We start from the raw sequence: 57,671 nt of genomic DNA on the forward strand, positions 1-57,671 counted from the left end.
ATTTATGGCAAATCGTTCACGCAAGCTGACGCCAAAAGCCTCTAAACCAAATCAACCTCGTGCTGGTGCGATGAAACGCGTCGCTAAAAAACCCCAGAAAAAGCTAAAACGAGGAAGTTGGTTGTCGTCAATACTAGCGATCGCAATTCTCTTAAGTAGTGCTAGTCTATTTATGGCTTTTGCCTGGATTAGTGTTCTCTTCATCTTCAATCCAGACGAGGTAAGCTGGCTAAATAAAATTTTACCTGCATGGGCACAAATCCCCCTTGGTAAACACGAACGCCCCCAAACTCTCAAACAAATTCAACTCGATTTAAGTAAAAAAAGCCAAATATTTGGGGAAACTCTGCCTTTATATCAGGATGTGAAAAGCTCATTTTTATTACCAGTTTTTCAACAACGTGCTAATTGCCAATTTGATTGTGAAGAACTTGTGGAACTTAGGGTTTACGAGCGCTCAGTTGAGTTAGAGTTTAAATCTCAGTCAGAAAATTATTACTATCTAGCAACTCAATTACCTGTAACTGGCCCAGATGAATCCTTTTTGATTTCTTCTTTGCTTGATGAAACTTCAGAACCCCAGGATATCAGTATTCCCCTACCTTTAACTGAAGTGCAACGCTTTGAAGGTAAGACACCATCATCAGGAGTTTGGTTTGATTTGCGCGGTAAACGCCAACAAGGAACTGGTACTATCCGCTACGGTTACGTCGTATACTACAATCCAGAACGCACGAATTTACTACAAATGTTGTCTTGGATTAGTCCTAATGGACAATTGCCCAAATGGCAGCAGGTAACTGGTGATGGTACAAAAGAGTTAGTTGTCGATCAAACAGTAGGTTTAGAACCGCACTTACAGGTTTACCAAGTCAAGCCTTTGAAGCTGTTCCTCAAACCAATTCAATTGGAGGCGATTACCCTCAAATCATCAACTTTCAAGGATTCTGGATACCAGAACGCCCTGTCAATTGCCCGTAGTGGATTGTGGACACCAGCTTTTGAATGGTTGAAATTCATCAAGAAACAGCGCAAAGGAGTTTTACCAGAAGCTGCGCAAGCGCAAATGGATGTGATTCGCTTGCATTCTCAACTTACTAAAACCCAAGCCCAGAAAATTTGGGCAAGTCCTAGTCAAGAAGTGCTGGCAGATTTGATTGATGGTCACTGGGAGAAAGCTTTACAGGTGTTTGAAGCGTCGCCACATAATGCCCAAGAAATTGCTACTCTACTTAAAGCTGATAAAAAACGGTTGTGGAATCGCACAGCGGCGGCGTTGCAGCTGAACCCAAATAGACGAGAGGTGCAAGCTTGGTTCGCGTTGATTTTAGCAGTTCAGCGGGGAGAAAGACATACTAATTCTTGGTTAAAGGCGCAACCAAAAATTACAAAAGAAAATCTTGCCTATATTCAAGGTTTGTTGGCAAGACTCAATGGTGAGGGTACAAAGTCGCAAATATCCTCTACTCACCCTAGTCAGATTGTTGGTACGGTGCAACCAATTACTCAAGTTACTAATACCGAATGGCTGCAACCAAATCCCCCGGCAGATTTGAAACTTACGGATAACCAAGTTTGGTATCAGGTGGAGGTGAGTGCATTTAATGACGGGAAACGCTGGCTAAATTTCCCCTTTGAGAATTTCAACCCACCGAAAACTGACGCCGCCAAATTTTTCTGGAAAACTTTGGGAATCACTTCTGACCCGGAAATCCAGATTGTAGTCTGGTTGCCAAATGGAGAACAAAAAATTAATATAGCCGCTATCAAAGCGGTGCAACTACAAGGTAAAGTTTTGCGCCTATTAGCTGCTGGCCCAAAAATTCCAGATAATCAAAACGATGTTCTCCAACCCAAACCTTTAGCTTTGACAAATGCAGCACTGGAATGGGTGCAACCATCTCCTATTACTCTACGAGAGCTGCATCAACAAAATCCCCAAGGGGTGAAGGTAATGCTATCGAGTCTGTGGCAATCTTTACAAAAATCTGGTGAAGTTCCATCTGGTGCTATTCCTAGCTTTGAACAGATGCAAGAAAAATTGGGTGATTGGCCCGTTCAAGTGATTGATTTAACAAATAACGCTCAATCAGAAATAATCCTGACTATCTCACCAGAAGCAATAGCATCCTTGAATCAACCGACACCTGAAATTCAGGGAGAAAAATCAGAGCAACGCCGTGACCGGACTATAATTTTGTCTGATGTAAATAAGGTCATTTACACTGATTTTACAGGAAATTACTTACAAAGACTCTCGGCGATCGCCAAGCTTTCAGGGGTGCAATCCTTAGCTTTACTGGTAGAAAATGCTCATAACTACAGTTTGAGGCGCTGGTCAGAGAAAAATCAGCGCTTTGAATAACGCACCCCTGACTCAAATTTCCCCTTTACTCAAATTTAGATTAGAGAGGGGAAAAGCGTAGGCGTAGCCCGTCGTAGACATCGCTATCTGCAAGACTGACTTATTCTTCTTTTTGGTTGGTTTCGGCTAGACGTTGGTGCTTCAGATTTTCCAATTGCTGCAACAGAGAGTCTACCTCTGCTTGTAAATGCATCAATTTAGCTTGCTGGTCGTCTTGATAATAAGACTTGGTTAACTTACTGACCCAGGCAGTCTGGGACTCGCGATCGGAAACACTAGATAAATAAGTAGGCATCGCTAATTAAATCCACTATTTAACTCACACCATTAGAAATATTATAATAATGCTCTTTTAAGCTTTATTAAATTATTGTATATTTTCAATCAATTACTCTAATGGATTTTGGGTTCAATCATAAAAGACGGTGATTAGAATGGCTGTGTTCCATTAAAAAAAACACTGACCCAAGTGTGTAAAGCTTCCTTGCACTAGACGCTACTTAGGAATAGCTAATTTATAGCTTATCAATTATGGTTGTACAAATGATTATCGCCGTTTTTAGGGAATTTACGCAAGAAATTATATGTAGACTATATCAAGAATTACGCTAAATTATGAAAAAATGTAGGGTGAAGCACTTACACTTGGTGCAGTCTCTCGTAGAAAGGGAGGTAGAAGACTATCATCAAAAAGGGACAGCCTCTTAAGTATTTTCCTATCTTTACTGAAGCGAATAGGGGTGGGAAAATACACTGATACAGTTGACTAAACGAAGGCACTCAAAGCAGCTTTAACCACGGATAAATCAGCATTTCAGAGAGTTATGAGGTAAGTCTGTGAATAGGGAATAGAAAAAAAGGATAGATACGTACTGAGTCTTGTTCAAAAGTCAAATAAGAGTTCTATAGATTTACATATGACTTTTCACCTCGTCAGTATCCTCTAAGCTAATTTGTTGAAGCGAAGGTCGCCGTGGCGGTTTATGATAAATTAACGTTCTAAATAAAATAGCAAGTGAAACGCCTGCACCACAAAAAATAATATTCTTAACAAGATTCTTTGGGATTAGGGAACTCTGAACGGGCAACTGGTAAGGAAAAATCTACTTTCTTCCTCTTTCCCATTTTGCGGTTCCCTATCCCACCCTTTCTAAATATCCAATCCTTACATTAAGAAATTTTAAATCCCGTGACTTTGAGCCTGTCTGTTGCTACATCTCATCGCCAACCCTGGCCCGGACTGATAGAAGCCTATCGCGAATACTTGCCTGTCAGCGAAGAAACACCGATTGTCACTCTATTGGAGGGCAACACACCTCTAATACCAGCGCCAGCGATCGCAGAACGCATTGGCAGACAAGTACGGGTTTTTGTAAAATACGATGGTCTGAATCCCACCGGTAGTTTCAAAGACCGGGGGATGACTATGGCAATTTCCAAGGCCAAGGAAGCAGGGGCAAAAGCAGTAATTTGTGCCAGCACGGGCAACACCTCAGCCGCCGCCGCCGCTTATGCCAGACGGGGAGGCATGAATGCCTTCGTACTGATTCCCGACGGTTATGTGGCGCTGGGCAAGTTAGCTCAAGCATTACTGTACGGCGCAGAAGTATTGGCAATTAAAGGTAATTTTGACCAAGCGCTAGAAATTGTCCGCGAGATGGCCGAAAGCTATCCGATAACTTTGGTGAATTCGGTCAATCCCTACAGACTAGAAGGACAAAAAACAGCAGCCTTTGAAGTTGTCGATGCATTGGGAGACGCACCAGACTGGTTGTGTATTCCCGTGGGAAATGCCGGAAATATCACAGCATATTGGATGGGATTTTGTCAATATCATCAAGCCAGAAAGTGCGATCGCCTACCCAAGATGATGGGATTCCAAGCCGCAGGAGCAGCCCCCTTAGTACACGGTCAGCCAGTGGCGCATCCCGAAACCCTAGCGACAGCAATTCGCATTGGCAACCCTGCAAGTTGGGATTTAGCGATCGCAGCCCAAACCGCCAGTCAGGGAAATTTCCACGCCGTTACCGATGCCGAAATTCTCGATGCTTATCGACTTTTGGCAGCATCAGAAGGTATCTTCTGCGAACCTGCTAGCGCCGCTTCTGTCGCTGGGTTGTTGCAGGTGAAAGACCAAGTTCCCACAGGAGCGACAGTCGTTTGTGTTCTCACAGGCAATGGTCTAAAAGACCCAGATACAGCCATTAAACACAATCACAGTCAATTTCAACAAGGTATCGCGGCGGAACTGGGCGCAGTAGCCAAGGCAATGGGATTTTAGGGCATTGGGTATGGGAAGAGGCAGGGGGGCAGAGGGGCAGAGGAGAAAAACTTACTGCAACTTCTCCCCTGCTCCCCTACTCTCCGTCCCTGCTCGTTCGTGTGCCAAGCTATCAATAGCATCACCCAAGGCAGTAGTCAGGTTATTGCGAGTTTGGGCGTGATTGTCCTGCTCAGTTTTCAAAGCTTGCAGAAGGCGATCGCGTTCTTTAATTGCGGCGATAAGTTTAGCTTGCAAGTCTTCCACAGATTTTAGCTGTTCTATTTCTTGTTGAATCGCTACTGGTGTCCCAGCAGCCAGTGTGTCTACTTCAAGACCTTGGAGTTTATGCAGTTCTGCCTTGAGAGAGGCGATCGTCTGTTGGGAAAGTTGGGCATCTGTGCGGCGTTGTTCTGCTTCTGTATTGTAAAGCTGGCGCCATTTTTGGGCACTCTCCCAAGCCGTATCGCGCTCGTGTTGCAACTGTGCCATCTGCTCTTTGATTACCTGGATTTCTGTCAACCACTGTTGTGTTAAATCTTGATTCATAGATTAATAGTCATTAGTTAGGAACTCTCCCTCACTTCGCACTCGGTATTCTTGCGGTAGAAAGATAGATGCGATCGCTACGCAAAATTTAGCACAGTAGTTAATAAACCCAACCAGTTTTAACTCTAAATTATGCCAAAGCCTCGTTTTTTTCGCTTCTTTCGCCACCTCAATTGGCGCACGATTAAAAAAACTTTTTCTAGAACAATCGAAAGGCGACTTTTGGGACTCGCCTCGGAAATCGCCTATAATGCAATGCTCTCGCTGTTTCCAGCAATTCTTGCTATCATCACAGCCATTGGCTTATTGGCAGAATCTTTACAAAATACCTTTAAGCAACTGGCGGCACAACTAAGTCAAGTCCTACCTGAACAAGCCCTGGATCTGATTCGTGATTTTGCTACCACAGAAATTACCAACTCCAAAAACAGTGGTTTGTTTTCTCTAAGCTTTGTATTAGCAATTTGGACTGCTTCTGGGGCGGTGAGTACCGCAATGACAGCCCTCGATCAAATCCATCAAATTCCTTCAGAAGACATCCGCCCCTTTTGGAAAGCCAAACTTGTCTCTCTGGGATTAACAGTCGGTACTATGTTGCTTTTAGTATTGGCTTCTTTCTCAGTGTTTACTAGCGACTGGCTTTTAGGAATAGTAGTGCGCGAAAATAGTTCTTTGATCTTTTTGTTGCATCTTTGGCTACTGTTACGCTGGCCTTTAGCTTTAAGTATTGTCGCTGTCGCCTTTGGCTTTGTCTATCGCTATGGCCCAAGCAAGTGGAACTCAGGTACGCCAATGATGCCTGGAGCAATTTTAGCAGCTGTTTTTTGGGCAATGTTGTCTGCCCTATTTCGGCTATATGTGGCGAATTTTGGCAATTATAATAAAGTATATGGTGCTGTAGGAGCTGTGATAGTTTTAATGCTCTGGCTGTCAATGAGTGCTGCTGTTCTGTTAATCGGCGATCAGTTAAACGTGACTGTCGGCGAAGATATGCGCTTAAAAGCTCAGTTAAAAGCCCAGCAGCAATCGCAAGTCAAATATTAATTCGTAAATCCCTGAGAAAATGATTGCAAAAGCTCAGTAGGGGAGTAAAATATCTAACGATTCAATACAAAGTTAGCGATCGCCTCCATGCCTGATTCTCCTCCTCGATTTTCGATGATTGAACCTGATGCCAAAGCACCCACCTTGAAGCGCCTGCGTCAGTTAAGTCGGTTGCTGGATAATGTTATTACCATTCCTGGTACAAAGATTGGTTTTGGTTTAGATCCAATTTTAGGACTCATACCGATTGGTGGTGATTTTTTGGGAATAATGTTTTCTAGCTACATCATTTTAGAAGCAGCACGGCTAGGCGTATCTAGAGCCACTCTAGGTAAAATGGTTTTGAACGTAATCATTGATGGCTTGGTAGGCGCTGTCCCAGTTTTGGGAGACTTTTTTGATTTTGCCTGGAGAGCTAATACTAATAATATCAAGCTCTTGGAAGAATACTTAAAGTTTCCCAGCGAGCAAAAGAGTGCAGACAGATGGTTTATCTTTGCCGTTTTGGTTGGATTGTTGCTAATCTCCATTGTCTTAGTAGCATTGCCTGTGATCCTAATTAGAATCCTGTGGAACGCCGTAACTGGCGGTTAAATTGTTTATTAATAAAAGAATGAAAGATTGGTGGCAAGCTACTTTTCCCAAAGGTCGGCAAAGTCTAATTATTACTGATGCTAAAGGGTATCCTGTACAAATTGCTTATGGCGAAAGAGGTAGAGGTAAACCGCTAATTTTATTACATGGTATGGGGAGTTGGAGCTACAATTGGCGCCACAGTGTAGCAGCACTATCTAAATATTACCGAGTAATTTGTTTTGATGCCAAAGGTTTTGGTTTTTCTGAAAAACCATTATCTCGTAAAGAACACAAGGGTCATCAAGTTATTGAGTTTCAAAGAATTATTCAGGCATTATGTGATGAACCCGCAGTAATTGTGGCAGAATCTCTGGGGGGATTAGTTGCCCTTGCTCTTGCTCAAGAAAATCCGCAGTTAATCGGACGGCTTGTAGTAGTAAACGTACCTGTTTTTGCCGAACAGCTACCCCATTGGTCTATGTGGTTGCTTGCCCAAACTCCCCTAGAAGTAATGCAAACAATTGATTCCTTACGTCTGGCATATTTGTTTGCACCTCTATTTAGAGAAGTTATGGCAATAGAAAGACGTAGGGTATTATTCGATCCCTCAATTTTGACGCAGGAAGATATCTATTGGATAACTTACCCGTTTACTGAATTGCCTGGTACGATCGCAAAAGTTGCCGAAGAGTTACAAATAGCCGCGCGAGAAATTGAGAATTGGCAAGCAAATAAGCCCAATATGCTCACCAAAATTCAAAATAACCTGAGTGCAATTAAGTGTCCCACACTAGTTTTGTGGGGTGAACAAGATAGTTGGTTTCCTGCTAGTCATGGTAGAAAATTACATCAACATATCCCCAATTCCAAATTACAGATTTTATCTAACTGCTGTCATGATGCCTCCACTGGTGCTTCTGAGGTGTTGAATAAAACGATTCTTGAGTTTTTGCGAGATACTAACTTTTAAAGAAGAATTCGTATTTTAATGGGAATATCCCAAATATACCAAAACACTTCACAATGACGTGCGAGTGTTTCAACAATAATTACGAATTACGAATTACGAATTAGATAAAAAGAGAGTGGGAGGAAGCATATCAGTCAGCTTTCAAACTCCCACTCTACCATTTGCTGCTGAAGCGAACAGGAATGTATACAGACGTTACCCGTTACTTGGGGGCTAATGCGTAGTTTAACAACAACGCCTGCACGCATTGAATATTCCTGTTGCAGCAAATGCCAAACCTGATTATTGAATTTATTTACTGAGATAAATACTCGGCAAATAATTGTTAGAGATAGCCTTTTGTTTTTGTAAATCACTTAGTAAATAGTGTTTTACAAACGGAATTTGCTTAGGTGGTAGCCCCTGATAATCAAACCCTTGAAGTCGTTTATCTTCATACAATTTAACTTGAATCATCAAAAGCTGGTTGCCATTTTGGCAAGTTTTTAAATTTCCTAATTGCTCATATCTAACTTTTTAAAAGCAGTTAAACCGCTATATAGCAAATAAATTATTCGTACATAACAAGATTCCCGACTTCTTAGAGAAAGTCGGGAATCTAAGCCAAGCTAATTGGCAAAAAGTGTTAATTTAACGGGGTTTTACTTTACAGTAGTATTAATACTGGCGTAAAATAGCAGACAATGAACTATTTTTACGAAGATCCATTAAGTCTGCTAAGGGTTCTGTGCGTGTATCCAGGTGGTGCTTGTGTTCTGCTGGGAGAACAGTTACCAGATGCTTTGTTTTAGGTTGCATCTGCATAAGGGGCATTAGTTGTGGCTGTGGCACAAAAATTGGCTGACTCTTGGGAAGATTTGGTGCCAATTTTTGGTGATGCTTCTGTGCCAAGCGTACCTGATGGCGATTAACCTGTTTTTGAACTTTTTGCGGTTGCTTGGTGCGGTTAAGCATTCGGAAAATCAGCAAGGAACCACCACCACAGCTGAGAACGATCGCAGCAACCATCCATAAAGGTGTAGGATTGCTATTCTCAGAGGGCGGACTGATTGGTTCTTCAACTATAACTGGGATTTTTTCTGGTTCTTCTTGTGGCACGGGGCCAACATTACCTAAGCTATATAAGGCAAAGGTGCCACCTCCCAGAAACATGGCTAAACACCCGGTTAACAATAGCCAAGGATGATGTGCAACCAGATATATCAGAACATTCGAGCTGTTTCTTAGTCTCGATTTCCTGTTTGTCAGCTCTGGAGTAGCCCTTTTTAATTGGGTTCGCTCGCGCTGTACACTCTGACTTTTTTCCATGATTACTTTCAGATTTGTACCCCTCTAGTCAATAAATTGTACTGGAGGAGTCAAGCATCAGGTATCCGTAACAAAGTTCAGATTTTAGTAGCTTTTTTGTAAAACATAAGCTACAAAATCTGGCTAACTTTTGCCAAAGTTCTGTATTTATTGTGACTTTTTACCGTAATAATCTAAAATCAGTTTGCTGATTTATTCTGTCAGCTAGGAGAATGCCTTTCAAGAGCAAGTTGAATTAACCGATCGACTAATTCTGGAAAGGAGACTCCACTATGTGCCCAGAGTTGAGGATACATACTTGTCGCAGTAAAGCCTGGTAACGTATTGATTTCGTTAATAAATACTTCTTGTGTTGCTTCCACATAGAAAAAATCTACCCTTGCTAACCCAGCAGCGTCAACAGCGGCAAAAGCTTGCAAAGCCATGTCCTGAATTTGACGAGCGATCGCCTCTGGAAGTTGTGCAGGGATCAGTAAATCTGCCCGACCCTCAGTATATTTAGTTTCATAATCATAAAAATCGCTGTCATAAGTAATCTCTCCAATGACAGAGGCTTGGGGTTGATCGTTACCTAAAACGGCACACTCAACTTCTCTAGCGACTACTCCCGCTTCTACAACTAGTCGGCGATCGTAACTGGCAGCACTATCTAAAGCGGCTTCTAATTCTTGGCGCGATCGCACTTTGGCAATACCCACTGATGAACCCAAATTAGCTGGCTTGACAAAAGCAGGATAACCTAATGCTGCCTCAATGTCATCACACAGTTTCGGAAATACGCAAGGATTAGACCAAACTTGCGCTCTAGTTACCGCCTTATATTTTACCTGTGGTAATCCTGCTTGCTCAAAGGCCATTTTCATGGCAATTTTATCCATCCCCATTGCCGAACCTAACACCCCAGAACCGACAAAGGGGACTTGCATCAAGGTGAGTAACCCTTGAATTGTTCCATCTTCACCGTTGGGGCCGTGGAGAATGGGAAACCAAACATCCACTTGGGCAACTTGAGAGGGAGATTGCCAATTGCTTAGAGTTTGGGCTTGAGGGTTGGATGTCAGATTTCCCTCAGAAGTTGATTCTTCCGATTCCAGCAGCGGACTGCCGGTTGTTAAAACCTTTTCGGGTGCTTCTCCTGCCAACCAGCGTCCATCTTTTTGGATGTAAAAAGGCAGTATTTCGTACTTATTAGCATTTTGCTCTGCACTCAAGGCTTTAGCGATCGCCCCTGCTGATTTGATCGAAACTTCATGTTCTCCCGAACGACCGCCAAACAGTAATCCCACCCGCAGCTTAGTCATTTTCGGTTCCTCGACACTTCTCAAGCAGATAGCGTATCACAACCTACAAAAATTGCCATATTTTTCTATCTTCTTTTATCAAGGAAGGCAGTTCTTGCTGTTCGCGCAGCGTGTCGTAGACAGAGCAGTTCGAGTTTACGGAAAATTCCCTCAGTATATACTCATAAATTTTACTTACTTATGTATTCTCAGCACAAATTGGTATCACATAATGCTTTTGAACACAATAAATAAGTGCGTTTTTGAATACAATATAATGCATTTGTATTAACAAATAAATAAAATTTCATTAGACATTACATCTGTAATCAGTAAATAAAATTTTATTTGATAAATAAAAAACTTTAGTTTATATTAATTTTGCTTCTTATTATATTTTTCTATATAATTACATCTTTAAATTTTGTAAAGTAAGTTTACGTGGATTGGGAATAGTGGTAAACAGAATACTAGTGTTTGACTAAGCCACATCGAAAAGGTTAGTAACGCGAAGTGGAACTCAAAATAAATACAGTCAGCAAAAAATAAGAAAGTTTATGAAACCATATAAGCCAAGCATAATCAATAAAACAGCGAAAGTTTTAGCACGTCCACTAAGTATGCTAGTTGCTAATTCCAGAACTGAAAGTTTTGCTAGATTAGCGGAGGCTTACTGGTGTGTTCTACTAGGCAAAGGGAGTGGATCTGGCTGGGCTTTTGACACTGAGATAAATGCAGCGAAGAATGCAATAAAAACTTCTTCACCAATCTTATTCGATGTAGGTGCAAACATTGGCGAATGGTCGTTCCAGCTTAACAAGCTTTTCCCCGAAGCACAGATTTTCATGTTTGAGCCTCTGCCTAATTGTCAGCAGATAATTAAAACCAAAAATATCACTAATTCCTTACTTATTCCTTGCGCTGTCAGTTCTACCAAAGGATTAGTAAGACTACATACACCTAGTGAAACGTCTCCAATTGCATCACTACATCAAAGGTATGACTCTTATTCACAAGATAGGCAATTTAGTACTCTTGAAGTTAATACTGTTACTATCGATGACATTATTGAAGACTACAAGGTAGAACGTGTTGATTTCATGAAAATGGATATTGAAGGACACGAACTTGAGGCACTCCAAGGCGCAGAAAAGAGTTTAAAGAACAAAGTAATCAGGGCGCTCACATTTGAGTTTGGTATAGGAAATATTAATTCTCGAACATACTTTCGGGATTTCTATGAATTATTAAGTTCTTTGGATTATCAGATATATCGCATTCTACCTTCATCACAATTAATGCATATCAAAGAGTATTACGAAGATTGTGAATATTTTAGAGGAGCGACCAACTACGTAGCAATTGTTACTTAGTCTTTTTCTCTGGAGGTTTCTTGAACTCGTTGCGACTCATGCAACCTTTTACCCTTAATCATCATATTTCCTGCCTTCTACCTGGAATTGAAACAATCGTGTTGTCAGCTACAGTAATATTCCAGGAAAACGGGCAACAATATTGATAACTAACTAGAAATGCAGCCCTACCTGTAAAAGATGCTGCCGTTTCATGAAACCCAGAATTATTGTTTGTGGCTTAGGACGTACCGGATATAAAACCTTTCGTCTGCTGAGACATCAGGGAGCCTTCGTTGTTGGCATTCATCACCAATCTATCCCTGGCGAAACAGCAGGAGATGTGATTGTTGGAGATTTACAAGCAGCTTCTACCCTGACAGCAGCAGGCATTCAACAGGCGCACACTTTAGTCATCGCTGGATCTAAAGATGCTCTGAATTTATCTATTATGATGCAAGCGCGAGTGCTGAATCCCCAGATTCGGATTATCAACCGTTTTTATAATACAAATTTAGGAGAGCGCCTAGATCAAAGTTTGCCAGACCATTTGAGTATGAGTGTTGTCGGATTAGCAGCACCCGTATTCACCTTTGCAGCAATGGGAAATCGAGCGATCGGACAAATCAAATTATTTCAGCAAACTTGGCCAATCCATGAAGAATACATTCATGAAAACCACTTCTGGAAGGGCCGAAGGTTGAGTGAATTGTGGGAAGACCGATCGCGGATGCTAATTTATTACTTGCCAGTCAAAGGTGAGATAGATTTGGTGTCAGGGGTAATATCTGGACAAGAGATCCAAGTAGGCGATCGTTTAATTGTTGGCACTCAACCCCGCATCCGTTCCCCCCGCAGATCATTAATTAGAAAACTGCTGAAAGTTTTGACTAATTTTAGGCAGTTTCAGGAACACGGGCGATCTGTAGTACTGGGTGCTATTGCACTATTGACAGTTATTGCGATCGCTACATTCACCTATATGTCGGCTGAGTTGAGTTTGTCTCCTGTAGATGCTCTATATTTTTCTGTAGGCATGATTACAGGAGCAGGTGGAAATGACAAAGTAGTAGAAAATGCTCCTAACACCATTAAATTATTTACTGTTGTCATGATGCTGGTTGGAGCAGTGGTGATTGGTATTTGGTATGCCATGCTCACCGATTTTGTCTTAGGGAGCCGCTTTAAGCAATTTTGGGATGCAGCCCGAATTCCCCAGCGATCACACTACATTGTCTGTGGCTTGAGTGGTATTGGGGTAAGAATTGTCCAGCAACTCCACGCCAGCGGACATGAAGTTGTAGTAGTTGAACCCGACTCCAACAATAAATATATCAACACCGCCCGCGAATTGGGTATTCCCGTCATTCAGGGCGATGCCAGCTTCCGCACAATACTCAAAGCCAGCAATATAGAGTCTGCCGCCGCAGTACTTGCTGTGACTAGCAATGATGCTACCAATCTGGAAATTGCCCTCAAAGCCAAAGGTTTAACACCCAGCATTCCGGTGATTGTTCATTATGCCGATCCTGATTTTGCTGGTATAGCGCAACAGCTATTTGGCTTCGAGGCCGTACTGAGTCCGGCTGAACTGGCAGCCCCAGCTTTTGCCGCCGCTGCACTAGGGGGACGTATCCTTGGCAATGGCATCACAGCCGATAGTCTTTGGGTGGCTTTTGCGACTGTGATTACAGCTTCACACATCTTTTGCGGTCAGTGGGTGAAAGATGTAGCAATGTCCGCTGATTGCGTACCTTTATACGTAGAAACAAATCACCAAACTCTTCATGGTTGGGATTTACTAGAAACTAATCTCAGCGCTGGTGATGTTTTATATATGACGATGCCAGCGACGCGGCTATATCAATTATGGCGGGGCGAGCAAGTTTGCGAATCACACGTTTAAATAATTCGTAATTCGTAATGACGCTCGTTCTTCGCTACCGCTACGCTAACGTAATTCGTAATTCGTAATTCGTAATTTGTAATTCGTAATTAATATACTGCCCCCCTGCCCTCCTGCTCCCATTTATTTGTTAACTACTCGTTGTTGGTATTCTTGCTCAGTGATCATATCGAGAGTGTTCTCTAGGCGATCGACAAATACGATCCCGTCGAGATGATCGTACTCATGTTGAAAAATCCGAGCGATAAAATCGGTTAATTCTTGTTTTTGTAAGTTGCCTTGAGAGTCAGTGTATTCAACTTCAATAGATTTATACCGAGGAACTAACCCCCTTATTCCTGGAACGCTTAAACAACCTTCCCAATCTTTGACAACTTCAGTTGAATGAGCAATGATTTTGGGATTAATCATGGCAGTAGGTTCCATTTCCGGGGCGTTGGGATACCTGGCATTAGGACGGGAAGCCACAATAAATAAACGATAGGGTTGTGCTACTTGAGGCGCAGCAATTCCCACGCCGTTAGCCTTGGCAACAGTGGCGATTAAGTCTTCAATTAATTTTTGGATCTGCTCATCTTGAATATTCTCAACCCAAGCAGCTTTTTGGCGCAATGTTGGATTGCCTAATTGAATTATTGGCGCTAATTCAGTCATGATAAAGCTCCTTTAAGTAATGGGGAGTAGGGAGTGGGAAACAGGGGAGCAAGGGAAGAAGAACTATTTACAAATGACAAATGACAAATGACAAGTATTATCCTTCACGTCTAACAGGCAAAGGGGCAGGTTGAACTCCTACTTGGACAATTTGCCCATTGCGTTCCACTTCTATGGGTAATTTAGTACCGATTTGGCTCTTTTCTACTAGCCTTTGTACTTCTTCAATTTTAGTAACAGGCTGGCTATTAATGGTTTTAATCACATCACCGACTCGTAGTCCAGCTAAAGATGCAGGCGATCGCGGCACAATCTCAACCAGCAAAACGCCATCATCTGCTGTAAGATTTAAGCGATCGCCAGCTCCATTTTTTATTTTTTCTTTAATTTCTGGTGTCAGTGTCACCATCTGTACACCCAAATAAGGATGATCCACCTTACCTGTAGCAATTAATTGCTGGGCAATTCTTTGTACGGTGTTAATAGGAATAGCAAATCCCAAACCTTGAGCGCCGCGAATAATCGCTGTGTTCATCGCAATTACCTGTCCACGCGCATTAAGCAATGGCCCACCAGAATTACCAGGGTTAATCGCTGCATCCGTTTGGATGTAATCAACCCGTTTGTCACTAGCACCAATATCGCTACCAGAACGACCTGTGGCACTAATAATCCCAGAAGTGACGGTATTATTCAAGCCTAATGGATTACCAATGGCAATTACAGCCTCTCCTGGTTGCAAGGTATCAGAATTACCCACAGCTAGAGTTGGCAGATTATTCGCATTAATTTTGATCGTTGCCACATCCGTTACCGGGTCTTCACCCAACACTTTCCCATCAAAAGTCCGGCCATCTTTGAGTATAACAGTCACTCTATCAGCACCATCTACCACATGGGCGTTGGTTACAATTTGACCAGAAGAATTAATAATAAATCCAGAGCCACTACCGCGCTCTACCCTTTGTCTAGGCTGTGGGCTTCCCTCTCCAAAAAACCGCCGGAAAAATGGATCGTTAAATTCGTCTGGTACGCGAGAAGTGATTGTTCGGGAAGAATCAATGCGAACTACCGCAGGCCCCACCTGTTGCACTACTTTCACTACAAAATTGGGATCTCCAGACGAAGAGAAAATCTGCGGGGGGACAATTACCGGATTAGGTTGTGTTGTGTTTTGGGCTTGAGTATCGCTTTGCTGATTATCAACAGTCCTAGCAGGTAGAAGAGAGCAGCTCCCCAGGAACACCACTGCTACCCCGTATGAGAGCATCCCCAGAATATTATCTACCCCCCATCTGTGGGACAAACGTCTGGTATTCATCTTTTTGGGTGTTGAGTGATGGTTTGTTGTCTTCATGTGTCGTTGCTTCTCCGTGTCAGTCAGTGGGTGTTAGGATCTTGCCTACTGGGTATGTCCCAAAATGGTTACAACTTAAAAGCTTATTTTAGGTCTAGCGTGTCTCAATGCTAAATTAGTGCTTTCTCTTCTATTGTGACGATTAGCAGCAAAGGTGGTGGATAATGGAAATTCCCATAGAAAGTCTGTGGAGTCAGGTACTAGAGCGCCTAAAGCTTGAACTATCCCGACCTACCTTTGAAACTTGGATTAAAACTGCTAGTGCAGAGCGATTAGAAAATAATTGCTTGGTTATCCGCACTCCTAACCCATTTGCTCGTAATTGGTTACAGAAGTATTACATCAATACCATTGCTCATGTAGTCCAAGATATTCTTGGTCATCCTGTGGGAATTTACATTACCGTTGCTCAAGGTGATGAAGTTTCTCATTTTAGTGAACGAGAGGTTGCTTGGGAATCACCAAATTCCAGCAGTATTTCTGAACCTGTTGCTAATCACAATCATAAAACTACTGACTTAAACTCTAAATATGTCTTTTCGCGATTTGTAGTTGGTGCTAACAATCGCATGGCTCATGCTGCTTCTTTGGCAGTTGCAGAATCTCCAGGTAAAGAGTTTAATCCTTTGTTTTTATGCGGTGGTGTTGGCTTGGGTAAAACTCATCTGATGCAAGCGATTGGTCATTATCGCTATGCAATTTTTCCTAATTGTAAAATATTTTATGTTTCTACTGAGCAGTTTACTAATGATTTAATTACAGCCATCCGTAAGGATAGTATGCAAAGTTTTCGAGAGCATTATCGGGCGGCTGATGTTTTATTAGTTGATGATATTCAGTTTCTTGAAGGGAAGGAATATACCCAAGAGGAATTCTTTTATACTTTTAATACTCTACATGAGGCTGGTAAACAAGTTGTCATTGCTTCCGATCGTCCGCCTAACCAAATTCCTAGCTTGCAAGAACGTCTTTGTTCTCGATTTTCTATGGGCTTAATTGCCGATATCCAAAAGCCGGATTTAGAAACGAGAATGGCAATTTTGCAGAAAAAAGCTGAGGATGAAAATATTAGTCTTCCCCGCGACGTGATTGAGTATATTGCTTCTAACTATACCTCTAATATTCGAGAATTAGAAGGAGCTTTAATTCGGGCGGTGGCTTATATTTCTATTTGGGGTTTACCGATGACGGTGGAAAATATCACACCAGTTTTAGAACCGCCTAACGAAAAAATGGCAGCTACCCCAGAAGCAATTTTAAAGGTTGTGGCGGATAATTTTGATGTTTCAATAGATGACCTCAAAAGTAACTCACGACGAAGAGAGATTAGCTGGGCGCGTCAACTAGGAATGTATCTCATGCGCCAACACACCGCTTTGAGTTTGCCGAGAATTGGTGAGGAGTTTGGTGGTAAAGACCATACAACGGTAATCTACAGTTGCGATAAAATTACCCAACTTCAGGAGAGCGATCGCACTTTAGCACAAACAATCCGCCAACTGAGCGATCGCATCAATATGACTAGCCGTTCTCAAAAACCATCGTGAAGATTTATTTTAAGTTTTCCACAAGCAGCAGTCTGAATTATGAGCTTTGACGGGTGAAGAATATTAAGTAACGTATAAAAATTGATTAAATTTAACTTAGATTGTGCAAAAAACTGGGGAAAACTTGATATTCTACAGTGAAAATTTAATTGAGTATAATTACCTTGTGGAAAAACTCAAGTACTTTTCCACAAGTTTTCCACAAGGTAAACTTGCCTAACTATATATGATTTCAACAACAATTGTGGCAAGTTTTCCGCAATTTACTGGCATCCTTTTCGATGCTCATCTCCTTCCCGTCGAGTCCGCGAAACCCATTCCTGAGCATCCTCACCTCGCTTTAACATAATTGAAAAATTGCAGCTAGCTCAATCTATACTTTTGAGTGAAGTCACTTGCCTGATGTAGCCTTTTTTCAAGTAATATGTTATGGGTGATAAGTATTATTACTGTAGGGCTGATGTCTAATTCTCAACCTTCTACCTCTTCTAATGCTAATGCCTTGAGTGATTTTGAGTTGGAGTTATTGAAGCAGGAATATTTTTTCCTGCAAACCACCATTGAAGACTACAATAAGCAGATTTGGGCAATTAAAGCTCTTGGTATCACTGGAACTGGTGCTGTAATTGTATTAGCACTGCAACAGAATAAGAGCGTTCTTGCTTTGGTTGGCTGCACCATTCCAATCTTTTTTTGGGTTTTAGAGAGCCAGTGGAAGCATTTTCAACGTGGCTTTTATCCCCGTGTAGGCGAAATTGAAACCACGCTCTTGGAAACTTGCCAATTGAGAGGGCCTGCTATATTTAATAGCTGGAATTATGCATTGAAACGGGTTACATCTCCCAAACGTAAAGGTTATGTCTGGGATGGTTTGCTAAATCCCACCGTCTTTATCAGTTACATTCTAGAAATCGTTTTTCTGCTAATTGCTTGGAAGGCAATTCCCTTAATTTGAGGCTGGTTATTAATAAGGAATTCTCTCAATGGCTCAAACAATGACTTGGCTGCATCTTTCAGATATCCATGCTTGTAAACCACGAACTGGTTGGGATGCTAAACGAGTTACTGATACTCTCTGCAAGGATCTTAAAAAAATGCAGGAGCGGTATGGGTTAAGACCGGATCTGATCTTTTTTACGGGTGATGCCGCATTTGGTCACATTGGGAGTAGTGAAGGAAAATCTATAGCCGAACAATTTCGTGAAGCCCATGATTTTTTAACAACAGTCCGAGAATCTTTTCAGCCAGCCATTGAGCAACGGAATCTTTTCCTTGTACCGGGTAATCATGACGTTAATCGAAATAAAATATCAAAGTTTGAGAAACAAGCATTAGAGAGTATTAACTCACTCGATGAAGTTACCAGTTTTGTCCAAGATGCTGGTATAGAATGGCAACGAATTATTGGTCGGTTAGATGATTATGCTCACTTTCTACAAACTTATGGTTATGACCATTTACTTACAGGACGAGAGCATTTAATTTATGCAGATGCTCGTGAAGTAGCTGGTTTTCGGGTTGGCATTGCTGGTTTTAACTCTGCGTGGTCATCATCAGGAGCCGGGCGTACAGAGGCAGGTCGATTATGGATGGCAGGTCGGTTTCAGTTGGAAACTCTGCTTCAAAAACTTCCAAAGAATGATTTTGCTATTGCGCTTTTGCATCATCCTACGAATTGGTTGGTTCCTGAAGAAAACCCAACCTTTGGTAGGCAATTAGAACGAGAGTTTCCTTTTGTCCTACATGGTCATGAGCATCAAGATTTTGTTCGGTCTGATGCTTCAACCGGGCACACAGTTATTTCAGCAGGAGCTTGTCATGAATGGTCTGAAAGCAAAAACAATGGCTATAACTTTGTGCAGCTTGACTTTATAAACGGAACTGGTAAAGTTTGGTTGCGTCAATACGATTCTACAGGCGGAGGGTGGATTCCTCGCATTATTCACGATCGAACAGATGACAGTGGATGTTTGATTTTAGAACATTTAACGCCTTGGATAGAAAAGTTATGTAGTTCTGTAGCTGCAAAAAAAAACCTTAAACCTACTGTAGAAGATAATATTCCGATTGAGATTACTCCTGAGAGTAAAGTTGATCGAGCAGAAGATTATGAAGTTCGCTATCGTAAAGCTGTCGCTGATAAGTTAGATTATGTGCAGCTTTTTGGCATTGATGTACCCAAAGAATCAAAGGAATATTCATTGACTGTTGCGTATGTATCCTTAAATTTGTCGGATGAAGATGAGGAGACTACAGAAGCAGAAGAATTAGAAGGTGATATTAATGAATTAATAACTAGAGATCAAACTACATTTCCGGCAGAGCAAGTTTTTGATAATCTTTGTGATAAAGGGCGTTTGCTGATACGTGGTGTTGCTGGTAGTGGAAAAACAACCCTTTTGCGTTGGGCTGCTGTTCAATCTGCCATAAATGAACTTGTTTCTAGAGACACAGCAAGACAAAAACTACCATTGATTAAGCCTTCATTGAGTAAGCTTGATGGAGAACCTGATATTAAATTTTCAGATAATTCTGGTGACTGGCGAGAAAAAATTCCCTTTATCATTCGCTTGCGGGATTGTACTAATGGTCAGTTGCCCCGACCAGGGCAATTTCCTCTTTTACTTGCAAAAGAACTACCCGATCCCCCCGCCAATTGGATTGATGATATCTTAAAAAGTGGTCGTGCCCTGGTGATGTTTGACGGTGTAGATGAAGTTCCGCAGCAAGCGCGGGATGAAACAATGCGGGAAATCCGTCAGTTAATGAAAACTTACCCAGATAACTATTATGTAGTAACAACACGCCCTGAAGCAGTCGAACGAGTTGAGTTTATTGGACTTGGGTTTGTATCTGCGCGGGTTGAACCGATGACCCCTCCTGACCGGGACACCTTCATTGATCGCTGGCATGATGCGATGGAGGTTCATTTACGAAATTGCAAGAAACCTGCCGATTTACGACCTTTGGCAAAACGCTTAAAGCAGCGACTTGAGGCGACCCCTACTGTAGCTCGACTGACTAGTAATCCTTTGCTTTGTGCAGTAGTTTGTGCGCTTCATCGGGCACGAAATGAGAATCTTCCAGAAACACCTGTTGAGCTATGCGAAAAGCTATGCGAAATGCTGCTCGATCGCCGCGATAAAGAACGTTTAAGCTTTGAAGCCCAAAAATGGATTGATGAAGCCTATGGAAGATTAGAATTTCGGATTCGTAAAGGATTGCTGTCTCAGCTTGCTTACCACATGGTTAGTTCAGGTGTATCTGCAATTACTGAAGCCGAAGCCGATCGGCAAATTACTAAAGCGTTAGAAAGTTACAAGCTTTCTCACATCAACGCTATTGCTATTCGTCAAGCACTCGTTGAGCGTAGTGGGATACTCCAAGAATCAAGTGAGCAAAGAATTGAATTTCTGCACAATACTTTAAAAGAGTTTCTCGCCGCCGAACGTTTTGTTAATATGGGTGATGTTCAAATATTAGCAAATAACACTGATGAAGCTTCCTGGCAACCTGTTATTTTATTTGCTGTTGCACTACCACGAGATGGTTCTAGGTTTGCTACTGAGCTTGTAAGAGCAATTCTTGAAAAAACTCCTTTAAATGCTCCCTCTAAAGCACGGTCGAAACAAGACCGATTAGAAGCTGCAAAACTCAGGTCAAAGCAGTTCTTTTTCCTTCGGTGTTACACAAATGCCTACCAGCTAAATGATCCAGAAATTAGCCAAGCCTTTGCTCAGTTATCAGAACAGCTTTTGCCACCTCAAAATTTGACAGATGCAACAGTCTTAGCATCCTGTGGTGAAGCGATCATACCTTATCTGAAAAAACAAACAGGCTGGAAAGCAGCAGAGCGTGCAGCCTGCGTGCGAACGTTGGGATTAATCGGTGATCAAAGAGCCAGCGATCTTCTGAAAGAGTTTTTAGATGATTCAACTGTCAAAGTTGCTCAAGAACTAGTGAGCTTTGTTGATGATTGGAGTCAAATATCAGTCATTAGACAACACGTTGAAGAAGATGGGCTTCTTCCAATTTCAATTCCAAGAAAATTGCATGACTTAAATTCGTTATCCAAGCTGACCAACCTCACATCCCTATATCTTTCAGGAACGGAGGTGAGCAATGTTTCCGCTCTGGCTAACCTGACCAACCTCACAGAGCTAAATCTTTCCAGAACGCAGGTGAGCGATATTTCAGTTCTGGCTAACCTGACCAACCTCGCACAGCTAGATATTTCAAACACGCAGGTGAGCAATATTTCAGTTCTGGCTAACCTGACCAACCTCACAGAGCTAAGTCTTTCATTCACGCGGGTGAGCGATATTTCAGTTCTGGCTGAATTGACCAACCTCACATCCCTATATCTTTCATTAACACAAGTGAGCAATATTTCAGTTCTGGCTGGCTTGACCAACCTCACAGAGCTAAGTCTTTCATTTTTACAGGTGAGCGATATTTCAGTTCTGGCTGACTTGACCAACCTCACAGTGCTAGGTCTTTTCTTAACGAAAGTGAGCGATGTTTCAGTTCTGGCTAACCTGACCAACCTCACAGAACTATATCTTTGCAGAACGCAAGTGAGGGATGTTTTAGCTTTAACTAAACTGACCAACCTCAAAGAGCTAGATATTTCACAAACGCAAGTGAGTGATATTTCATCTCTAGCCAACCTGACCAACCTCACATTGCTAAATCTTTCAAACACGCAGGTGAGCGATGTTTCCCCTCTGGCTAACCTGATCAACCTCACAGAGCTAAATCTTTCAAACACGCAGGTGAGCGATGTTTCTCCTCTGGCTAACCTAACCAACCTCAAAATCTATCAATCCGTGAGAGCTTAAAATAAAGTCTCTTTTGTCAATCAATTAAAATACTCAAAATAGTCTTAATAAGAATGATAATTGTGCATAAGGGCATGGGGAGGAGGCAAAGGACGCTTGCCTCCTTCCCCTCTATTTGATTGTTATAATCTTTAAGGTTTTTGACAACTTAAATTTCCTGTTGGATCTTAGCTAACTGACGATCGCACCCGACACCCCATTCATAGATCCATTTACAGAAGAAACCTTAACAGAATTGGTTGCTAAAGAATTGGTAAGTTTGGAATTACTTGCTGTGCCTTGCTTCTTCTTAGTATTACCTCGTCGCGCACCACCCGCCATCTCGTATTCTTGGCTGGTTTTACCGTAACGGCTGCCAACTCCTAGTAACATTTTTTCTGACATTGTTATGACAACCTGTTCTGCATTCTTCACATCATCTGTGAGTTTGTCAATGGAAGATAAAGCAGTGTTGTAGGCAGCAAGCTTAGACCGTAGATCGTTAATTGTTGCATTGTAAGCTTGTATAGTCAGTCCTTCGCCAAAGTCTAGTTCTACACTGATAGATTGTAAACTTTCAATGCGGCGATCGGCTTTTTCTAAAACGCTGGAGTTTCTTTTAGGACGTGCCATTATTCATCTCTCCCAGTAAACTATAGTACTGTTTTATACAACATTTCCCTTGATTGTCATCAGAAAATATAACAAAATCAGTTGCGTAAGCGTAGCCCATCGTAGAGATCGCACCTCTAAACCTCTAGTTGATTTTACTTAAATTATTTTGCAATTTAAGTAATAAATAAACTCATAAGTTTATCGTGACAATTGCTGCAATGATTTAAACGTTTCTTATACATAGAGGATCAATTGTTGCAAAGTATGAATGCTTTGCTGCAACTACTTATATGTTTGCAAGAAATGCTTAAGCGTTTCTTATATATGGAGGATTAATTGTTGCAAAGTATGAATGCTTTGCTGCAACTACTTATATGTTTGCAAGAAATGCTTAAGCGTTTCTTATATATGGAGGATTAATTGTTGCAAAGTATGAATGCTTTGCTGCAACTACTTATATGTTTGCAAGAAATGCTTAAGCGTTTCTTATAGATCGTGCAACATTAGCTACAATCGTTTGAGTTTTTACAAGTCTGAAGCGTAGGAGCGTAGGAGCGTAGGAGCGTAGGCGTAGCCCGTCGTAGACATCGCCTTTGTCTATTCTTTAAGATAAAATCGCCTCTTGAAGCCTGTTAACGTGATAAATAAAGTTCTATTGCTATTGAGGCAGATAATTTATGACAGCCAGAGAGCAACTTATTCAGGAAATTGAGCAGGTTTCAGATTCTTTAGTAGAAGAAGTGCTAAATTTCTTGCTATTTATAAAAGGTAGACAGGATCAGAAAAATTCTACATCTCATGATGAAAAAAGCCAGTCAGGAGAGCAAAGCATTTTAGAGCGTATGGGAGGAGTACCTCAACATTTACTCTCTGTTGGTAATTTATCAGACCGAGATGTTCGGAGAGCGGTTATTGCATCATGGATAAAGCAGAGCCGCCAACAGGAATTATGACCTATTATCCTACGATTTTAGTAGATACAGGTTTGTTGGTTGCTTTTTACGACTCAGCAGACTCACATCACGATCGGGTGGTTGAGTTTTTTGCTGGATGTACCAGTCGATTGGTAACGAGTGAAGGTTGTGTCACTGAAGTGATGTGGCTATTAGCCTCTGACTGGTAGGTGCAAAACGAGTTTCTGTCCCACCTAGCAAATCGCATCTATGAGTGTGAATCGCTTACGTCTCAAGATTTTGCTCGGATTGCTGAACTGAATGCCCAGTACGCTGATTTGCCAGGAGATTTTTCGGATTTATCCCTTGTGGTAATTTCTGAACGCCTGAATGTCGCTGCAATCGCCACACTGGATAAAGATTTTAATATTTATCGACGCTATTGTAACCAACCGTTTAAACGAGTTTTTTACCCTTAAGCAACTTCATCAGCTATGCCTACGCCTACACGCTAATCAAACAAATAGCGATCGCCTATAAACATAAGGATGTTAGGATATCTTTCACTAGCTGCATCTGACTTATGAAATTAGTTTGCTCCCAAAGCGATCTCAGTACAAACCTCTCACTCGTTAGTCGTGCAGTCCCTTCACGGCCAACTCATCCAGTACTTGCCAATGTGCTGTTACAAGCGGATGCTGAAACTAACCAAGTAAGCTTAACAGCCTTCGATCTCAGTTTGGGAATCCGCACCAGCTTTAACGCAGAGGTATGGCAAAGTGGGGCGATCGCACTTCCTGCTAAGTTACTTGTAGATATCACCTCTCGTCTTCCAGAAGGCGAAATCACTCTTGATGATGAATCAGCCTTGACAGGTGCAACATCCGGTGGAGAAGGTTTAATAGTTACACTCACACCCAAAAGTGGACATTACCAAGTCCGAGCAATGGGACCGGAAGAATTTCCCGAACTGCCTATAATTGAAAATACAGAAGTAATCAACCTCACCACCACTGCATTAATTGAGGGATTACGCGGTTCATTGTTTGCTACGAGTGCTGATGAAACCAAGCAAGTACTCACAGGAGTTCATTTAACAGTTAAACAAGATACTCTAGAATTTGCAGCTACCGACGGACATCGCCTCGCAGTAGTAGAAACTAGCAACGAGCGTCCTCTAGGCGGAACCAGTCAACTAGAAGTAACAGTACCAGCGAGAGCATTACGCGAACTACAAAGAATGCTAGCTCATAGTGCCTCATCAGATGAACCTGTAGCTTTATATTTCGATCAAGGTCAAGTTGTGTTTGCATGGCAAAATCAACGTTTGACTAGTCGCACATTAGAAGGACAATATCCTGCTTATCGGCAATTAATTCCGCGCCAATTTGAGCGACAAGTAACAATTGAACGGCGACAATTTGTCAGCACTTTGGAGCGGATTGCTGTGTTAGCCGATCAGAAAAATAATATTGTCAAGCTCACTATTGATAGCGAAGCTCAAGAAATTACTTTATCTTGTGAAGCTCAAGATGTGGGTAGTGGTAGAGAGTCAATGCCAGCACAAATTTCAGGGGAAAATATTGAAATTGCTTTTAATATTAAATATTTGATGGAAGGATTGAAAGAGTTACCATCTTCCGACATTCAAATGCATTTAAATCAAAGCCTAACGCCAGTAATTTTTACACCATTGGGTGGCTTGAAAATGACCTATTTAGCTATGCCTGTGCAACTCAGAAGTTAGAGGTTATTTATCAAGTAAAAATCCAATTACTGTAGGATTAAATATCATTTAACTCTAATTTAGATCCCCAACTTCTTCAAAAAGTCGGAGATCGGGCAATACGGTTTAGCTAAAGGTAAAAGTCTTTGCCAATGACAAATGACTAATGACGAATTTGTTGAATCGGAATTTCAATCCAAAATTCTGTACCTAACCCCGGCTGAGAATCACATCTAAACACACCACCGTGTTTATCTACTACAATTTGGTAACTAATTGATAACCCCAAGCCAGTGCCTTTTCCCACTGGCTTAGTTGTGAAAAAGGGATCGCAGATTCTTGCTCTGAGAGCTTCGGGTATTCCTGGACCATTGTCTGCAATGCGAATTACTACGCTCTTGATATTGCCTTCAAGTTCTCCAAGAGCAGTATGGATAGTAATTTGACTGCTATGAGATTTTGATTGAGATTGGGTGTAATCTTCTAAAGCATCGATCGCATTGCTTAAAACATTCATAAATACCTGATTTAGCGGCCCGGCATAGCACTCTACTAAAGGAAGGTTAGTATATTCTTTGACTAATGTAATCGCCGGACTTTCTGGTTTTGCTTTCAAGCGATGCTGCAAAATTAGCAAGGTGCTATCAATACCTTCATGAATATCAACTGGTTTTTTTTCTGCTTCGTCAAGGCGAGAGAAATTCCGTAAACCCAAGACAATCTGCCGGATGCGATCAACCCCAATTTTCATGGAAGATAGAGTTTTGGGCAAATCCTCAATGATAAATTCTAAGTCGATATCGAGTGCGCGATCACTAATCTCAGAGCTAGGGTTGGGGGTATTTTGTAAATAGAGTTCTAGTATACTAAGTAAATCTTGGGCGTAATCATTGACATGATTGATGTTGCCATAAATGAAGTTCACGGGGTTATTAATTTCGTGAGCAACACCAGCTACCAGTTGACCTAGTGAGGACATTTTCTCAGTTTGGATCAGTTGGGTTTGAGTTCGCTGTAAATCATGCAAAGCTTGAGCTAGCTTTTGAGTCTGCTCTTTGGTTTGATTATGTAATTGTGCTTGTTGGAGTGCAACCCCAAGCTGATTGGCAATTTGAGTAATAAATTTAATTTCCGAGGCTTCCCAATGGCGGGGTGCAGAATTCTGGTAAGCTGCTAACAAGCCCCATAGCTGTTGCCCGATAAATATAGGTGCGATCACATAAGCTCTTGCTTGAATTTGTTCTAGAACTGCAACGTGGCATTGAGAGTGCCCAACTTCATAGATATCATCAACTGCAAAAGTTTCATTGTGACGATATCGCCCACCTTGGGTTTCCTGCAAATAGCTATCTTGCCAAACTGTATTAGTATTAGAATTTACTAACTTTATCCAACTGTCACCCACAAACTCGGCGATATATTCACCACTCCAATCAGCCTGGAAGCGGTAGACTACAACTCGATCCGCTTGTAGTGATTTACAAATTTCTTGGGTAGTTGCCTGAAAAATCGCATCTAGATCAAGAGATTCTCTAACTTTTGCCACAACTTCAAACAATACCCGTTGTTGTTCTGCTGCTTGTTGCAAATCTAATGTCTGTTGTTGTGTCTGAGAGAGTAAATCAGCTTGCTGGAGTGCTACGCCCATTTGGGCGGCAATCTGACTGAGAAAGTTAACTTCAGAAGCTTTCCATTGCCGAGGGCCAGTGTGTTGATAAGTTGCCAGCAAACCCCAAAGTTTTTGCCCAACAAAAATCGGCGCAAGCACAAAAGCATGAATTTGAAACTGCTCTAGATTGTCGATATGACACTGAGCAAACCCCATTTTGTAAATGTCATCGACTGCAAATGTTTCATTGTGGCGGTAACGTCCTCCCTGTGTGTCTTGTAAGTATGTATCATTCCAAATTGTATTAATACCTAGTTCCGACTCATTCGACCAGTATGGACTAGCAGCCTCGAAATCCCCGACAAATTCACCACCCCAATTAGCATCAAAACGATAAACAGAAACGCGATTGGCTTTGATTAATTGACAAACTTCTTTAGTTGTGGTCTGAAAAATCGTATTTGTGTCCAAAGATTCTCGAATCTCGGCAATAACTTTAAACACAGCCTGTTCTTGTTCAGATGTCCGTTGTAACTCAACTGTGCGTCTTCTAACTTGTTTTTCTAAATTTTCATTGAAGACTTGTACTTGTTGGTGTAGTTCATACTGCTGAACTGCGGAAGCAAAGTGTTTACTGAGGTTTCTAGCCAGTTCAATCTCTTCAATTGTCCATTTTTGAGCTTGTGCTGTTTTAGATTCGCGCCAAACCTCAAAAGATCGCCGGGGATACAGTTGTCTTTGATCGCTGTCATGCTGCCCCGCCCATAAAGTTTCTATATCTACTTCATTGCGGAAAATACTTAAGTAGCCCAACAACTGCTGACGATACTGGAGTGGGATCATCAACACGCTACGAATTTTAGTTGGTTGAAAAGCAACTTGCAAACTCCGCAACCCAGGAGTGTTATATATATCTGAAATTGCCCAAACATCGTAGTTAGTAAACTTGTAGTGTTCGTGCCAGATACTATATTGCTCGATGAGTGGATATATAGTTTGTTCTGGCATTACAGGTTGCTGTCCACAGATATAAAGCTTGATACAAGTATTTCCTGGTATTAAGCATTCTGTTAAGCTGGTGACGTTGCCATTGTGGAAATCAAAAGCTTCATTTCTAATGCAAAGCCTGCCACCAACACCATTAAAAGCAGCAACAGCCGCTTCTAGGGCTGGCTGTAAGACTATCGTTGGTAGTGAATGTAGTAAGGTAGCAATGCGGTTAACGATCGCTTCTCGTTCGGCTGTTTTGCGAACTTGAGTATGAAGGGTGCTTTGAGCGATCGCCACTGACAGTTGCTCGACTACCATTTGTATTGCTTCTAGCTCATATTCTGAAATCAAACGCGCTTCAGAATTATGAGAGACTAGCAACCCCCAAAGTTGATCTTGATAGAGAATAGGCGCTATTACAGAGGATTTTACCCCCATTGCCGTCAGATATTCAATATGGCAGGGGTCTACAGGGCGGTAACGGATCTTCTCTGAGATAGTTTCTCCATTATCCAAGTCACGCAAATGAATTTGACCAATCTCTTTAGTATCAACATTCACAACAGAACGCACCCGTGATTTGATAAATAGTTCACGGGCATAGGATGGAATGTCATCGTTGGGAAAATTTAGCCCCAGTAGCGACGGCAAACAATTTTTATTAATCGATTCAGCAATCACTTGACCACTACCATCGGGATGAAATTTGTAAATCATCACTCGATCGGTTTTTAATAGCGATCGCACTTCTGCCGTTGTCACTGTGATAATTTCTTCCAACTCTAAGCTGCGTCGGATACGGTTTGTAATGCGGCGTAGAAAACTTTCTTCATCGCGACATAAGGGAAAATCTTGTTCAGGATTGGAGGTCATTGTTTATAGCAAAATAAATTAATAATTTGAAAACTGACATAATTAAATCTAAAGACATTCTGAAATTTATTTCATCAATTTGTCTTCAGTAAAACTACGGTCAAATCATTAATAAAAATATTTTTTTGCCTTTTCTCAAAATTCACCAAAAAATCATAAAAACAGACGCTAAAATAATTGCGTCTGTACTAGCAACAAGATAAAGTTCTTGCTTTTTATTTTTAACTTTTTGTTGACAGAGAAATATTCAACAAAATTAAACTTTTGTGTTGTCAGCAAAGCGGATTTTTAGATAGTCATCTTCCATCTTTGCCCCGGCTGGTTGTAGTGCTGCTAAGGCTTGTGGCAAAACTAAGTTACGACGATGGTTGCCAATAGTGATGTTCAATTCGTCTCCAGTTTTACTAAGTTGAACTTGGTCTTTAGGAATACCAGGCAAGTAAAGTTCTAAGCTGTATTGGTTTTCCTCTTGCACTACTCTAAGAGTTGTTTCTTTGTAATAAACCTGAGTTGGATCTTCATCTTTATAAAGAGTTTCTTTCAGGCGTTCTAATGAAGCTAACCCACACATTTCCTCAGAAAATAGGGGAACTTCTTTCACAGGCAGAGGGTGAAAATCATCATGAATTTCTCGGCGATATTGCTCCTGACTTTCCTTCCAACGTTGGAAAAATGGATCTTGGACTTCATTGGGAATAATCCGATTCGCCACGACTAAATCTGTTGCAACATTATACAAACTCAGATAAGCATGGGCACGGAGAGACTCTTTAATCACCATTTTTTCGGGATTAGTGACAAGACGCACTGAGGTTTGAGTATTATCTGTTAATACTTTTTCCAGAGCTTCAATTTGTTCATAAAACTCATAAGGTGCATCCATTACCTCTTTATCAGGTAGCGAAAAACCAGCAATTGGTCTAAAGAAAGGTTCAACCAGGGGTCGAAGTGCCACCGAGATGTTTTGAAATGGTTTGTAAAAACGGCGCATATACCAGCCACCGACTTCAGGTAAACTCAGCAAGCGCAGCGCTGTACCAGTGGGGGCTGAGTCGATAATTAAGACATCAAACTCACCTTCATCGTAATGGCGTTTCATCCTTACCAAGCCAAAAATCTCATCCATCCCTGGTAAAATTGCCAATTCTTCCGCCTGTACGCCATCTAAACCCCTTGCCTGTAAAACTTGGGTAATATAACGTTTCACAGCACCCCAGTTACCCTCCAGTTCTTGCAGCGCATCCAGTTCAGCACCCCAGAGATTTGGGCGAATTTTTTGGGGTGCATGTCCCAGTTCCATATCAAAACTGTCTGCGAGAGAGTGGGCGGGATCTGTACTTAAAACCAACGTCTGATAGCCTAGTTCCGCACAACGCAGTCCAGTTGCAGCAGCAACGGAAGTTTTGCCCACACCGCCTTTACCAGTCATTAAAATTACACGCATAGATGCTTTTATCCTGCCTGAGAATTTTTTACATTTATTTACATTATCGACTGTTTAAGGAAAATAAATGTTGTTTCAACACGTCTAGGCATTATTATGAGTATTTACCCTAACTCATCCGTTAGGTTTTGCTGCAATAATTGGTCAAGCTTAATTTCCAGTGCTGAGAGTTTTTTAAGAATTGTAGGGCGATCGCCATCAATAGAAATTAGTAGATTGGTTATTCTCTCTTGTATATTCGTTAATTGTGCTACTGCACTCTGGATTTGAAGCATTCCTTCTCGGAGTTCTTGGCGTTCCTGACGTGCTTCCGCCATTTCATATAACATAGCTTGGACTGTTTTAGCATTACTCTCAATTAGATGTTTGAGTTCTTTATCAGTCATTGCGATCGCGCTTTGGAGTTGAGTTTATTATTAACTCTAAAGTATTGAGGGATTTTGTTTCAATCCCCAGTAGGCAGCACAATTGGGCTGCCCTGCACTATGGTTTAATTACCTAAAAATTGCTGTAAGCTTTATTTACTGGCTCAAGATGGCAAAAGCTTACTCAACAAGCATCTTAGCCTTGTGCAAGTTCAACAGCTTTTCCTGTTCAAATCTATCGGGGTAAGCCATTTTCCTGCCTTCCAGCGTTAGCCGAATCAGTGCTATTTGCTCATCTGTAGGTGAACTTATCTCATCTATCGCTGCGCCAATATACTGAAAAGTCGTGAAAGTGGGAGCCTTTAACCCTCTTCCCTCTTGCATCTGATGTAGTGCTAATTGCGGGAATGCCATCAGAGAAGTGATGTAAGAAACTTTGTATCCTGGGTTTCCTGTCGGCTTGATACCGTAGCGTCGGCATAAGTCGCGTAACTCTCGGATGGTTTTGATTTCAAGTTCGGAACGCGTGAACATAAAATAGAAGTGTCTCGTTTCTAATGGGATATTTGGTGGGTATCTAGTTTCTCAGGCGAAATACCCACTAATAAATCATTATTCAATATGTATATCAATTAATCCAGATATATTAAGTAACGTAAAGTGTCTAAAGATAATCGTGGAAATCCAGAAATTAAAAATCATGGTTTTAAAACTGACAGAGATAAACCATTGACTGAATACATAAACTTGCGAGTTACCAAGGAAATGAAGGAAGAGGTAAAAGCTAAAGACGACCCACCAGAATTTTGCCGTCGTGCTATCCAAAAAGCACTAGATGAAGAGAAAGAGAAGTAGGGGACTTCCAAATAAAAAAATACTCAAAAAACTGGCGAAAAAACTCTCTCCTCCTTATTCCTCCGTGTTCTCTGTGTCTCTGTGGTAGCCTGCGGCAAGCCGCTTCTCTACGAGACGCTCCGCGAATGCGTCTACGTTTATTTGGATAATTTATTTCTTGGAAGTCCCTAATGCTTATTTTTCCTACTTTAACTCTTCTGGATTAACCCCCAATTCCTTCAATCTAGCCTTCAGTTCTTCCACTTGCTTCTGTGCAAGTTCCCTCTGTTGTCGTTCAACCTCAGTTTCTCGTTCTGCGGCTTGTGCCCTTTCTTCTGGAGTCGCTACCAACTGATTATCTACGTTAAAAAACCGTAATTTGGACTCATAGATTCCCAAAAATAATTCTAACTGCTGACTCCACAGCCACCCTTGAGCATTTGGTTCCAAAGGTTGATATTTCCCACCCACTAAACTAAACCCTTGAAACTCCAAAGTATTGGGGTGAAACCAAAAATATTCCGGCGTGCGAAAAGTCTCTTGGTAAAGTTCAAACTTCAGACCTTTGTCAACCTTGGCAGTACTGTTAGAAAGTAATTCAATAATCACATTGGGATACTTCCCTTGTTCTGCCCATAATACCCAACTTTTGCGGGGGCGATTTTCACAATCCTTGACAACAAAAAAATCTGGCCCTCTAAAGTCTCGTGTGGTAATCTGTTCTGGGCTAAAATAAATCGTTAAATTTCCAGTAGCATAAAAATCATTACGCTGACGCCACCACCATTTCAGACACGCCAATAGTAGTTCAATTTGTTCGCGGTGTAGATCGCTTTCCAAAGGAGGCTCATCACTCCATAAATCACTAGGGGGAATGATAATATCTTCTGCTTCTGTATGTATAGTTAATTCAGCAGGAATTTCAGGATTTTTGGCAGCCGTCACTTCGCTTCGCTCCGAATTCAAAATTCAAAATTCAAAATTCAAAATTAACAATCCCCATAAATTCAGGTGTTTTGTATCCTTTTAATTTCTCATTCATAATGATTAATGGCTTTTGCTCTTACGTTTAGTGTAATAGTAACAATCATCTGTTCAGATATATCAATTATTAATTTTTTCAAGAGAAAAAATGCTGCTTCACCACATCTAGGCGTGAACAGTTCCAATAATCAATATGGGAGACAATCAAACCATCAGAGTTAAGACCTAATTCACTCCAACCAGGAATAGAGATCCGTGGTTTCCAGGGTAGAGGAGTATTCCAACTGAGTGTCCACTCAGTTTTTATTGTGTCTCCTAAACGTTGAATATTATGTAAGTCCATCTTGGGATTTAAAAACCAAGTTTGGATAAAATTAATCATTACTTTGTAACGTTTAACACCCCGAAATTTATTCAGCGGGTCTTGAAAATAAACCTCTGGAGCATAAATGCTGTAAGTTTGATTCACTGGGAATCTTTGATAGTCTTCTTTGAGGATTTCAATGATATCCATGATAGATAAATATATCCGTAAATTGGTTTAATAGGAAAACTGAAAAATTGAAATTAACCCTCATTCCATAAACGTTCTAACTGACGCCGCCAAGCAGTTAGGGCTTCTTCTCGCCCTTGTGAAGTTTGATTAATTTCGCCCATCATTCCTTCGGCGTAAAAGCGTTCTAAGCTTTGCATGGTAGCTTGCAGAGATTGTCCTTGCTGTTTTGCTGCCTGAATAATTTGCCGGATGCGGCTTTCAATTAATCGATTAAAGACATTATCTAATCCAGCCTGATGGAGAGATACAAGTCGATTGATTGCATTGGACAAATCTGCACTCACTAAAGTACCACTATTATGTTGAAAGACCCCCCAAATTACCCCTTCATACAAAGCGTAACGTACTTCTTGAGTGTCATCAAAGTTGGCTTCTAGGAACTGTTCTAAAAATGGTTTGGCTTCTTGGATGGGCACAATAGGCAGTAAAACTCGCAGCCAAGTATTATCTTCGGAAAGCAGCACCAATAGCCGAAAATTAGAAGTGTCTATTTGCCACTCGCCAGGAGCGAGCGTACCAACTGCCGATGTGCCAAATAATTCTGTTAGCGTACCCGCAATTTCTTCAGGTGTCATAACTTTTTATTTATATATAGCCTCTAGATTAGCGCAGAGGTGCATCAACTTATTCACCAGAACGCTTGCCTGTCCAATCTAAAAACGCAGTGGGGGCGTACAGCTAGGTGTACGCCCCCACGAATGAATGTATTCCACTGAATTGAAATATCTGATTTAAATAAGCGAATTGCTCAAAAACACAATGCCGATCGCACACAAAGCGAAGCCAGCAAGGCTGATTTTCCAGGGTAAAATTCGGTTTAATTCTCTCATACCCATCCCAACACCAATTTCTCTAGCACTCATGGCAACTGCCAACAGAGTTAAGGTAATACCTAGTATATAGGCAGCTACTGATATCATTTCTGCCCCAGTAATAGATTCAGCATTCGCGTAACCCTGAAATAAACCAGCGCTGATGCCCATTAGCGCAAGCACTAGAAAGTTTAGTTGATTTGGCATCATCAGCATAGTACCAAAAACGATGGTAGAAATAGCAATGGCTATTTCTGTGCCTGGTAAATTTAGCTGGTATAGATGCATTACAATGCCCAAAACTGTTGCGAAGATAAAACATCCAGCGATCGCAGCGCCACGAGCAAACACAGATGAGAGTAAACCAATCGCAACAATACCAACTAAACAATTTAAACTAATTACTGGATCTGCTAATCCCCACACAAAGGCTTCCCAGGCGTTAGAGATGGTATGTTCAAATGGTGTTCCACTCAATGAACTCAGTAAGCTAATTAAAATTAAAGCTGCGATCGCCCCAATATGGCGATCCATGAACTTTGAGGTATTAAGTTCCCCCCAAGTACGGGATTCCGATAATTTAGTCTTGAACATTGCTATATACCAAATTAGTTTTTAGGTAATTTATACTACCCACCTACCCCAAAAAACTAACGTGGTAATGATGCTAGATTACACTAGTACAACACGGCGCAAATAAACCAATCATTCCAAATCAACGAAACCCTTATGCTGTATTCATTTTTAATTTTTAATTTTGCCTTGCGGTACTAGCTTCACTAAGTTATCTAAAGCCAAGTTGATTTCAAAGTGAAAAGTCTGAATGCAGCCTAAAAACTTTCTCTTATCCTTTTAACTATACAACAGGCTGTTTTTATATCTTTCTGACGATATACTCAACTAATTGTTGAATCATTTGGGCATCTGTTTCACTTAAACTTTCCAACTCAATTCTGTTGCTTTGTTGTGGAGTACTAGAATCGCTACTATATATACGACGACTCAAGCCTACAGGACTATTATCGTAAAATGTTGTATAGAATACACACGCTGCGACAAATGAGCCAATTGAACTAGGGTGGCTTTGATCGGAACTGTAAAGGTTTAATTTGAGATTTGCTTCCTGAATTTTTTGCCAAGCTATTCCCACAGGTGCAACTTTAGCTTTCAGTTCTTTAGCAATGTTCATGTAAGCATCAGTCAATATCTGTTGCGTTTCTGGTTGATTTTGCTTTGCCCAAGTCAAGTAAAAGACTGTTTGGGAATTTACTCGTTTAATTTCGGCATCAAACAGAGTAGCGAACTTATACATTTCCTGGGGATTAGTAATTGGTAAAGTACTTTGCTCTTGCAGTACCACGTAATCCCAGCGTTTCGCTTTCAATAGTCTGAGTGCTTCACCACGTTTCCAGTGGTTTTTGAGTGTAGCTCCACCAATCACAACCATTTCAGTTTCTAACTTTTTAGTTTCTTTCGCCGAGGCAGCTAGCTGTTGTGTCAACCAAGGAAGATCGTTGAAATAGGTATAACTGTTGCCAATAAATAAAACTCTGATTGCTTGCTGTTCAGCTACGGGTAAAGAATTTGTCTGAATCTGCTTTGTTAGCATATTAAACAAGACAATCATCACAAAGAGAAATAAACATACATATACTATCTTGGTGTTGCTCATCATCCCTGAAATCTTTGCAGTATAACTTAATTCTTGGACGAGATTTTTTCGGAAATAGTTCTGACTTATTGATGAGTATATGAAAGTTTTTCCCAAGAGATTGCAAATTTTACCCAATCTAAAACTTTTCTTAACTGAACTGTATTAAGAAGAAGACTAATCTTGAAAGTACCTTCATGAGAAGAGAGAATGACATTAATCAAATTGCTACTACTTAGTATTGTTTTTATCTTCTTTGGATGGATTAGTCCACTGCAAGCTAGTTCAATAGCTCAATTGCCAACTCCTTTACCTGTAGTTGCACAACGTGAAACTACATCTCTGCAAAATTCACAGGATGTATTGACTGTTGCAACTTTTAATGTCGAGAATTTAGACCCGAAAGATCGGCGCTTTGATAATATTGCCAAAATTATTGGCAATAATTTGAACGCACCAGATGTCATTAGTTTAATTGAAGTTCAGGATAACAACGGCCCAACCAATGATAACGTTATGAATGCAAATCAGACTTACCAAAAACTGATTGCTGCGCTCAAAAACATCGATAGTCCAGCATACGACTTTGTTGATATTCCGCCCAGTGACGATGCAGATGGTGGAGAACCTGGAGGCAATATTCGTGTCGGTTTCTTGTTTCAACCCAGCCGAATAACTCTAGCAAAAGCGCCCCAAAAAGGCGGTTCATTAGATGCTGTGACTATTACTCAAGGTTCAAATGGTGTTGATTTATCGCTGAATCCAGGTCGGATTGACCCCACGAATGCTGCTTTCGATGAAAGCCGTAAGCCACTTGTAGCAGAATTTATTTTTAACGATCAAAAACTATTTATCATTGCTAATCACTTTGTTTCCAAGCTTGGAGGTTCTCCCGGCGATGTTAAACGAGTGAAACAAGCCGAAATCGTGAATGAATTCGTCACGCAACTACTACAAGCTGACCCGCAAGCCAAAGTAATTGTATTGGGTGATTTAAACGATTTACCAGATTCCCTAACTCTGAAAGCCTTGAAGGGTAACATTCTGGAAAATCTGACGGAGCGTTTACCTCAAAGCGATCGCTTTAGTTTTAAATTCAAGGGAAATCCTCAACTTATTGACCATTTGTTAGTCAGTAAAAATCTTTCTAGTGTTGCTCAACCCGAAATTGACATTGTGCATGTAAACGTTGGCTTTAATAGGCCTGTCAGCGACCATGATCCTGTAATTGCAGCGTTTACATTACCTGTTAACCAGTCCACCTCTGACACCATTCCTCCCGTTGTCCAACCCATTCCGACTCCTGTAAGTGATTCTGCGATTATCTTGCCTCAACTATCCAAAGTTGCTTTAGTTGACGAACTAGCTAAGAAGTATACGCCAAGCAAAACTTTGAATTACGATCGCGCAAGAGACGAAATGTTTGGAGTTATTGATAATCAAGCAGGTATTGTGACAGACATTTATGCCAGTTATCCAATTCGTTTAATTGGTAATGGCGATCCTAGTCAGGAAGCTGACAAACTAGGACTGAATACTGAACATGTTTGGCCGCAAAGTAAAGGGGCTGACAAAGGTAATGCCAGAAGTGACCTTCATCATCTATTTCCTGCACGAGCAAATATTAATAGTGAGCGAGGCAATAAACCTTTCGACGATATAGCCGATACAACTACTAAGAAATGGTATCGAAATGATACTGTTCAATCTACAATTCCTAATAGTGGAATCGATGAGTTTAGCGAATTAGCATCTTCTAAATTTGAGCCTAGAGAGAAAGTAAAAGGTGATATAGCCAGGGCAATTTTCTACTTTTACACGATTTATCGACAGCAGGCTGAGACAGTGGACTCAAATTATTTTCAGAATCAGCGTCAAACTTTGTGTAAATGGAATCAGCAAGACTTACCTGATACTACTGAAATAGAACGGAATCGGGCGATCGCTAGATTTCAAGGTAATGATAATCCCTTCGTGCTAGATATGACATTAGCAGACCGGGCATACTGTAATTCTTAAATGCAGTAACTTGAGAGTTAATTATTCATTTTTGATTAGTACAGTGAAGATACTACCATTTGGATAATTATCTTCGATGGTAATTGTACCAGAATGCGCCTCGATCGCCATTTTGCAAAAAGCCAATCCTAAACCAATTTGCGAAACTTCTGGCATCGGAGTGCCAACTTCGTACTTCTCGAAAATAATTTGTCGTAACTCCAAACTTACTCCCGAACCAGAATCAGCGACTTGCACTTTTGCACCACCTGCTGCTAAATACTCTCCCCGTAGAGTCACTTGAGACTTGGATGGGGAGAACTTAATGGCATTGGAGAGCAAATTATCCAACACTCGACGAAAAACAACTACATCTACTGCAACAATGCCACCAGGTTCGGGTAGTTCAGGTATCAGGGTCAGGTTCTTTTGATTAGCGATCGCCTCAATATCTGCCAATGCTGACATACACAGCGTATAAAGGTCTACTTCTGTATAATTGAGAACCATTTTCCCAGATTCCAGCTTTGCCATGATCAGCAAGCTATCAATCAATGATTGTAGTTGTTGTGCAGCACGTAAAATTTGATCGACTTTTCCTTGCTGTTGTTCAGGTGATAAATTTGGCAACCGCAGAATCTCTGTGCCTAAGACAATACTGGTAAGTGGATTTCGCAAATCGTGCACAATCATATTTACCATGTCTTCTTGCAGTTTGAGCAATACTTGCATCCTGTCGTATTGCTGCTTAATCCGCAACATGGAATGAACTCTGGCTCGTAATTCCACACCATTGACGGGTTTACTAATGAAGTCATCTGCACCCGCTGCCAGACATCGAGCCAAATCTTCTTTATCAGTTAATGCTGTCACGATAATGATCGGCACTGCTTGCCATTGTGGATCGGCTTTGATGCGTTGGCAGACTTCCATCCCATCGAGATCGGGCATCATCACATCTAATAAAATCAGATCGGGCTGAAAAGTATCGAGGCGATTGAGAGCTTGTTGACCACTAGGAGCGTAGTATAGCTGGTAGTTTTCACCATCGAGCAAGGTTTCAACAACGTCAAAGTTATCGGGTTCATCATCGATCACTAAAATAGAGGGTTGACTATCCATTGAGAATTTCCGCTACCTACCTAAAAATTGTTGAATTGTGGTTACAAGGTGTTTCAGTTTTACGGGTTTGGTCAAATATTCGTTAGCTCCAGCCGCGAAACAAGTTTCGCGATCGCCGGGCATAGCTAACGCCGTTAGTGCAATTATCGGAATATGCGCAAATTGTTGATCGTTGCGGATGTGGCGGATTGCTTCCAAGCCATCCATTCCCGGCATTTGAATGTCCATCACAATTAAGTCGGGGCATTTAACTCTCACAAGCTCAATAGCTTGCTGTCCATTGTTCGCCAAAATGAAATGATACCCTCGACTTTCAAGATAAGCGGACATCGTATCAATATTTGGTTGATTATCTTCTGCCAGCAAAATCAAAGGAGTGTCCAGAAAGACTTCTGGCACTACAATTAGATTTGGCGAGTCAGAACGGGTAGGATGTTGTAGTTTCTCTATAGTTGCCTGAAGTTGAGCGCGGTTAATGGGTTTGACCAGATATTCAAACGCTCCCTGAGCCAGCCCTTTACTATGCTCATCCACCACTGAAATGATGATCGTTGGAATATCTTTGGTTTTTGGATTGGTCTTGAGTTGATTTAGCACCTCCCAACCCGATAGATTCGGTAGTTGCAGATCGAGAATGATTACAGCAGGTTGAACTCGCAGCACTTCTTCTACGGCTCCTTCACCTTGGGGATAAATGCTAGATTGCATTCCCATCTCGCTGAAGTAACGAGTAATCTGATCGGCTGCCGCCACAGAATCTTCGATAATCAAAACTTGAGCATTTTCAGCAAGTAAAGGATAGCTGGGTAATGGAGTCGTTACCTGCGTCCTGAGAACATGATCGCTGGTATGGTAGGGAATACGGACGGTAAAACAACTTCCCTTGCCAACTTCACTGCTAACTAAGACTGTTCCTCCATGTAGGGTAATAATCTTTTTTACCAGTGCCAAACCTAGACCAGTGCCACTGTACTGGCGGTTAAGGCTGCTGTCAAGCTGGATAAAAGGCTGAAACAGCTTGCCAATTTCTTCAGGGGCAATACCAATGCCGGTGTCAGTGATATGAAAGCAGAGATTTGGGGAAGATGAGGAAGACAAGGAAGACAAGGAAGAATTTACTTCCCCTGCTCCCCCTGCCTCCCCTGCCCCCCTGCTCCCCTGCTCCCCCGCCCCTTCCAGCCGGACTTCTAACGTTATAGATCCCCGTTCTGGCGTAAACTTGACAGCGTTACTTAGCAGGTTGATCAGTACTTGACGCAGGCGGCGATCGTCTACTTGGATGCTGTAAATATTGTCAGAAATATGAGTAATAAGACGAATTTTTTTTTTCAAAGCCATCTGTTTGACAAAGGCAAGGCTGATATCACAGAGGTTCTGGACAGAAACATCACTTAGTTGCAGTTCCAGTTTGCCTGATTCGATTTTAGACAAGTCTAGAATGTCGTTGATTAGTTCTAGCAAATGTCTGCCACTGCGCTCAATAGTGGCGATCGCTTTTACTTGTCTTTCATTAATGGAGCCAAATACACTTTCTTGCAAGCCTTCTGACATACCCAAAATCGCATTGAGAGGTGTTCGCAGTTCATGGCTCATGTTTGCGAGAAATTCATCTTTGAGGCGAGTGGCGCGGGCAAGTTCCATATTTGCGTTAGCAAGCTGCTCATTCGTTTGCCGTAATTGTGCTTCGGCTTGTTTGCGTTCTGTGATATCTTCGTGAGATACTAGTATGCCAATCACCTCTCCTGCGCTATTGGTCAGGGGAACTTTATTAGTTCGTAGCCAGAGTTGTTCGCCATTAGCCCCTTCAAATGGCTCTTCATAGCCTAGTTTAGGTGTTCGGGTGTTCATCACCATCATATCGTCTGCACAGTAGAGGTGTGCTAACTTTGCCCAAGGTAATTCAAAATCGGTCTTGCCGATAATGTCATCGGTTGTCAGTTGAAAATGGCGGATAAATGCTGGATTGCAACCAATAAACCGCGATTGGCGGTCTTTCCAGAAAACACGTTGCGGAAATGTATCTAGTACCGTTTGCAGCATTTTACGTGATTCTTCCAGTTCTTGCGCGGTTTGTTTGCGTTCACGTAGTGCAGCTTGCTGTTCGCGGATATCAAATAGGGTGGTGCGGCTGTATAGATAGTTACCCAGAGCATCCTTGACAGCAGTAGCGCTTACCAGCACTGGGAAAACTGTGCCATCTTTACAAACCATGTCAAGTTCCAAATTCTTCAACGAACCCTGCTTTTTGAAGTGAGGATAGTTTTGCGCGAAGGACAAGCGACTGGCTTGAGTGAAAAAATTTACCAGGGTTTGGCCAATCATTTCTTCACGGGTATAACCCAACCATTGCAGTTCAGTCTCGTTGACCTTAAGCAATCGGCCTTCGCTGTCGAGGGAATGGTAGCCACAGGGAGCATTATTGTACAAATCTTCGACCTCATGGGCATATTTCGCCAATGCCTCTTGTGCCTGTTTCCGTTCGCTGATATCAGTGATCCGGACTAGATGCATAGTACGTCCGGCTACAGTAATGGGCTTGGCTGCAATGTTTCCCCAGAAAATTTTACCCTGAAGAGTCACATATTCAATCTCTAGGCTCCAGACACCTTTTGACTGCATAGCTCTGACGATCGCATCTGTTTCGCTGGTAGTGAATGGACGCAGTTGGAGTGTCTGCCCATTGATATTGACTAATTCAGCTTTGTCAACTGCCTCAAACATTTCTACTGCTCGCCGATTGCAATCTAGGGTGAGCAGGGTTTGCGGATCGACTAGAAAGATGGCATCGGCAGATTCGTTAAAAATTGCTTCTCGTAAATCTCTGTTGTGGATCAGTTCCTCTTCGGCTTGTTTGCGATCGCTGATATCATAGTTAACCCCAATCATCCGTACAGGTTCACCCTGCTGGTCACGTTTGAGAATACCGTAGCCTTTGAGAAAACGAATTTCTCCACTTGATTGAATGATGCGGAACTCGACATTATATTCTTGATTTCCTTGTATAACTTGCTCCATAGTTTCCAGCAGATAAGGGCGATCTTCCGGGTGTAGGCAGTTAAACCAAGCATCAAAAGAACCGTTAAAATCAGTTTTGCTCACTCCATACAGTTCGTACATTCGATCGTCCCAAATCTGCCTTGCTTGGACGAAATCATATTCCCAAATACCAAATCCTCCAGAGCGAATGGCTATGGCTAGCCGTTCGGAGAGGTGATGCAACTGTTCTTCAGCAAGTTTACGATCGCTGATATCTGTCAGTGTGCCGATGTAGCCAATAATGGTGTCGTTGGTGTTAATTTCGGGTAGCACTTGGACATAAAACCAGTTGATACTGCCATCTGGGCGTAGATGCCTGCCCTCACTCTGATAGAATTCCCTTGGGTCAACATGTCCTTGGTCAAATTTTAGAGACCATTCTCTCCCCAAACGCTCGGCGTCTTCTGGGTGCAAAGCCTGTATCCACCCCATCCCCAATGCTGCCTGTGTTGGTCTACCAGTCATCTCACTCCAGCGATCGTTAGCATAGATGCAGTTACCAAAGGCATCCAGCCGGAAAATAGCTACAGGAGCCGCTTCTGCCAGATGTGCATAACGGAGTTCGCTGTCTCGAAGGGCTGTCTCTATTTGTTTTTGCTGGGTAATATCTTTGGCAATACCTAGAAAACCGATATTGTGTCCTTCTAGATCCTGGAGGATTTTCACCGACAAAAATACAGGGAACCGCGAGCCATCTTTACGAATGTAAGTCCATTCGTTTTCATAGGTGCTTCCGTCTTGAGTGACGATAGTAAAAAATTCCCTACCAGGTGCAATTTCCCTACCCAATTCCAACGAGAGTTCTGCTGCGCGTTGGTTGAGTTCTTCCGGGTCGTGAAATGTAGTTGGACTTATTTGCCGAACAACTTCATCTGCTGTGTAACCCAACATTTTCTGAGCAGCTGCGTTGAAGGTTTGGATGCCATTTGAGTTATTAGAAATAATCGCATAGTCAGTACCATCTAAAATGGCTTGCTGCAAATTAGCGATCGCTAACAATTGAGCTTCTGCCTGTTTGCGCTGTGTAATGTTAATATGGCAACCAATCATCCGCAAGGGATTGCCGTCTCGATCCCACGCAATGATGCGACCGGAACAAATGACCCAAACGGTAGAACCATTTTTATGTCGATATCTCACCTCATTGTAAAAGGGGATTTGTCCGCGACTTTGGACGTGTTGTTCAAAAAGTTCCAGAACACCCGGTAAATCTTCGAGAAAAATCAGGTGTTGCCAGATCTCTGGTGTATTTGGCAATTCACGATCTTCGTAGCCTAACATCTGCTTGAAGGTTAAGCTCAAGTACTCCTGATTGCCGGGAATATCCCAGTCCCAGTAACCTGCTAGGACTACTTCGAGAATTTGCTCCAGAAGACGTAATTCAATTTGCAGCATTTGGGCACGCCGCTGCTCTTCCTCTGAGAGCTTGCGTTCTGTGATATCTATTAGCACGCCCAGCATTCGCAATAGTTGTCCTGTTGCGTCGTAAACTCCCCGTCCTTTTGCCGATACCCAATGAATGCTGCCATCTTGCCAGACAACTCGGTATTCCACAGCATAATCGGTTTGGGTGGCGATCGCCTGCCTCAGTTGCGGCTCAACCCATTCCCGATCCTCTGGATGTAGTTGATTGAGCCACTTTTCATAAGTCCAGTTCACATCACTCAGATCGGAACCAAAACAGCGAATTGCATTCTCACTAGCAAATATTTGATGGGTGATTGGGTTCCATTCCCAATAGCCAATACCAGCAAAACTCAGGGTAAGCTTGAGTTTCTCTTCGCTAGCTTTTAGGGCTGCTTCTGTCCGTTGGCGTTCTGCCAGTTCTGCCTGTAATTGCTGATATGCACTTCCCTGTTGAATGGCGATCGCTATTTGCACCGCTAGTTGATCCAACAAATCTAGTTCTACTGATTGCCAATGACGAGGCGCGCTACATTGGTGAGCAATTAATAATCCCCATAATTGCTCTTTGACCAAAATGGGTACTACCAGATTGGCTTTGACTTCAAATTGTTCTAGAAGCTGCAAATGACAATTCGTTAAACCAGCCTGATGAATATCGTCGATTGCTCGTTTTTTCCCTTGGCGATAGTCACTTCCGGCTCCCTTTTGAAAGCAGGTGTCCAAAATCTGCTGCCCCAAAGCCACAGTCCAACCTGGAAGCACTGACTCCGCCTTAATTGTGCCGCTCATATCCGGCTGAAATTGAAAAACAAGTACTCGGTCTACTCTCAAAAACTGTCGCACTTCTGTTGCTATAGTAGGCAGAATCTCTTCTAGTTTGAGAGACTGACGAATCCGTAAGGCGATCGCAGCAATCAGTTGTTGTTGTTCCCAACTTTGTTCTAACTGTCGAGCCAAATCCATCCGTTCAATGGCATGATGAATTGCACCTTGAAGAACTTCAGATGTGAGTTTCTTTTTAACGAGATAATCTTGTACACCACTTTTCCTGCCACGGACACCAGTAATTTCATGCCCTTCTCCTGTCAGCATAATCACAGCAGTTTGGGTATTGCTATGGCATTCCCGAAACTGCTGAATAAATTTCAGCCCATCACCATCGGGTAACAAAAAATTCAGCAAAATGATATCTGGTATCTCCTGTTGACACCATTTCAGCGCTGGCGTTCCCGTCTCAAATTCCAAAAAGCGGTAGGTATACAGGCTGTCTTGCTCCAAAAAGCGACGATATGCTTCCCGATCTTCAGTGCAATCATCAATTAGCAGGATCGTGAGGCAAGAAGGATGACTCATAAGTTAAAAATATAAACGCGATCGCGTTTCAAAAAAATTATAGCTCGATATCACCTTGTTAATAGCTTGATGTAAATCTAATTACGTTTAGACAAGAAAAATATAGAACAGGCAAAATACCTGAAATATCTTTATATTGCCCTTCAGCGCGATGTATTGCCCAAATACCTGAAAATTTTTGCACTTTAATCGCTTTACGACTGGGTGTTATTAACGAGTGGGATTCGCAATTTTACCTAAACAACTCCTCAGAGCTTCAGTAAATTTGCAGTCTTCAAAATTCATCCATTAATGGCCGCCAGAATAACGCTCAAACCTCTGTTTTGTAGTGATTTTTATCATCAGCTAGATTGTTTTAAAGTTTCACATTATCGATTTTATTGGCTTGTTCTGTACCGTTATTCTATAAAATCTCCTCTATCCTACGGACAATTTAGAGTTGCGACTCAGTATTTCTTCAGCAATTCAAAATAGCGATTCAAGTAAATACTCTCAATTTAATCAGAAAAAAAATTCCTGTTTTTCCTCGATTACATTTTAATTTAAATCCTTAATACTAAAACTATTACAAACAATATTTTCTAGAAATGATTTGTTTATAGCCACTTCAGTGTATTTAAAATTTCAGGCTTAAGTCCAATCGCAAAAGGAGTTTTAACCTAATGTCACTAGCAGGTATAGAGCGTCGGTTACAGCATAAACTAGACCTTAAAAGGCTGTGAATCACAAATAGTAAAGGGGCTTATTAAAAATAATATAAAAAAATAATCATAGAAAACACTGATGCTTTTTAGTGAATTATCAGTAAAAATATTATTTTCCTCTTTTTTAAAGATAATTTTATTCCAGGCATCTATACGTAATGTTCATTAACTCTATCATTTCTGATAATTTACAACAGACTATCATTCGTCATCCGCTTATTGTTAGCTCTGAGATGATGCTTCCAGATGTAATTGCACTAATCAATGAAGCATCAGGTAATCATGATAGCTTGCCAATCAAACATAGCAATTATTTGCCTAACCCAGGTAAAGATATAGCTAGCAACACATCTCAAGCCACCAGTTGTGTTTTAGTTCTAGAAAACTCACAGTTGGTGGGGATAATTACACAACAAGATTTAATTAAGCTCACAGCACAAGGTAAAAATCTAGAGGGTATCAGTGTTGCCCAAGTGATGATCAGAGAGTTAATAACATTGAGGTTAAGAGATTTTAAAGATGTTTTTACTGCGTTACATTTGCTGAGGAAAAATCGGATTTGTCATCTGCCTATTGTTGGAGATCAAGGAGAATTAATTGGATTAGTGACTCCTAGCAGTCTGCTGGCAGTTTCTATTCTACAAGCGGAACTTTACAATCATACACGAGTTAAACTTGTAGAACGCCAGAAAATCGAGGCAGAACTGCGATTGGAGCGTAATTTTGTTTCTACCGTTTTGAATCTAGCAGACGCTCTGGTTATAGTACTAGATTGCCAGGGAAAAATTGTTCGCTTTAATCATACTTGCGAACAAGCTACAGGTTACGCATTTGATGAAGTTAAAGGAAAACTTGTTTGGGATGTGCTGCTGTTACCTGATACAACAAAATGTATCAAAGATATTTTTCAAAATTTAGCAGAGAGAGAATTTCCTCAACGTTACGAAACTTATTTAGTTACTAAAGATAGTGCTAGCCGCTTAATTTCTTGGTCAAATAAGGTCTTACTGAATCGGGATAATCAAGTTGATTATATCGTCTGTACAGGCATTGATATTACTGAAAGCCGAAAAGCACAAGAGGAACTCCAGCAGACTCGCAACTTTTTACAGTCGATGATTAATAATCTGCCTGTAGCCGTTTTTGTTAAAGATGCCAAACCAGAAAGTTTTGGGACAGTCAAGCTCTGGAATCATACCTGTGAAAATATTTTTGGTATTACAGCAGAGCAGGCTATTGGCAAAACAGATTACGAATTATTCCCGAAAGAACAAGCAGACTTTTTCTGTCAAAAAGACCTAGAAAGTTTTGCTAGTGGTGTACCTCAAGATATTTCTGAAGAACCTATTGACAGCCCTCGTTTTGGCAGAAGAATTTTACACATGACTAAAATTCCTTTGTATGACAAAAACCAACAACCCGAATATCTGTTATGTATTTCCGAGGACATTACAGAATATAAACGAGCAGAAAAAAATCTGCAACAAGCAAAAGAGCAATTACAAACGGTTTTAGATGCAGTACCTGGGTTTGTTTCTTGGGTAAATGATGATGGATATTATTTAGGAGTTAATCGCCATTTAGCTGAAAGTTTTAACTTGACTCCCGATGCTTTTGTTGGTCAAGAATTGGGGTTTATGGAAAACAGCCCGCAATTTACAGAATTTATGCATGAGTTTTTAGATAGGCAAGATGTAGCAGATTCTAAGGTTATCGATGTCCAAATTAATGATACAATATGCAATTATTTGCTCGTAGCTCAAAAATATCAACAAAACACAGCCGCCGTTGCAATCGGAATCGATATTACAAAACACAAACAAGCTGAAATAGCCTTACGAAGTTTGATAGAAAGTACAGCTTCTACGACTGGACGTGATTTTTTTCCAGCATTAGTTGAACATATTTCTTCTACTTTAGATGTCCGTAACACCTTAGTGAGTGAGTTAATTGATGAGCAAGCTCACACTTTAGGATTTTGGTCTGATGGGCAGTTACAACCCAATATTTGCTATGACCCAAAATCAACTATATGTGAAATTTTGCTCAAGCAAGGATTTTACCACTGTAGTTCGAGAATTCATCAACTCTTTCCTAATGCGAAAAGATTAGCTGCTATGGAAGCAGAAAGTTCTATGGGAGTTATTTTGAGTGATGATTTTGGTCAACCAATTGGCTCACTATGCATAGTAGATGACAAACCCATACCTGACCAACATAAATTTGAAGGAATTCTCAAAGTATTTGCAGCCAGAGCATCTGCTGAACTGCAAAGACAACGAGCGCAAGAAGCTTTACAAAAACTCAATCAAGATTTAGAAGTCAGGGTTAAGCAACGCGCTTTAGACTTACAACAAAGTGAGGCAGAACTTAGAGCTATTTTTAATCAAGCAGCAGTGGGAATTAAACTAGAAACTTTAGATGGTGATTTTCTGAAAGTTAATCAAAAGTTGTGTGAAATTTTAGGCTACAGCCAAGAAGAAATACTAAAGAAAAACTTTAGAGATATCACACATCCAGAAGATATACAAATCCATCTCAATCAGTTGCAAAAATTAATAGCAGGAAAGCTAGAAACATTCTCCATAGAGAAGCGCTATTTACATAAAAATGCTGATGTAATTTGGATAAATCTAACGGTTTCTCTAATTCGAGATCCGATTGGTAAACCCATTTACGTGATCGGTGTAGTTAAAGATATACGCGAGCGCAAACAAGCTGAAGAAAATATTTGTAAAGCTTTAGTAAAAGAAAAAGAACTCAGTGAGTTAAAATCTCGTTTCATTTCTATGACCTCCCACGAGTTCCGAACTCCTTTAGCTGTGATTGCTTCCTCTGCTGGAATCTTAAAAAGTTTTAGCCATAAACTAGATGAACAACAAAAGCAGAAACATCTCCAGTGTATTCAAACTTATGTTCAACACACTACTCAACTATTAGATGATATTTTGCTAATTAATAAGGCTGAAGCTGGAAAATTAGCATTTGAACCAACTTGTATTAATTTGATTAATTTCTGTCGTTCTTTGGTAGAGGAAATTCAACTAAGTTCTCCCAACCATACCCTAGTTTTTGCTCCTCAATATTTGGGTGATTCATCAACAGATGATCGCTTTATGGCTTGTATAGACAAGAAACTTTTGCGACAAATACTGAGCAATTTGCTTTCAAACGCTGTCAAATATTCACCAGACGGTAGCAATGTTGAAATTGATTTATTAGTTCAAGATAAAAGCGCAGTTTTTCTAATTCAAGATGAGGGTATTGGCATTTTACCAGAGGAGCAACAGAACTTATTTGAACCATTCTACCGAGCTAGTAATGTTGGGAATACGCCAGGAACTGGATTAGGCTTGGCAATAGTCAACAATTGTATAGACCTTCATAGAGGAATAATTATCTTCGCTAGCCAGGTCGGAGTTGGTACGACATTTAGGGTAGAACTACCACTAATGATAAGTGACTTACTGCACGAAAAATATCTAATGTGTTATTAGTAAATAATTTTAGGGAACAATAAACTGCGGGATATTGTTTGGAATCTGAACCTCGTCCATGTTGAAACCTGGAGTTTTGAATTATTCTGTTGTGTCATTGTGACGAAGGAAGCAATCACAAAACTTTGCTAAAAAACTACAGTTCTCAAGTTAAACGAGGATTAATGTAAATTCCCAAGTTGGTTAAGCTGAATAATCAGTTCTAGTCACTGCATTTACTGCGTCTATAGATATCACAAAACTGCCTAGTAAAAATCACTATTGAAATAAGTCAATGAACAAAAAAATATTAGTAATTGAAGATGAAGTCCAAATTTGTTCAAATATTCAACAGATTTTAACTTTCTCCGATTTTAATACTATTACTGCAAATAATGGCTTAGAAGGATTACGACTTGCTAAAACAGAACAACCAAACCTTATATGTTGTGACGTTATGATGCCTGAACTTGACGGTTACGGTGTACTGACAGCCTTACGCCAAGACCCAGTAACTGAATCTATCCCAGTAATTTTTCTGACTGCAAAAGTAGACCGTGGTGACTTACGCCAAGGTATGGAGTTAGGAGCCGATGATTACCTGACAAAACCTTTCTCTATGGAAGAACTTTTGAAGGCAATTAACGTCAGATTAAATCGCGTAGAAAAACCAACTTTAATCAAACAACAATATGAACACGAACATCAACAAAATACTAATTTGAAACAGCAGATAGAGACAAATTCACAAAAATTACAAGAGAGCCAACACCTGGCAGAAATATGCAATGAGGTTTTACAAAAACTTTTACAAGATTTAGGCAACCCCCTTTCAAATATCAATATGGCAATCTATATGCTGAAAAAAGCTCAATCAGATATTGAGCGCGATCGCTACTTGAATATCCTACAACAAGAGTATGCTAGAGAAATTATGTTTTTGAATGAAATGAAGAACTTACAAACATTACTAACCCCAGAAAATGCCAAGCTTTTGCAAAAGTTTAATATGCTTAACCATAGCAAATAATATATTTTAGAAAAAAATGTTGAAATATTTCAGCGTTTATACTTAGGGCATGAATCTGATTCTGCGGTATTATTGAAAATTAATTTTTATTGTTTAGCAAGATAAGCCTTGTATGGATATAGCGTTTTCTAAGCAACTGAAGTACACCCAAATCTTGTTTCCCAAGGTTAGTAGCTTTAAAAGCGTATCTCACCAGGTCGAAAATTGCTATACCATCTCATGCTAGACCAATAACATAAAATTGATATTTTTATCTTTAGTAATCATAGATGAACACAATTTTAATTATAGAAGATGAACCTCAAGTCAGGGGAAACATTCAGGAAATTTTACAGCTTTCTGATTTTGAAACTTTGATAGCTGCAAACGGCAAGATTGGATTAGAAATTGCTCAAGCCAAATTACCAGATTTAATTATCTGTGACATTATGATGCCTGAATTAGATGGTTATAGCGTGCTGTCTGCTTTACGCAAAAATGAAGCAACTATCAATATTCCTTTAATATTTGTTACTGCTAAAGCAGATCGTTCAGATTTTCGTCAGGGAATGGATTATGGGGCTGATGATTATTTGACTAAACCGTTTACTCCTGAAGAACTACTCAGTGCGATCGCTTCTCGTCTTGATAAACACGCTTTAGTTGAGCGCCAAACTCAAGCCAAACTAGACGAACTCAGAATGAATATTGCTCACTCATTACCTCACGAACTGAATACGCCTTTAAATGGTATTCTCGGTATGTCACAGTTGTTAATAGAAAGTTGTGGCATCATGCCTGGCTCTGAAGAAGTTGAAATTGCAGAATTAATTTACACATCTGCCAATCGCCTGAATAGATTAGTTCAAAGGTTTTTATTATATAGTAATCTGGAATTAATATCTAAAAACCCCGAAAAAGTCCGTCAAATTCAAGAGAAAAAAGATAAATGTCTTGCTGAGAAAATTATTAGTGAAGTGGCTCTAAAAAAAGCTACAGAAAACTGTAGACAAAAAGATTTAAAGCTGGATATCCAAGAATCTCCAGTACAATTATCACAAGAAAATTTGAGTATTCTGATTGAAGAATTACTGGAGAATTCTTTTAAATTCTCTTTGCCAAGCAGCGAAATTCAAGTTCTGAGTAAGATAGAAGGTAATAAATTTAATTTGTCTGTAATTGATAATGGCAAAGGTATGGCAATTGAAGAGATTAATAACATTGGAGCTTTTGTACAATTTAATCGAAAGTTATGGGAACAACAAGGTTCTGGCTTAGGGCTGGCTATTGTTCAGCATATAGTTAAATTATATGGTGGTGAATTTACAATTGCTAGCATTCCTGAAAAAGGAACTATTGTAAGTGTTAGTTTGCCTTGCTAGGAGATGCTTATAGGGATCATCTCACCTTTGCAAATATACCAGGCGATTAGAAATCGCGGCTACACAAACTTTCGTCCGCCTACGCGAACTCGAAGAATTTGAAACCCACGCAGGTGGTTTTTGTTTGTATAGCCGCGTACTCCTACGGAGAAGCAAGCTACGCATCAGCGTGCCGGAGGCTCTATTCCATTCGCCAAGGCAGGCGTGTTTTTACACTCATTGAGATGCTCCCTGCTTACAAATATAATTACAGCAAAATATAAATTTACAAAATAGCAATTCAGGGAGTAAAGGGAATCTATCTTAATCTTTTAGGGGATTAGTTATATTCCGTAGTTTGAAGTACGCTTTTTCAACACCAGGTTTGCACAACATGACCCTTCAACTGTTGTCCTAACCAAGGTGTATTTTGTGAAAGTGTATACAGACTTTTACGTTCGACTTTCCAGGTTTGCTGAGGATCAAATAAAGTAAGTTCCGCTGGTTGATGAGGTACGATCGCACTTACTTTTTGCCCTAAACACTCCGCTGGATTAGTACTCAATGCCCGCCATAATTCTAAAGCTGTAAATTCTTCAGTCTCAACGAGATATTGCCACAGCAAAGGTAATGCTAGCTCTAAACCAATAGCCCCAGCTGGTGCTTCGGCAAAAGCTTGGACTTTTTCTTCGTAGCTGTAGGGTGTGTGATCGATAGCGATCGCATCAATCGCACCTGCACGTACCCCTGCACGCAACGCCGCCACATCACTGGGACTACCTAAAGGCGGGTCTAAATGCAAGCTGGTGTGATAACTCTTAACTGCTTTGGTATCAAGTAAAAGGTGCATCCAGGTGGTGCTGGCGGTGATGGGTAAACCAGCCGCCTTAGCTGAAGCAATTAATTCCACGCTGCGAGCTGTAGAGACACGCATGATATGGACTGGTGTGCCGATGGTGGCAACCAATTCAAGCATAGCTGCGATCGCAGTAGTTTCAGCGCTGGCGGGGATTGGGGGTAAACCAAAACGCAGAGCATCTGTTCCTTCTCTCATTACACCATTTGCTGTTAACTGGCGATCGCTAGGCCAAAATGCGACTGGTTTGCCCAATGGCTGGAGATACTCTAACACTCGCCGCACCAGCGCCAAATTTTCTAAGGGCTTACCATCACTAAAACCAACAACTCCAGCAGACACTAAATCTGCCAATTCCGTCATCTGCTTTCCAGCAACATCTACGGTGATTGCACCCCAGATATGAAGCAGGGGAGCAGGGGAGCAGGGGAGCAGGGGAGACAAACTCTTCTCTGCCTTTCTGCCTCTCTGCCCCTCTGCCCTCTTCTGCTGCAACTGTGCCACAAGTGCAGGGCTATCAATAACTGGGGATGTATCGGGTAAAATGCTAACTCTAGTAAAGCCGCCAGCAGCAGCAGCTTGTAAGAAAGACGAAAGGGTTTCCCGTTCTTCAAAGCCAGGTTCACCAGAGTGGCTGTACAAATCTACTAATCCAGGGCCGAGAACTAATCCCTGACAATCTCTGATTTGAGTATCGGAACTGATGTCAGAAATGTGCGAAGCCACTTCTCGGATATAACCATCAGCAATCAGCACATCAAAGAGTTCATCAATTTCAGAAACAGGGTCAATCACTCGTACTTTTTGCAGCAGTTCAGTCATAAAAATTTTTAGTTATGAGTTAAGGGTTATGAGTCAAGAGTGAGAGTGAGAAGTTAGGAGTTAGGAGTTATGAGTTATTTGTTCCTCAATCATTGCTTCTAACTTTATTCCTCACTTCTAATTCCTTGCTTATAAATTTATTCGTAATTCCTAACTCCTCACTCAGCACTCAGCACTCAGCACTCAGCACTCACAACGCTCCCGCTGCTGTTTTATCTAGTACGCCTCCACCAAAGTGATAGGTGATGTTCATCGCTTGCAGTACTGGTAAACCATCGATTCCAGCAGGGTAGTCGATAACACTGACTGCACCATTACCCTGGCGAAAACTCCAGAAGTTTTCCAGCGATAAACCCAGAATATGACAAAGCAAGGTTTTGTTAGTAGCGTCATGAGCTACTACTAATACAGTTTTGAATTGATTATTTGATGCTGTTTGCAGAATTGATTGCCAAGCTGCAACGCTGCGCTCCCACACTTGTTGCAAATTCTCCCCTTCAGGCATTTGCACTTGCGTTGGTATCAGCCGCCATCGCTGTAACTCTCCCGGAAACTCTTGCTCTATCTCTGTTTCTAATTTTCCTTCCCAGAGACCATGACTGATTTCTCTTAAACCATCTTGCAATTCTAACTTGACATTAGGATGTTGTTTTAAGATAATCTCTGCTGTTTCTTTAGGGCGCAGCATTGTGCTACTTACAGCAAAATTAATCTCTACGTCTTGGAGAAATTCGCCTGCTTTTTGCGACTGTTGTCTACCGTTGTCGTTGAGGGGGACATCAATTTGTCCTTGAAACCTGGTTTGGCGATTCCAGTCAGTTTCACCGTGACGCACTAGTAACAATCGTACTCCTTGATGATCCGGTCGCAATGAGGGTAGAGTTTCTCCGGTGTGTTGCGTCTGATTTAAGGATTCTAGCTGGACTGGTTCGCCCAATCCGCCAGCAAAATTTAGTACGGTGATGCCACAGTTAGATTGCTGGATTGAGTGGTAGCGACTGGGAGGGATGCCTAACGCTGTGCTAATCAGGGCGCGATTAATTCCGTTATGTCCCACGATGAGAATAGTTTCGCCTTGATGTTGAGACAAAATTTCTTGCCAAAACTGCCGTGCTTGTTCGTATAAAGCAAGAACGGGAAAATGTTCTCTTGTCCCTTGTGCATCATTAAGCAGCATCCGCAGCTCGTCGGGGTGTTGATGCCAAGTGCGGTAATCTTCGGCAAATTTTTGCTTGACTTCAGAAGTTAGCAGTGCTTCCCATAAAGGTAGGTCGATTTCTAGCAGCAAATCAGCAGCTTGAACTACAGCAGATTGTTCAGCATGAGTCGCTAACTCACTATGGATAATATCTGCTGTGTGTTTCGCTCGTTGTAAGGGACTGCTGTAAATCGCATTAAATAAGATATTGCTGAGGGCTTTGCCTACTTTACTGGCATGGTTACGACCTTTTTCGGTTAATGTTGACGCATCAGTGCGTCCTTGGATACGCCGCTCGGTGTTATAACCGCTTTGACCGTGGCGCACAATGATGACACGAGTCATCTCAAAGGCCTCCTCTTATCTTGACGATTAATTTTACTGCAAAACGATTGCATAATTATCGACTCAGGAAGGCGGATTGAGTCAGGTGCAAAATTTTATTCTGGTAGAGGAGACAGGACGATTGGCTAAAACTGCCGTTGTCTGAACGATATTTTCTAGTAAAGCTGTTTTGATTTAAGTATAAATACAAGAGTGAAAATATTGTGCCTAGTACAATATCTAAGCTAGTAATGAAAAGTTTATAGTAAGAACTTTAGTGTTTAGAAAATTAAAGACTAAAGCGCTTACTACGAACTTGTTTACCTTACTAATTGAAACTTGACAGATTATTAGGAAAGATTTTGGGCAAGGCATAATTAATTAAAACTACAACGTCAGCCTTTATACCTGCTTACTCTCTTCCTATATCTAACTGTACTTGCAATCCATCATTGTCACTGCCTGACTGAGCCGGTGTTAAGAAAACTGAAGTGTCAGGCTGTGATAATGATTCGTTAAAGCGGATTTTGACTGGAGCTTTATTTTCTCTTCTATTATTGGTGGAAAGAGTTGCTGGATTAGTTTGCTCAAAAAAACTTCTAAAGTCATCCTGGGCTGTTTTCCGATCGATTCCAAGTAGAGAATCACTAGTTAATCTATATTGTCCGGGATTTGAGCTTGATGCTGGTGATTGAGCGTAGACTTGGCTTCCTAAGCTTGCAAAGGCTGCCGTAATCCCTAAGAAAGCAATAATTTTGGCGTTCATTTGTTTCATCCAAATTATTTTAATATTGCTTGTATATTATTCTCTGGGAAAAGTATTTTAATCAACTCTATGGTTAGGTTCAACTATAATAACAGTATTGCATAGATACTTAGCGTGTCAATGATTTTTGCTGTTTTAGGCATTAATAAGTTATAGCTTTGGCATCTCTTTGGAAGTTAGATTATCTGGTTAAGCTTCTTAGCGATCGCACCTAAGTTCGTTGAGATATATTAATCACTCCACTAACGCAATCATACAAGCGATCGCTAATCAATATCACAAAAAACCCATATTCTACTCAGCGTTACGGATTTTGCAGAGTTCAGCATTACTTTATCAATATATTGCGTGTGATATCTAGGTTTTTTGAATTGAAACCAGTTGCCGTTACTAAACATCGCCACTAACATAACGCTTTAAATTAATAAAATAATGAGTTTAGTTACCACCACTACTATTTTCGTTACAATATTAAGAGTTTGTTACTAAAATAACGAGTGTAGTTACTAACGCTACGATTTTTGTTACAAACATGATTATTTTCGTTACAATGTTACGAGTTTAGTTACCACCACTACGATTTTCGTTACAAACATCATAGTTTTAGTGGATATTACTTAAGCTATAGTTATATTCAGCACCAATTTTGTGGATTTTACTCAACCAAAATTAAGCTTTAGTAAGGCAAGCTAGTTCTAGAACACAATAAAAAGAACATAATTATGCCTCGTCAAAAGCGTACATATCGCGTTCTAGAAAAAGCTGAATTGAGAATGTCCGGACTCAAAGCAATTGATCCGAGTATGGATTTTGGGGATGCTCGCAACTTGCAAAATATCACACAAATAATTCAGCAGTATCGTAGCAAAATAGAAGCTTATAATACTACTCTGGCTTTGATTGACTCTTACAAAAATGAGATGAAGGATTTGGAAACAACTTTGAGCGACTTGACGGAAAAAATGCTCCTTGGAGTTGCTTTTAAATACGGCAAAGACAGCTATGAATATCAGATGGCGGGTGGTGTTCGTAAAAGCGATCGCATCCGTAAAAGCACAGCAACACGTTTGAGAACAACTTTAGAGGAAGCAAATACTAAGAGTGCTACAACTGTATAAAAGCGCCTTAGACTTAAGTCTGCACTACTGAAACAAAGCCTGTTTTTAGCAGTTTTTTAGGCACGAACAGGAGTTATGCAAAGTAGAACAAGAACTGCTAATCGCTGTCATGCTTTAATTTTAGATTGTTCTGTTGTCTAAAACAGCAAAGAAGGCAAAACTTAAGTAATTTTTTCGGCTGTACATTTTACTTTAGTCATCAGAAACTTTACGTAACTCTATTGATGTAACTATAAGTAAAGTCGGTAAAATTCGTGAGGTTTAACAGATAGAAATTAAATAAAATTAGCTTTAAATAACAGTCAATATCTGTTAAACTAAACAAATTTGTATTAACCGATCGATTGTTTATCAGCAACTATTGCTCAACATAACTTTATTTACTGATGAGCGACTTGTATAACCAAAGATTCAAACTCAAACTTCATCAGTTGCGTTTAGTTCCATATCTAGCAATTGGTTCTCTAATTTTTTATTTCAATTCCAACCTAGATTTAAACTACATAGTTAAAGGATATTTAGTCTTAATGGAATCTCAAATATGTATAATTATTATTTATCTCCTGACAGCAAAGTTAACTACTAAATCGCCTAAATAATCAAAAAAGTTCAAATAGTTTGTTCGTATTATATGCCAATAGATATTTATTAGAGTTAATTAAGGAAGAAAATAACATGAAGACTAAATCTACAGCAATTATACTTTGCTTTTTTGGTGGGTGGTTGGGGATTCACAAATTTTATTTAGGACAAAATGTAGCAGGTATTTTATACTTATTGTTTTTTTGGACTTGTATTCCATCTTTAATAGCTTTTGTTGAGTTCTTTATCCTAGTTTTGATGTCAGATACCGAATTCAATACAAAATATAATCAAGTTATCGCAAGCACAGGTGGAGCAGTCTCTGCAAAAGATGCAACCAGTGCATTAACTGATTTAAAAACTCTTTTTGATTCTGGGATAATTACCGCAGAAGAGTATGAAGAAAAACGCCAAAACCTTCTGAAATATTTATAAATTAAAATTATTAGTCGATTTATGATGTCACAATCTAAATCTTGGTTTCAACAAACTCCTGCTTGGGTGTGGTTATCATTAATTCCGATATTGGGGGGATTTGCTATTGCTTATGCAGGTTACAAATCTAAGACTAAAAGTTGGATTGTTATAGGAATTAGCACCTCTGTTTTAGCTTTAGCTTTCTCGGCAAATGGTTTAGCATTTGCGATCTTTTGGATCGCTCAAACTGGCGTTGCCTTCTATCTCAAGAAATATTATTTAGTCAAAACCTATCCGAAAAATTTCCCAGTTCCTGAAGAACAAGAGTTAGCAAATTTAGTTGCGAATACTCGTGATAAAATAGATATTAATGAATGCTCAAAACATGAATTAGTTAATTATTTAGGGCTACCGATAGTTTATGCAAATAACATCGAATCATTGATGAATGAGGGATATGTTTTTACTCATATAGAAGAGTTAATAGAAATAGCCGGAATTCCCGAAAAGCAGGTAACTCGAATTACACCACTGATTACTTTTAGCTACAATTACAAAAAAGAAGCTGATTTTTCTTGGAAACGATTAAACACATATTCAACTGATGAATTAATTACCTGTGGATTGGATAGAACGATCGCTGAAAAAATTATTGCCGAAAGGCAGCAACGAGGTGAGTATAAATCATTGATTGATGTGAAGCAACGCACTGGATTACCGTTTAATACTTATCGTCACATAGCTTAGGCTCTCCATTGTCCCGCCTTTTTCCAAGGAAGTTT

Annotated in this window: 43 protein-coding genes and 1 pseudogene (1 of these 44 only partly in view); 22 read left to right on the forward strand and 22 right to left on the reverse strand. The window is 40.7% G+C overall.

Translation table 11 applies throughout. The features are described from left to right. Positions 1–4: 4 nt before the first annotated feature. On the forward strand, positions 5–2,365 hold the full coding sequence (locus HWQ43_RS19635) for a hypothetical protein (protein WP_292737145.1): 2,361 nt from the start codon (positions 5–7) through the stop codon (positions 2,363–2,365). Positions 2,366–2,465: 100 nt separating this feature from the next. Here HWQ43_RS19635 and HWQ43_RS19640 read toward each other — a convergent pair whose 3' ends face one another. Further along, positions 2,466–2,660 carry a hypothetical protein gene (locus tag HWQ43_RS19640; RefSeq protein ID WP_194041136.1) on the reverse strand — a complete coding sequence of 65 codons (195 nt, stop codon included), beginning with the start codon at positions 2,658–2,660 and terminating at the stop codon, positions 2,466–2,468. Positions 2,661–3,554: 894 nt separating this feature from the next. Here HWQ43_RS19640 and thrC point away from each other — a divergent pair. Further along, positions 3,555–4,646 carry a threonine synthase gene (gene thrC / locus HWQ43_RS19645; RefSeq protein ID WP_292737149.1) on the forward strand — a complete coding sequence of 364 codons (1,092 nt, stop codon included), beginning with the start codon at positions 3,555–3,557 and terminating at the stop codon, positions 4,644–4,646. 51 nt (positions 4,647–4,697) lie between these two features. On the opposite strand, the gene HWQ43_RS19650 is transcribed toward thrC, so the two are convergent. Then, positions 4,698–5,174 (reverse strand): hypothetical protein, encoded by a 477-nt coding sequence (locus tag HWQ43_RS19650; protein ID WP_292737152.1) that lies wholly within the window; start codon positions 5,172–5,174, stop codon positions 4,698–4,700. Between the two features lie 132 nt (positions 5,175–5,306). On the opposite strand from HWQ43_RS19650, the gene HWQ43_RS19655 reads away from it, so the two are divergent. The 3 genes from HWQ43_RS19655 (at position 5,307) to HWQ43_RS19665 (ending at position 7,764) form a co-directional block, all read left to right on the forward strand. Continuing rightward, positions 5,307–6,218 (forward strand): YihY/virulence factor BrkB family protein, encoded by a 912-nt coding sequence (locus tag HWQ43_RS19655; protein WP_292737154.1) that lies wholly within the window; start codon positions 5,307–5,309, stop codon positions 6,216–6,218. 87 nt (positions 6,219–6,305) lie between these two features. Beyond that, positions 6,306–6,812: a DUF4112 domain-containing protein gene (locus HWQ43_RS19660; RefSeq protein ID WP_292737156.1), complete on the forward strand. Its 507-nt coding sequence runs from the start codon at positions 6,306–6,308 to the stop codon at positions 6,810–6,812. Positions 6,813–6,831: 19 nt separating this feature from the next. After that, positions 6,832–7,764: an alpha/beta hydrolase gene (locus HWQ43_RS19665; RefSeq protein WP_292737158.1), complete on the forward strand. Its 933-nt coding sequence runs from the start codon at positions 6,832–6,834 to the stop codon at positions 7,762–7,764. Positions 7,765–8,421: 657 nt separating this feature from the next. On the opposite strand, the gene HWQ43_RS19670 is transcribed toward HWQ43_RS19665, so the two are convergent. Together HWQ43_RS19670 and HWQ43_RS19675 are read right to left on the reverse strand one after the other, a co-directional pair. Next, positions 8,422–8,916, reverse strand: coding sequence for a hypothetical protein (locus tag HWQ43_RS19670; protein ID WP_292737159.1), 495 nt, complete (start codon positions 8,914–8,916; stop codon positions 8,422–8,424). A gap of 356 nt (positions 8,917–9,272) precedes the next feature. Beyond that, positions 9,273–10,373, reverse strand: coding sequence for a D-alanine--D-alanine ligase family protein (locus HWQ43_RS19675; RefSeq protein WP_292737161.1), 1,101 nt, complete (start codon positions 10,371–10,373; stop codon positions 9,273–9,275). Positions 10,374–10,909: 536 nt separating this feature from the next. Between HWQ43_RS19675 and HWQ43_RS19680 the strand changes: the two genes are divergently transcribed. Next, complete coding sequence (locus tag HWQ43_RS19680; protein ID WP_292737163.1) at positions 10,910–11,725, forward strand: FkbM family methyltransferase; 816 nt, start codon at positions 10,910–10,912, stop codon at positions 11,723–11,725. Between the two features lie 193 nt (positions 11,726–11,918). Beyond that, the gene (locus HWQ43_RS19685) at positions 11,919–13,610 is read left to right on the forward strand and encodes an NAD-binding protein (protein ID WP_292737165.1); all 1,692 of its coding nucleotides are present in this window, start codon (positions 11,919–11,921) and stop codon (positions 13,608–13,610) included. A gap of 123 nt (positions 13,611–13,733) precedes the next feature. On the opposite strand, the gene def is transcribed toward HWQ43_RS19685, so the two are convergent. Continuing rightward, the gene (def, locus tag HWQ43_RS19690; RefSeq protein ID WP_292737167.1) at positions 13,734–14,264 is read right to left on the reverse strand and encodes a peptide deformylase; all 531 of its coding nucleotides are present in this window, start codon (positions 14,262–14,264) and stop codon (positions 13,734–13,736) included. A gap of 97 nt (positions 14,265–14,361) precedes the next feature. Continuing rightward, positions 14,362–15,621: an HhoA/HhoB/HtrA family serine endopeptidase gene (locus tag HWQ43_RS19695; protein WP_292737168.1), complete on the reverse strand. Its 1,260-nt coding sequence runs from the start codon at positions 15,619–15,621 to the stop codon at positions 14,362–14,364. 164 nt (positions 15,622–15,785) lie between these two features. Between HWQ43_RS19695 and dnaA the strand changes: the two genes are divergently transcribed. From dnaA to HWQ43_RS19710, 3 genes are all read left to right on the forward strand, one after another. Beyond that, positions 15,786–17,168, forward strand: coding sequence for a chromosomal replication initiator protein DnaA (dnaA, locus tag HWQ43_RS19700; protein WP_292737170.1), 1,383 nt, complete (start codon positions 15,786–15,788; stop codon positions 17,166–17,168). A 460-nt stretch (positions 17,169–17,628) separates the two neighbouring features. Further along, entirely contained in the window at positions 17,629–18,123 is a 495-nt protein-coding gene (locus HWQ43_RS19705) for a hypothetical protein (protein ID WP_292737172.1), read from the forward strand. A gap of 28 nt (positions 18,124–18,151) precedes the next feature. Then, positions 18,152–22,009, forward strand: coding sequence for a leucine-rich repeat domain-containing protein (locus tag HWQ43_RS19710; RefSeq protein WP_292737173.1), 3,858 nt, complete (start codon positions 18,152–18,154; stop codon positions 22,007–22,009). Between the two features lie 171 nt (positions 22,010–22,180). Here the strand turns inward: HWQ43_RS19710 and HWQ43_RS19715 are convergent, their stop codons facing one another. Beyond that, the gene (locus tag HWQ43_RS19715) at positions 22,181–22,621 is read right to left on the reverse strand and encodes a hypothetical protein (RefSeq protein WP_292737175.1); all 441 of its coding nucleotides are present in this window, start codon (positions 22,619–22,621) and stop codon (positions 22,181–22,183) included. Positions 22,622–23,280: 659 nt separating this feature from the next. Here HWQ43_RS19715 and HWQ43_RS19720 point away from each other — a divergent pair. The 4 genes from HWQ43_RS19720 (at position 23,281) to dnaN (ending at position 25,243) form a co-directional block, all read left to right on the forward strand. After that, positions 23,281–23,556, forward strand: a complete 276-nt coding sequence (locus HWQ43_RS19720; RefSeq protein ID WP_292737177.1) for a hypothetical protein — start codon at positions 23,281–23,283, stop codon at positions 23,554–23,556. Continuing rightward, positions 23,553–23,726, forward strand: a complete 174-nt coding sequence (locus HWQ43_RS33840; RefSeq protein WP_366932861.1) for a hypothetical protein — start codon at positions 23,553–23,555, stop codon at positions 23,724–23,726. The genes HWQ43_RS19720 and HWQ43_RS33840 overlap by 4 nt, the downstream gene beginning before the upstream one ends. After that, complete coding sequence (locus HWQ43_RS33845) at positions 23,727–23,975, forward strand: hypothetical protein (protein WP_366932862.1); 249 nt, start codon at positions 23,727–23,729, stop codon at positions 23,973–23,975. Between the two features lie 104 nt (positions 23,976–24,079). Continuing rightward, the gene (dnaN, locus tag HWQ43_RS19730; RefSeq protein ID WP_292737179.1) at positions 24,080–25,243 is read left to right on the forward strand and encodes a DNA polymerase III subunit beta; all 1,164 of its coding nucleotides are present in this window, start codon (positions 24,080–24,082) and stop codon (positions 25,241–25,243) included. 142 nt (positions 25,244–25,385) lie between these two features. Here the strand turns inward: dnaN and HWQ43_RS19735 are convergent, their stop codons facing one another. The 4 genes from HWQ43_RS19735 to HWQ43_RS19750 form a co-directional block, all read right to left on the reverse strand. Continuing rightward, complete coding sequence (locus HWQ43_RS19735; protein ID WP_292737181.1) at positions 25,386–28,694, reverse strand: GAF domain-containing protein; 3,309 nt, start codon at positions 28,692–28,694, stop codon at positions 25,386–25,388. Between the two features lie 256 nt (positions 28,695–28,950). Further along, positions 28,951–30,138 carry a TRC40/GET3/ArsA family transport-energizing ATPase gene (locus tag HWQ43_RS19740; RefSeq protein WP_292737183.1) on the reverse strand — a complete coding sequence of 396 codons (1,188 nt, stop codon included), beginning with the start codon at positions 30,136–30,138 and terminating at the stop codon, positions 28,951–28,953. Between the two features lie 104 nt (positions 30,139–30,242). Next, on the reverse strand, positions 30,243–30,524 hold the full coding sequence (locus tag HWQ43_RS19745) for a hypothetical protein (protein ID WP_292737185.1): 282 nt from the start codon (positions 30,522–30,524) through the stop codon (positions 30,243–30,245). A 159-nt stretch (positions 30,525–30,683) separates the two neighbouring features. After that, positions 30,684–31,037, reverse strand: a complete 354-nt coding sequence (locus HWQ43_RS19750; protein ID WP_292737187.1) for a hypothetical protein — start codon at positions 31,035–31,037, stop codon at positions 30,684–30,686. Between the two features lie 126 nt (positions 31,038–31,163). Between HWQ43_RS19750 and HWQ43_RS19755 the strand changes: the two genes are divergently transcribed. After that, a complete protein-coding gene (locus tag HWQ43_RS19755) occupies positions 31,164–31,358 on the forward strand; it encodes a hypothetical protein (protein ID WP_104904626.1) in 195 nt (64 codons plus the stop codon). A gap of 183 nt (positions 31,359–31,541) precedes the next feature. On the opposite strand, the gene HWQ43_RS19760 is transcribed toward HWQ43_RS19755, so the two are convergent. From HWQ43_RS19760 to HWQ43_RS19780, 5 genes are all read right to left on the reverse strand, one after another. Continuing rightward, positions 31,542–32,282, reverse strand: coding sequence for a Uma2 family endonuclease (locus tag HWQ43_RS19760; protein ID WP_292737190.1), 741 nt, complete (start codon positions 32,280–32,282; stop codon positions 31,542–31,544). A 175-nt stretch (positions 32,283–32,457) separates the two neighbouring features. Next, on the reverse strand, positions 32,458–32,835 hold the full coding sequence (locus HWQ43_RS19765; protein ID WP_292737192.1) for a DUF2358 domain-containing protein: 378 nt from the start codon (positions 32,833–32,835) through the stop codon (positions 32,458–32,460). A gap of 53 nt (positions 32,836–32,888) precedes the next feature. Beyond that, entirely contained in the window at positions 32,889–33,452 is a 564-nt protein-coding gene (locus HWQ43_RS19770; RefSeq protein WP_292737194.1) for a hypothetical protein, read from the reverse strand. A 156-nt stretch (positions 33,453–33,608) separates the two neighbouring features. Continuing rightward, positions 33,609–34,283, reverse strand: a complete 675-nt coding sequence (locus HWQ43_RS19775) for a HupE/UreJ family protein (RefSeq protein ID WP_292737196.1) — start codon at positions 34,281–34,283, stop codon at positions 33,609–33,611. Positions 34,284–34,563: 280 nt separating this feature from the next. Beyond that, positions 34,564–35,298 carry an SGNH/GDSL hydrolase family protein gene (locus tag HWQ43_RS19780; protein WP_292737198.1) on the reverse strand — a complete coding sequence of 245 codons (735 nt, stop codon included), beginning with the start codon at positions 35,296–35,298 and terminating at the stop codon, positions 34,564–34,566. 252 nt (positions 35,299–35,550) lie between these two features. On the opposite strand from HWQ43_RS19780, the gene HWQ43_RS19785 reads away from it, so the two are divergent. After that, entirely contained in the window at positions 35,551–37,359 is a 1,809-nt protein-coding gene (locus HWQ43_RS19785) for an endonuclease (RefSeq protein ID WP_292737200.1), read from the forward strand. A gap of 21 nt (positions 37,360–37,380) precedes the next feature. Here the strand turns inward: HWQ43_RS19785 and HWQ43_RS19790 are convergent, their stop codons facing one another. Together HWQ43_RS19790 and HWQ43_RS19795 are read right to left on the reverse strand one after the other, a co-directional pair. Further along, positions 37,381–38,460, reverse strand: coding sequence for a hybrid sensor histidine kinase/response regulator (locus HWQ43_RS19790; RefSeq protein WP_292737202.1), 1,080 nt, complete (start codon positions 38,458–38,460; stop codon positions 37,381–37,383). A 12-nt stretch (positions 38,461–38,472) separates the two neighbouring features. Continuing rightward, positions 38,473–44,256, reverse strand: coding sequence for a PAS domain S-box protein (locus tag HWQ43_RS19795; RefSeq protein WP_292737204.1), 5,784 nt, complete (start codon positions 44,254–44,256; stop codon positions 38,473–38,475). A gap of 862 nt (positions 44,257–45,118) precedes the next feature. Here HWQ43_RS19795 and HWQ43_RS19800 point away from each other — a divergent pair. From HWQ43_RS19800 to HWQ43_RS19810, 3 genes are all read left to right on the forward strand, one after another. Continuing rightward, positions 45,119–48,457, forward strand: coding sequence for a PAS domain S-box protein (locus tag HWQ43_RS19800; RefSeq protein ID WP_292737206.1), 3,339 nt, complete (start codon positions 45,119–45,121; stop codon positions 48,455–48,457). Between the two features lie 274 nt (positions 48,458–48,731). Further along, the gene (locus tag HWQ43_RS33850) at positions 48,732–49,466 is read left to right on the forward strand and encodes a response regulator (RefSeq protein WP_366932864.1); all 735 of its coding nucleotides are present in this window, start codon (positions 48,732–48,734) and stop codon (positions 49,464–49,466) included. Between the two features lie 269 nt (positions 49,467–49,735). After that, on the forward strand, positions 49,736–50,827 hold the full coding sequence (locus HWQ43_RS19810; protein WP_292737208.1) for a response regulator: 1,092 nt from the start codon (positions 49,736–49,738) through the stop codon (positions 50,825–50,827). Positions 50,828–51,179: 352 nt separating this feature from the next. On the opposite strand, the gene HWQ43_RS19815 is transcribed toward HWQ43_RS19810, so the two are convergent. The 3 genes from HWQ43_RS19815 to HWQ43_RS19825 form a co-directional block, all read right to left on the reverse strand. Beyond that, on the reverse strand, positions 51,180–52,484 hold the full coding sequence (locus HWQ43_RS19815; protein ID WP_292737211.1) for a dihydroorotase: 1,305 nt from the start codon (positions 52,482–52,484) through the stop codon (positions 51,180–51,182). Positions 52,485–52,674: 190 nt separating this feature from the next. Further along, the gene (locus tag HWQ43_RS19820; RefSeq protein WP_292737213.1) at positions 52,675–54,027 is read right to left on the reverse strand and encodes a histidine phosphatase family protein; all 1,353 of its coding nucleotides are present in this window, start codon (positions 54,025–54,027) and stop codon (positions 52,675–52,677) included. Positions 54,028–54,418: 391 nt separating this feature from the next. After that, positions 54,419–54,772, reverse strand: a complete 354-nt coding sequence (locus HWQ43_RS19825; protein ID WP_292737215.1) for a hypothetical protein — start codon at positions 54,770–54,772, stop codon at positions 54,419–54,421. Between the two features lie 722 nt (positions 54,773–55,494). On the opposite strand from HWQ43_RS19825, the gene HWQ43_RS19830 reads away from it, so the two are divergent. The 3 genes from HWQ43_RS19830 (at position 55,495) to HWQ43_RS19840 (ending at position 57,636) form a co-directional block, all read left to right on the forward strand. Beyond that, positions 55,495–55,890 (forward strand): hypothetical protein, encoded by a 396-nt coding sequence (locus tag HWQ43_RS19830; protein ID WP_292737217.1) that lies wholly within the window; start codon positions 55,495–55,497, stop codon positions 55,888–55,890. Positions 55,891–56,565: 675 nt separating this feature from the next. Then, positions 56,566–56,907 carry an NINE protein gene (locus HWQ43_RS19835; RefSeq protein WP_292737219.1) on the forward strand — a complete coding sequence of 114 codons (342 nt, stop codon included), beginning with the start codon at positions 56,566–56,568 and terminating at the stop codon, positions 56,905–56,907. A gap of 21 nt (positions 56,908–56,928) precedes the next feature. Further along, positions 56,929–57,636: a helix-hairpin-helix domain-containing protein gene (locus HWQ43_RS19840; RefSeq protein WP_292737220.1), complete on the forward strand. Its 708-nt coding sequence runs from the start codon at positions 56,929–56,931 to the stop codon at positions 57,634–57,636. Here HWQ43_RS19840 and HWQ43_RS19845 read toward each other — a convergent pair. Continuing rightward, positions 57,633–57,671, reverse strand: a pseudogene (locus HWQ43_RS19845) (ATP-binding protein); it runs 2,609 nt beyond the window's last position. The gene HWQ43_RS19840 and the pseudogene HWQ43_RS19845 overlap by 4 nt on opposite strands.

It is taken from the genome of Nostoc sp. JL31 (assembly GCF_017114965.1).
Lineage (GTDB): Bacteria > Cyanobacteriota > Cyanobacteriia > Cyanobacteriales > Nostocaceae > Nostoc > Nostoc punctiforme_A.

Coding starts and splice junctions, on each gene's coding strand:
- HWQ43_RS33850 (WP_366932864.1), top strand. CDS start 48,732: ATGAACAAAAAAATATTAGTAATTGAAGATGAAGTCCAAATTTGTTCA.
- HWQ43_RS19680 (WP_292737163.1), top strand. CDS start 10,910: ATGAAACCATATAAGCCAAGCATAATCAATAAAACAGCGAAAGTTTTA.
- HWQ43_RS19655 (WP_292737154.1), top strand. CDS start 5,307: ATGCCAAAGCCTCGTTTTTTTCGCTTCTTTCGCCACCTCAATTGGCGC.
- HWQ43_RS19840 (WP_292737220.1), top strand. CDS start 56,929: ATGATGTCACAATCTAAATCTTGGTTTCAACAAACTCCTGCTTGGGTG.
- HWQ43_RS19665 (WP_292737158.1), top strand. CDS start 6,832: ATGAAAGATTGGTGGCAAGCTACTTTTCCCAAAGGTCGGCAAAGTCTA.
- HWQ43_RS19715 (WP_292737175.1), bottom strand. CDS start 22,621: ATGGCACGTCCTAAAAGAAACTCCAGCGTTTTAGAAAAAGCCGATCGC.
- HWQ43_RS19635 (WP_292737145.1), top strand. CDS start 5: ATGGCAAATCGTTCACGCAAGCTGACGCCAAAAGCCTCTAAACCAAAT.
- HWQ43_RS19750 (WP_292737187.1), bottom strand. CDS start 31,037: ATGTTCACGCGTTCCGAACTTGAAATCAAAACCATCCGAGAGTTACGC.
- def (WP_292737167.1), bottom strand. CDS start 14,264: ATGACTGAATTAGCGCCAATAATTCAATTAGGCAATCCAACATTGCGC.
- HWQ43_RS19785 (WP_292737200.1), top strand. CDS start 35,551: ATGACATTAATCAAATTGCTACTACTTAGTATTGTTTTTATCTTCTTT.
- HWQ43_RS19695 (WP_292737168.1), bottom strand. CDS start 15,621: ATGAAGACAACAAACCATCACTCAACACCCAAAAAGATGAATACCAGA.
- dnaN (WP_292737179.1), top strand. CDS start 24,080: ATGAAATTAGTTTGCTCCCAAAGCGATCTCAGTACAAACCTCTCACTC.
- HWQ43_RS19765 (WP_292737192.1), bottom strand. CDS start 32,835: ATGGATATCATTGAAATCCTCAAAGAAGACTATCAAAGATTCCCAGTG.
- HWQ43_RS19675 (WP_292737161.1), bottom strand. CDS start 10,373: ATGACTAAGCTGCGGGTGGGATTACTGTTTGGCGGTCGTTCGGGAGAA.
- HWQ43_RS19830 (WP_292737217.1), top strand. CDS start 55,495: ATGCCTCGTCAAAAGCGTACATATCGCGTTCTAGAAAAAGCTGAATTG.
- HWQ43_RS19775 (WP_292737196.1), bottom strand. CDS start 34,283: ATGTTCAAGACTAAATTATCGGAATCCCGTACTTGGGGGGAACTTAAT.
- HWQ43_RS19685 (WP_292737165.1), top strand. CDS start 11,919: ATGAAACCCAGAATTATTGTTTGTGGCTTAGGACGTACCGGATATAAA.
- dnaA (WP_292737170.1), top strand. CDS start 15,786: ATGGAAATTCCCATAGAAAGTCTGTGGAGTCAGGTACTAGAGCGCCTA.
- HWQ43_RS19790 (WP_292737202.1), bottom strand. CDS start 38,460: ATGGATAGTCAACCCTCTATTTTAGTGATCGATGATGAACCCGATAAC.
- HWQ43_RS19820 (WP_292737213.1), bottom strand. CDS start 54,027: ATGACTCGTGTCATCATTGTGCGCCACGGTCAAAGCGGTTATAACACC.
- HWQ43_RS19815 (WP_292737211.1), bottom strand. CDS start 52,484: ATGACTGAACTGCTGCAAAAAGTACGAGTGATTGACCCTGTTTCTGAA.
- HWQ43_RS19640 (WP_194041136.1), bottom strand. CDS start 2,660: ATGCCTACTTATTTATCTAGTGTTTCCGATCGCGAGTCCCAGACTGCC.
- HWQ43_RS19770 (WP_292737194.1), bottom strand. CDS start 33,452: ATGACACCTGAAGAAATTGCGGGTACGCTAACAGAATTATTTGGCACA.
- HWQ43_RS33840 (WP_366932861.1), top strand. CDS start 23,553: ATGACCTATTATCCTACGATTTTAGTAGATACAGGTTTGTTGGTTGCT.
- HWQ43_RS19835 (WP_292737219.1), top strand. CDS start 56,566: ATGAAGACTAAATCTACAGCAATTATACTTTGCTTTTTTGGTGGGTGG.
- HWQ43_RS19745 (WP_292737185.1), bottom strand. CDS start 30,524: ATGACTGATAAAGAACTCAAACATCTAATTGAGAGTAATGCTAAAACA.
- HWQ43_RS19660 (WP_292737156.1), top strand. CDS start 6,306: ATGCCTGATTCTCCTCCTCGATTTTCGATGATTGAACCTGATGCCAAA.
- HWQ43_RS19670 (WP_292737159.1), bottom strand. CDS start 8,916: ATGTTTCTGGGAGGTGGCACCTTTGCCTTATATAGCTTAGGTAATGTT.
- HWQ43_RS19795 (WP_292737204.1), bottom strand. CDS start 44,256: ATGAGTCATCCTTCTTGCCTCACGATCCTGCTAATTGATGATTGCACT.
- HWQ43_RS19825 (WP_292737215.1), bottom strand. CDS start 54,772: ATGAACGCCAAAATTATTGCTTTCTTAGGGATTACGGCAGCCTTTGCA.
- HWQ43_RS19780 (WP_292737198.1), bottom strand. CDS start 35,298: ATGCTAACAAAGCAGATTCAGACAAATTCTTTACCCGTAGCTGAACAG.
- HWQ43_RS19705 (WP_292737172.1), top strand. CDS start 17,629: ATGTCTAATTCTCAACCTTCTACCTCTTCTAATGCTAATGCCTTGAGT.
- HWQ43_RS19710 (WP_292737173.1), top strand. CDS start 18,152: ATGGCTCAAACAATGACTTGGCTGCATCTTTCAGATATCCATGCTTGT.
- HWQ43_RS19800 (WP_292737206.1), top strand. CDS start 45,119: ATGTTCATTAACTCTATCATTTCTGATAATTTACAACAGACTATCATT.
- HWQ43_RS19740 (WP_292737183.1), bottom strand. CDS start 30,138: ATGCGTGTAATTTTAATGACTGGTAAAGGCGGTGTGGGCAAAACTTCC.
- HWQ43_RS19650 (WP_292737152.1), bottom strand. CDS start 5,174: ATGAATCAAGATTTAACACAACAGTGGTTGACAGAAATCCAGGTAATC.
- HWQ43_RS19735 (WP_292737181.1), bottom strand. CDS start 28,694: ATGACCTCCAATCCTGAACAAGATTTTCCCTTATGTCGCGATGAAGAA.
- HWQ43_RS19720 (WP_292737177.1), top strand. CDS start 23,281: ATGACAGCCAGAGAGCAACTTATTCAGGAAATTGAGCAGGTTTCAGAT.
- HWQ43_RS19810 (WP_292737208.1), top strand. CDS start 49,736: ATGAACACAATTTTAATTATAGAAGATGAACCTCAAGTCAGGGGAAAC.